Source organism: Cryptocyanus atlanticus LEGE 06306 (genome assembly GCF_056633155.1).
On record NZ_JBSJOZ010000007.1, the window covers coordinates 1 to 56,966 of the forward strand.

A 56,966-nucleotide genomic window follows, 5' to 3' on the forward strand; every position below is an offset into this window, starting at 1 on the left:
CTTTCGCAAAGTGCGCTGCCGCCAGCCTGAAAAAATCCTTCTCCCTCCTGAGCTCTCGCACCTCCTTGCGGAGGCGGTTGAGCTCGGTGCGCTCCTCACTGGTGAGCAGGCCCTGGTCGTGGGGACCGGCCTGGCCCCGATCAATGCGGGCCTGCCGCACCCAGCGGGCCAGGCTGCTGGTGGGAAGGCCGAGCCGCTCGGCCACGGTGTTGCAGGAGAGGTGCTCCTGCAGGCAGAGCTCCACGGCCTCAGCCTTCTGCTGCGCCGTAAACCGGCGCCGGGTTCTGGTGGGATTGGTCATCGATGGACAGTCTGATGGTCATGGCGTGACCCTTATCGACTTGTCCTTGAAACCGGGGGAACCCCAAGGGCCGAGTGCGGCCTGAGTGAGTTGTACTCCCAGCGCCAACGATCGGCCAGGATCTGCGCCTCGGGGGCTGTGGTGAACAGCTCGGTGTTGAGGAACTCATCCCGGAACCGGCCGTTGAACGACTCGGCGAATCCGTTCTCCCACGGGGATCCTGGCTCGATGTAGGCCGTGCTGGTAGTGCTGCTGGCCTCACACCAGTCCCGTAGGGCCTGGGCAATGAACTCCGGCCCGTTGTCCGATCGGATGTACGCCGGTGCTGGGTAGAGACTGGTGAGTTCCTCCAGCACCGCCACCACGTCCTTGGCCTTGCAGCGCCTGCCCACCCGGATGGCCAGACAGAGGCGGCTGTGCTCATCGATCACGTTCAGGAACTTGAGCCTGCGCCCATCAGCGGTGGCGTCGAACTGGAAGTCCATGGCCCACACCTGGTGGGGATGCTCAGCCCGATGACGCCGCACCGAGCCGTCGGCGGGCCGTGCCCGCTTTCGCTTCCTGGGAGTGGGCCGCTGCAGCCCCTCCTCGCGCCAGAGCCGTTGCACCCGTTTGTGGTTCACGGTCCAGCCCTCCCGCCGCAGCAGGCGGTAGGCCATCCGGCGGCCCCAACGGATGTGGTCCGCGGCGATCTCGCGGAGACGCTGCCGGAGCTTGGCCTCCTCGATCGAGACGACCTTGCCGCCATGGCGCTGGGTGCTGCGGTGCTGGCCCACCACCCGGCAGGCCAGGCGTTCAGAGGCCCGGTAACGCTCCTGCAGAACCGCGACGGCCCTGCGGCGACGCTCCGGGCTCAGAAGTTTCCCTCGGCGAGGTCCCACTGCTTCGCAGAAGCCTGCGGCTAGAGCATGGCCTTCTCCAACTCGGCTTCCGCCAAAAGCTTCTTGAGCCGGGCGTTCTCCTTCTCCAGCTGGGTCAGCCGTCTGGCCTCCTCGGCCTGCATGCCCCCGTACTGCTGCCTCCAGCGGTGGTAGGTCGGTTGCGTCACCTCGATGACGCGGCAGACGTCGGCGACGGTTTTTCCCGGGGCGATCAACTGCTCGGCGGTCCACTGCTTCGCAGAAGCCCTTCGGGCTAGAGCTTGCGGATGATCTGCTCGGCTGGGTGCCTGGTGCGTTTCATGGTCGAGTCCCCGGCCCAGTTTGGCCGACTGAAGACTCTCATTCACCCTGGACCGGTTTCCGGGGTCCACGTCACTATCACCTGGTGCTTTTGGTGGTCAGTCGCCTGTGGTGCGAGCGTCTAGCCTTCAGAGACGTACTACGCGCTGACGCGGAGCTGCGCAAGCAGTGCCAAGAACTCAAGATTTCGTTGGCCCTGCTTCACAGTCATGATCGTGAGGTTTACCTAGAAGCGAAGGGCCCTTTCGTCCAGGCGTTAGTTGCATCCTATTTGCGAGGCATCGAGAGGGCGGACTCACACCCCTCTCGAGTGGACAGACACCCACCGATTTCATGCTGGTGCCATTCAATCATTGTCTGCCACAAAGGGGCAGCGTTGGGTTTAATCCCGTCAGGTGAGGATCTCACTTCCCGCACCTTCAGGCCCTACGCCTAGATGGCATTGACTGGCCTCGATCGGATGAAGGGCCGCCGGCTTGACTGGGGACGCCAGCCCCCGTGCCGTGATCCTGCCGCCACACCCATCACACCGGATCCCGCGGATGGCCTCTCCGTGGCTTCAATGATGCGAACAGGAACTTCATCTCGATGGAGGCAACGATCGGCAGAATGTAGGCTAAACTCTGACGCTTCAAAGTAGAGAGTGTCTGATTGTTATGAACATCGTTGAGTGCCCTCAGCAATGGCTGCATCTCTGCGGATTCGATCGGCGTGGACCGGGAATCTCACGGCTGAAGGCAGCGTTGAATGGTTGTCGATCGCGTGTTGGTCACCGCTCAGCTGCGCGACCGTGATGAATAAATCGGCCCGATCGCGGTACGGGCTGGCAGGCCAGCCATCACCCGAGCCGTAGGCGAGCCATCCGGAGCTGGATTGGGATCAGCCCGTCGAACGTCTCCAGCGCCAGCCCCTTCCCGGGGCGCAGTATGAAGGCGTGATCCGAAACCACTCACCTGACCTCGCCGATGCAGAACAGCTTCTTCGCGGACTCCCTGGACCAGGCCACCGTCAGCAGCAGGATCCTGGGCCTCGAGCAGGGCGTGGTGGGCTTCTACAGCATCGGCCTCTACCCGGCTTCCCTCGCCTACAACAGCGCCATGCATGGTGGCGGCGACCGCCTGCTGCTGGCGCCCAGGCCCGGTCGCTCCCTGTTCGGGGCCTTCTCCGCGCAAGACCTCTCGGGTATGGACCCGACCCACGTGGCCACGATGGAGCGCATGGTGCGCCACGAGCGTGATGGCCTCCTGCAGGAGTACACCCTGCGCGACCTGATCGAGCTCTGCGATCTGGTGGTGCTGACCGCCAACAGCAATCACATGGAGCAGGACCTGCTTGACGCCTGCAAGTTCCGCCAGGAGCTGGGCCGGGAGGAGGTGGTGCTGGCCTGCCTGGCGGGGTCCTTCAGCCACGATCCCCTGCGCAACGATTCCTACGTGCTCTGCGAGCGGCAGCCCAACCTGGCGTTCTTCTCCGGTTTCCATCGCCACGGGGCCCTCCGGGATCCCGTGGACAGTTTCACGGCCAACTTCTGCCATCCCAATGCAATCACGGCCCTACTCGGAGCCTGGCTGCTCGATCGGCTCTCGCCGAACATCCAGGTGTCCCCGGGTGTTCACAACGTGGAGGCCCAATACATCAAAGCTGCCAAGAATATCTCCTCCATCTTTGCAGGCTTTGGCTATGGTTACCATGCTGAAAATACAGGCATCCTGCCCACCCTGTTGACCCTGCTGCTGGATCAGTGTCTGGACCAGGCCTCCTCGGTGTCCATGCGCCGGAAGGACCGCCAACGGCTCTACGGTCGCCAGCCGTTTCCACTCACCGAGCTGGGCTATGGGGTGCAACGGATCGAAGCCACCTTGAACCGTGGTGGTGATATGGAGAAGGTCCGCGACCACACCTTCACCCAGCTAACGGCCATGGTGGCTGATGTACGCGGGAGCATGATGCTGCCTGCGTATGGCAAACCCACCCGTAACTTCCAGGCGGGCCAGATTCTGGCGGCGGGGATGCGCCGGCTGGGACGCTGCCCCAATGATGTCGATGAATTCGAGCAGTGGTGTGAAGAGGCCGGCGTGAAGAAAGGCGGCCTCGAAGGGTTGAAGGCGCTGCGCTACTGGCCTCAGATTCTGATCAATTACAGCATTCAGGTGCATGATGCCTCGATGGTGAACCTCCTCTACATGGCGATCTTCGGCAAGAGTGACACCAAGGCTGTTGCCTTCCGGGTGATGACCGAGAGCCGGGAATTGTCCAACTATTGCCAGGAATCGGTTCGCCCGTCCCACAGTCGCCGCTACTCAGAAGCTCTGCAGAATCTGGATCGCCCGGAAGCCCTGCAACTGCTGGCCAACGCCGTGATAGCCGACAATGCCAGGCGGGCCATTCCCGATGACAGCAACCCGGAGGATGGGGATGCTGGCGAAGATACTCCGGCTTATCTGAAAGCGATGAATGTGATTGAGAACGTCTGGTAAGTCTTCGGTGGACTCCAACACGAAGCACCATGGCCAGGCCCAGATACGGTCGCCTGACTCTCGGCAGAATCAAGCTGGTCGAACAAGCCCACTCCGGGAAACTGCGTTCCTAGCTGAAGAGTGCATCAACTGGATATCCAAGCACGTGATCACCCCACTCCAACTCCGTTAGAATTGCAGCATCGGGATCATCGGAACCCGGATTATCGTCGTCCTACAGCCGTCCTGGGCCGAAGCGAGTAGCCCTTCCAGAGGCCAACTGCCGTCTCTGCCAGCGGCTGTTGCCTCCTGCTGCGGCAGTGGGTCGGCGGGCAATGCCTCAGATTGATCGGTGATATCTCACCCGTTGGCCATCCCGTTCCTGTTGTAGCCTTTTGAGCCGTCGGGTCAGGGCCTGCAAGCCGTTTCATTTGCCTGCTGTTCACGGGATCGAAGAGATCGGCGCGAACGGTTTCGGCGAACGTGAGAACGTCATTGGGGGTGCAGGATCCGGTTCTCCAGCTGTGAAATTCTTGATGGAGATCTGGGGTGATCACCAGGATGTTGTCGGGGAGGTCGACCAGATCCGGGCGGCTGCGTCGGTCGAACAGATGATGGCCATCGAGAGCCATCTTCTTCTGTCGTGAGGCCTTCAGACCCGTCACCTCGCAGCGGTGCCCGGCTGCCCCTTTAGCCCGTTTCTCGGCTAGTTCAGACCCCTGGGTGAGGTAGCGGATCTCGGCATTGAAGCAGGTTTCCACCAAATCTCCCACCGTTTCGATCCAGGCTTTCCGTGCCTGGTTGATCCGGCTGTTTCGGCGCATGTCGCGGGCGACCCGTGCAATTCCGCGCTGGCTGAGGAGCACTTGTCTGGAGTCGGCCTCCAGAAAGTCCTTGTCGATCTCGAGTGCTTCTTCCCCATCGTTCTGACCAGCAGAGCGCAGCCGGTTCCAGGCGTTATTCAGACCCTGGTAGTTGGTCTGAAGAATGCCCACCGTCTTTTTTCGGCTCACGAAGGCCAATTCGCCCTGGATCACAAGATCGCCCCCCACCTCCATGAATTCCTGGGTGATACGTCGCGACACCAGCATCTGGCGTCGCTTCTGCTTCACGTTGAAAATCCGCTCCCGTAGCAGCTGCATCAGGCTTGTTTTTTCCTTGGCTTCGATGTATCGGGCCAGAGCCTCGATGCCTTCTTCGGTGAAGCGATGGGCTCGCTTGCCTAGTTCAGCGGCCACGGGTGGGCTGGCGAACTCGAAGTGCTCGCCTTCCACAAGCTCCCATTCATCGTCGGGGTGTGCATCGAAGTCATCGACGATGTTGTAGAGGCCGTTGATTCTCTTGCCGAGAATCCTGGCTGTCTCCCGATCGGTGAGCAGATCGCGCATGATGAGGGGTGAATGGGCGTAGTCAGGGCATCAGGGCGAACACGGAATCTCTCATCTTCTGCAGGCGCTCCGCCAGGCGGGGATCACCGTTGTGGTCGGGGTGGTGCCTCTTGATCAGGGCACGGAAGGCGTCTCGTACGTCATCGGCAGTGGCGGTTTTCGGATCCAACCCGAACACCACCCAGGGCCGGAACTGCTTGTGAACGTCAATCCCGTTGATCACCGTTGTCCCATCCTCGAGATCCAGTTCATGGCTGGGGATGCCGATGAAACGATGGTAGAGAATCAGCCAATCTTCCTTGGTTTTGAGGACGACGACTTCCCCTGTCATCGACATTTGGAAGTTCTTGTTCTTTTCCGGCTGGGTCAGTGTTGTAGAGCCGAAGTGGGCCAGCACAGCCTGCTTCACCTCCGTCAGGGGGGGGCGCCTTGGGCCTGGCGGCCGGTTTGGCTTTGGGGGGTGGCGGACTCTTGAAGTCGCCTCCATTCACGGTTTTCGCAAAGGCCAGAAGATCACTCTCTTGGAGAGGGCCCGTGCTGAGAAGCTTCTGAATTAACTCGGTGACTTCCGGAAGAGTCAGCGTTCTGGCCCGCGTTGCCACCCGCCTGCACCGAAAAATCCAGAGAATCTTGGCCCCCTCTGCAGACGACTGCGAAGGGATTTGCAAATCATGCTCCCACGTGCTGGGTGCCCCGGTTTGCCTCGCCGCAGGACCGTGCCCGGCTGGGGTCTATCGGACTCAGCCCGGCTGTGCTTTCCGTTGCCAGGCGCTCAGTGCAACGGCCAGTGCCGTCACGGTCCAGACCGTGCAGAACCGGCGGAGTACGGCAATGGCCAGGCCCAGATCGGGCGCCACACCAGCCTGTGCGAGCAGGAGGGCGGTGGTGCCCTCGTTGACGCCGACTCCTCCAGGCAGGCTCGAGAGCAAGCCGGCCGTGCCGGACACCAGAAAGATGGTGATCGCCGCCGGCACCGACACCGGAGTGCCCGGGCTGATCACTAGCACCAGCAGCCAGAGGATCAGGGCTTCGCTGCCCCAGATCCCCAGACTCACCACCGCGGCCGGCCAGCAGGCCCTGGCGAGGGGGCCGCTGGGCAGGTGTCGGCGCAACTGAGGCCCCCACCGCCGCCAGCCGAGTGTGGCGAGCACCGGCACCAGCACCACACCGGCTGCCAGGGCCAGGCCAGCCCCCGGCCCGGCGTCTTCGGCGCTCTGGCTCAGGCGGGTGTGCAGAACGGCCGGTGCCAGCAGGGTCAGCCAGAGCACCACGGCGGACAGGTCACAGAGCTGTTCGGCGACGAACACGTGCACCAGGGGTGTCCGGGGATAGCCCAGCTCCTGGTGCAGGGTCTGCACCCGGCTCAGTTCCCCCAGTTTCCCGGGGGTGGCGGTGAGGGCGAAGCCCCGGAACCAGGCCAGTGCATCCGCCCGGTTCCACCCGCCGATCCCCTCGGAGCCCAGCAGCAGACGCCAGCGCAGATACCGCCCGAGGTAGGCCACCGCCAGCACCCCGTACAGGGCCGGAATCCATTGCACCAGCCGGCCCAGGGCGGCCGCGAGGGCGCGTCGTCCCTCCTCGCCCAGACCAGCCAGCGAGCTCACCCCGAAGCTGAGCAGCAGCAGGGCCAGCAGGGGAATCCAGGCCTGGGCCAGACGGGTCCATCCACTCGCCTGGGGGGCGGCCACCGTGGCCTGGCGAAAGCTTCTCCAGTGGGCTCGATCGCTGAAGGCCAGCAAGGGCCGGTCCCCCTCACTGTCCCCGTAGACCTCCAGAGTGATCCGGGGCCGCTTGGCGGCCCCGAGCCAGGCCCGCAACCGCCGGACCTTCTCGTCTCCCTTGCAGTTGGCCGACGTGATCCGCAGCGGCGAGGCCGGGCCATGCGCGAGGGGATTGCTCGTTTCGGTGGCGATCAGGTCCACCTGGAGTTGATCGGCCACCGGGGCGACCAGGGCCCGAGGTGAGGCGGTCACGATCACGACCCTGTGCCCCTGCCGCTGATGCCAGCGCAGCCGCTCGAGCGCTTCCGGCCGCAGCCTGGCGATCAGCGCTTCCGGCAGCGAGCACTCCAGGACCCGGCGTCGTGCCGTCGGCGGTGTCCCCGTGAGGACACATCGCAGCGCCTGTTCCTTCAGGCGGACCGTGCTGAGCGCTCCGCACCTCCAGGCCAGCAGCCCTGGGGCCAGCCGCCCTCCATCGATCACCCGGGCCAGCCGTCCCTTCAGCAGACGGTGCAGGATCAGCAGCGTGTCGCCGGCCAGCAGGGTGCCGTCGAAGTCGAAAACGGCGACGGTGCCCGAGCCGGCCCGGATCCTGGAGCCCCCTTCAGCCGCTTCGGTCACGGTGCCAGGCGTCGATAGAGACGGCCGCAGGGGGTCGTGGCCTCCAGCCGATAGTCCTTCAGGAGTTTGCCGGCATTGGCGGCGTCGAGCTCCGTGAGCAGGGGTGGAGCGAGGGCCTCAATCAGGTCGCGGTAAGCCGCCATTAATTCCTTGTCAGTGAGTTGATCGAGGATGTAGCGGGGGCGGTCCGGTAAACTGGTGAAGAGATCCACGTACGGTCGGAGTTGCTGCTCTCCCAGACCTGCGGAGAGGGTGATATCAAGATTGGGATGGCTCGGGTAGCTTCCGGTGATGCCAAAAAATTCATAGTTCCAGCCGTACAGATGTAATCCCTCCCGTCTCGGACCCGCCCAGATTGGATCGCTCAGGCTGTCAAAACAAGCATTGCCAGTGGGCATCTGCGCCGAGGATCGACCGATCCCCGCGATTGCCAGAAGCAGCAACAGAGGGGTAAGGGCAAGGCTGATCCATGCGGCTGGATGCTTCATGGCCCCACTCTCATGGCGGGGCCAGAGGGCCTTGGATTACAACAGGGTTTGGCGTTTCTCAGGGCCATCACCATCACGAAGGTGGAAACCGGCATCAGCAGAAGATAATAATGGGCAAAGCCTTTTCCGGGCAGAAAGATGGCGATGAGAGTGCCAGCAACCATGAGCCCGCTGGACCGCAGGTCTGCCTGGGCCAGGCGCCCCCCTGCGGCCGGAGTGGATAGGGCATAGGCCCAGAAGAGCCAGGCGATCACAATCTGAGGAATGAACATTACGATAGCATCAAGCTGATCAAAGAACAGAGCGGATAGTTGGTCTCCTGAGGGAATCTCGCCTCCTCCAGTTGCGCCCAGAAGGGTGTACTGCATCAGTCCAGATGTTCTTGAGAGGAGCCCTTCACCGTTCAACCTGTAGACGAGCAGGTCAACAGCGAACATTGCAATGGTCAGATAGATCGTGATGTTGCGCTTCTGAGCCAGCTTGATGTCGCTGAGCCAGAAGAACAGGAAGATGATGGCAATCAATTGGTATTTGAGGTGAAACCCCAGGCAGCCCAGGAGGATCGAAGCAGGCAGCCAGTACTTGATCGTCTCTTTCATGATCAGAAGGTACCAGAGAAAAAGAATGATCACGGTGCCAAGGATCTCAGCATTGGGTGAGTACCGATCAAGATCATCAGCCGGCGCAAGGATCAGCACCAGAAGGGTGATCACTGCACAGGTCGTGGCCACTTCCCTGCGGAGGTAGGCCCTGGCACACAGATAGGCCAAGGCCGCAATCAACCCAACAGAAACTGAATACACGGCACTGATGGCCAGGTCATCCTGCGCATGGGATGGAACACCCAGCACGTTAAGCAGTGAAAGAATCGGAATATATAAAAGTGGGTGTACGAATCCCTGGGTATAGATATCATGCAATGACAGATGAAAATCGGGACTGGCCAGGTAGTGTCGGGCCCAGGCTGTCGCCATGTAGCAATCAGTGTTGAAGCCCGGTGGATCCACTCCCAGGGCCCTGATTCCCCCAAGTGTGGCGAAGGTCCCGAACAGAAAGATGGCAATTCTCCAGTCCCTTGCGACAGGTTCAGTCACCGGTCTGCGCAGCCTTGCGTCCCCTGGTTGATCGGAACTGCCGAAAACGAGTGGTTTGGGGTAATCCAAAATTGTTGTTCAGCGTTTGCTGGGCTCAAGACAAGGCCTTCCCATGACCTGGCTATGGCTGTTTAGGGCCTGAGGTCAGCATACGTGTCGTATCGCCCATTCGAAAGTCGATAACATCAACTACAATGATAAAGCCTTGTTGATTTTCCGTCCACACGGAGTTCCCGGCCTAAATCCGATCATGTGATCACCCCGATCTGGTTGATCACACCAATCTAATGGGCACAATTTCTGCAAAGCCATGATGATCGAAGCGCCCACCCAGGGTCGGCCCCGCTGTCGGCTCTCTTCATTCCAGCGCCGCGTGAACATGAAGGCTTGATCCATGTGGGCGGGCTCGTTGTTCAGCGCGTGGCTACATTGAGCCCGTGGGGCTGCTGGAATCCTTGGGCATGGGTCGAGTCGTGGAAAAGAGCCAAGTGTAGGACTGTTTCAAGTCAGAGAGGAATCCAGGCGCTTTCTCGCGATCATTGATCAAGGATCTTCGCTGGGCATCGATAAATCGTTGGTCGGCAAACCGGGTAGCAAGCGCCGGCTTGGCGTAGATATTCATGCAATAGCTCTTCCCAGCGAGAAAGCCACCTAGATAGTGATAGCCATTGGCCTTGATGTAGGCCACCTCTTTCTCCCAGCTAAAATAAGTGCCTCTCGTGGCCTCATCCGTGCATGTGGAAGCGTGCAGAATAAACACGTCTGGTTTCGCTCTGTTCAAGAATTCTTCAGTGATCCCCTTCTTGGCGATTTCCTTGGTGCCAAGGGCTAACGGGTCAAAGGCCATCCGCTTGGCGTGGTAGGGAATCAGGCCAGCGTCTCCGATGAAAATAGTGGCATCTTCGGGTAAAATCTGATTCAGCACAAAGCCAAGGCTGGCATGTGATCGTATGGCTCGGCCAAAATATGTTGCCAGAAACATGATCTCAGCAGGCTTTGTGATCAGTGTATGGCCAGCAATCCACGCGAAAGCCAGTGTCGACAGGGCGCCAGATCGGATCGAAGCATAGTTGAGCCCTCCTTGAAAGCCCAGCAACGAACGGAAGGAGTCCAGTTTGTTATTGCTGGCAGTGGAGTAGACAACCATTGGCCAGAATAGCTGAAACCAGAACCTGTCTGCATAGTTCATGGCAAGGGTGGAGCGAATATAGACGAGATAAATGATGGCAAAACCGATATATTTTGTGACATATCTTCCCCCAGTTTCGTTTGGATTGAACGTGAATGCGGCTAGAAGCACCCAGGGTAGTGACGAGGCCAGATTGGCGAGAACAGTCTGGCCATTGAATGGGGTGCCGCTTTTGGCGTAAAATGTATTGGGGAGAAAATCGCCAAAATAGGTAATCTTGTAGCCAAAGATAAGAATTGTGATCGTGATGATGGCCAGCATTGGATAGCGCCATTGGCTTCCCTTGGCCTGGCTTGTACCGGAACGAGTGGAGATGTGGTATAGAAATGTAGACCCTGCAGCAGCCAGAAACAAGACTCCCTCTGGCCTGCATAACAGCAAGAGACATCCGATCGAAACAGCCTTTGGGCTGCCGATCTGATCACAGGCAAGAAATTCAAAAAGCAAATAGGCAAATAGAAAGGTCTCAAGACCTGAATAGGCGTGGATGTAGGCGGGGATGCACAGCAGGACCACCGTTGAGAGCAGAATCCTTTTGGCTGATGTTGCTGGGCGAGCAATCTGATTTGCCCTCCAAAACCATACGAAAAAAATCGTGGCGCCCAGCAGCTTGATCGGCAGCTCTGGTTTCATTCCCAGCTGAAGGCCAATAGTACCAAGCACAACGTAGAGCGGATTTGTAAAGGCTTCTTCTCTTGGCCCCTCTAGGTTCCAGGAGAGAATTCCTTCCCTGACCAGGTTCAGGCTGTGCCGAAATGTGATGTAGGCATCATCAACGGTAAACTGGAAAAAGACAATGCTGAGCAGTGCGGCTGCGAAGACGAGGAGAACAATCCAGGCTCGTTTGACTCGCGCAGCGGCGAAGGAACGCAACGTCATGGTGACTGATCAGTCGTTGATGGCATCCGTGAACGATCCGTAGCTGTTGACTCCGCAGGGTTGGCTTTCATCGTGCCCCGGCAAGCCGCTGGCCCACGGATCAGACTCCTCGCCGCCCCCAGAGCTGGCACCCTCGGCACTGGGGACGCTATCAGTGGGGAGGGAGTCACGAGCCCTTGCGCTCACGGGGACCGGTGACAGCCCGTGGGCCAGGGCGGAGGGGTGCGCCCCCGTGGTGCGGGGGCGATCACCGCTGGCGCGCGTGGCCCGGGGCCGGTATGGCCAGCGGCACCGATCCTGGCGTGGGCCCGTTCCTCCGGCCCATCGTCAGGACCATCGCGTGCACTGGGATGAACGTCGATCGGAGTGTCAACCCGTCCAGGATCGCCATCCCGGCCTGGGCGATCACACGGGGCACTCCCAGCGGAGGATTGGGCCAGAGAGGGCCGTGCCCAGACCAGGGTCATCCATCAGGTTGAGAGGTTCTCGATGGAGCGCCTCAACGCGATCGGATCGGGAGTCCGGCGGGGTGGCCATCCCCCCAGGGGGGGCCGGGGGGGCCGGCGTCTGCTGGCGAGGTCTCCGGCCCAGGGAGGCTGATCTCCAGCCGGACGGACCGTCTCGCATCCCGTCAACCCTCGGCCGTCCCGGAACGCCGGGGCGTCCGAAAGGAGATGTGTTTGTGGCCGAAATAACTGGTGATCACCGGAAGGGCCACTCCCATCGCATGGGCGATCAGATCCCTGTAGACCACGATCCCCAGCAGGGGGAGCAACCAGCTGCGCATCCCCAGGCTGACCAGCCAGGTCTGCAGCACAGCGACCAGATTGACCAGGGCAAAGCCGGCCAGGGAACGCCGCACGCTGATCCTCCCACCGGGGAACACAAATCGCCTGGCCAGAAGGTAAGCGGTGAGCATGCCGCAGCCGTAGGCGGCCAGCACCGCCAGCTCGAAGCGGAGCAGCCTGGAGAATCCGATCCGGCTCGCCACATTCACCAAGGCCGCCAGCCCTCCACTGACCAGGAAGAGCGTGACTTCGCGCCGCCCCGAGTGGCCTTCGCTCATGGCCATGCGCGGACCACGCGCCGGGCCAGATTGCGGCCAAAACCGATGCTTTCGGAAATGCCCCGGTCCTCGGGGTAGTAGACGGTCGTATCGGCGATCCAGACTTGGGGAAGGGGACACAGGGGTGGCAGGGTGCCCGGAAACCCGGTGCCGCACACCGGCTGGGCGAAGCGGTAGCGGCTGCAGTGGCCGGCCAGAACATCCTCCGGTTTCAGATCAGGGTTGATCGCCATCAGGCAGGCCAGCGAGTCGTCGATGAAAGCCTGATCCGGGCGGGCATAATCAGGATGGTCAGCAGGTATGTAAAAGGGAATGTAGGTGATGTGCCGTGTCAGTGGCTGCAGATTTGTCATCTCGATGATGCCGGGGATGCCGAATCTGGCGTCGTTGATGTTGGTCCAGAAGTTCTGCGTCACCGCGATCCGGGTCTGAATCACCACGCAGGCGCAGGCCAGTGAGCGCTGGGTCTCGTAGGGCTCGATCAGGGCCGGGTCCACACCACCGGCCCGCAGCATCGGAGCCACAAGCGGCAGGGGAACGGTGCAGATCACCGCATCGAAGTGCTCCGCTCCCGCCGGGGTTTTCAGCTCCACCACCGTCCGACCGGCTTCGTGGACCGTGCCCACCTGCCGCACGGGGCTGCCCAGACGAATGTCCCCGCCCCGCTGACGGATCTGCCGGGCCAGGGCATCAATCCAGCGCTGGGAGCCTCCGTCGAGGTGGCCGAGGGTCTCCTTCAGCCAGTGACGGGACTTGCCGACCCGGCGGATCCGGCTCCAGATCCAGGCGGCGGAGATGTCGTCGCTGTGGTGATGGAACTTGAAGGCGAACAGCCGGGCCCAGAGCAGCTGGTAGCCCTCCTCGCCGAGCCAGTCCCGCAGCCAGCGGGTGGCCGGGATCCGATCGAGATGGTGCCAGTGCCGCAGGCTGAGGCAGCGGGCCGCGTGCAGCAGGTAGCGGATCCGGGTGAGCAGGGGGAGGCGGGGGAAGCCCAGCACACTTCCGGTCGAGCCCCACGGGTACATCCGGCCGTCGCAGAAGAATCCCATCCGGGTCTGGCGCCAGCGCATGGCGCCGGCCAGATCCAGCTCCTCCAGCAGCTGCAGAAACGCCCGGTCGCCGAGGCAGTGGAAGTGGTAATAGCGCTCAAGGGAGACGCCGGCGAAGTCGAAGCTGGCGGCCATGCCGCCCAGGCGGTCGTCGGCCTCCAGCAGCACCGGAGGGCAACCCTGGAGGCAGAGTTCGTAGGCCACTGCCAGGCCCATCGGGCCACCGCCGATCACCGCCAGCCGGGGTCCGCGGGGCATCAGAACGGAATCAGGATCGTGGCGAAGCGGGGATCCCGGTGGGTGATCCGCAGGGCCTCCGCCAGGGGGGTGGGGGTGACGGCGAAGCGCTGCGGCCAGTCGGTCAGCTCGAAGGTGTCGCCGGCCGTGAGGGCCTTGAGCTGGTCGGCGGTGAAGGCCGGCTGACGGCTGATCAGGGCCCAGATCCGCAGCAGGGCCGCGAAAAGGGGAATCGGCAGATGGATGATCCAGGTTCGCGCGCCCACGACCTGTTTCAGCTGGCGCATCAGGCTGAGGTAGCTCACCCGCTCCGTGCCCGTGATGTCGTGGCGGCCCGTCAGGGTGGGATTCTCCAGACAGCGCACGATGACCCGGCAGAAATCGGTGGCGTAGAGCGGCTGACGGATGAAGCGGCCGGATCCGGGAATCGGGAACAGGGGGACACGGGCCATGAAGCGGGCCAGCCAGCCCAGGTGTTTCCGGTCGAACCAGCCGAACATCAAGGTGGGGCGCAGGATCACCACCCCGGGCCACTCCATCGCGACCAGCTCCTCCTGGCGACGCTTCGTCGTGGTGTAGAGGTCCGTGGCCACGGAATTGACCACCGAGCTGCTGATGTGGACCAGGCGGCTGAGGCCCGCCCGATGCAGTTCCGCCAGCACGACCCGGGTGCTGGCGATGGTGTTGCGCTCGAAGGCCCCAGGATCCGTGTTGCCGATCTCGGCCTGCAGCATCACGCAGGCCCCACAGCCCTCCAGCAGGCAGGGCCAGCTTGCTCCGTCGGTGCCGGTGAGGTCCTCACAGAGAAACCGGACCGCGGGAAACAGCCTGGATCCGATGGCCACGGCCTCCCGCTTCTTGTCCACCACGACGAGCTGCCAGTCGGGATGGCGCTCCTGCAGGACCGCGATCAGGTTGAGCCCCACCAGGCCGGCCCCACCGGGAAGAAACACCTTCATCGGGGTGCCCCTCCCACCAGGCCCAGTCGCCTGGCCAGATCCGAGCAGAAGACGCCGCGGGGATCGAGGAGGGCCTGCTGCTCCCGCCACGCATCCAGCCCCGGGTAGCTGCGCTGAAGCATGGCGGCGGACTGGCGGGAGTCCTTGGCGAGGTAGAGGCGGCCCCCGGCGGCGGCGACCTCCTGATCCAGCCCATCGAGGGTCTCGAGCAGATCGGGGACCGCCGCCGGCAGATCGGCGGCCAGGGTCCAGCCTGGCTGGGGGAAGGAGAGCGGGCCGGGGTTGCCGGGGCCGAAGCGCTTGAGCACGGTGAGGAAGCTGGGGGCTCCGATCCGGCGCAGGGCGGCCAGGGTGCCGGGCACCAGCCGGGCTCCGTCGTCGGGAACGGCGAACTGATACTGCAGGAACCCGGCCGGGCCGTAGATCCGGTTCCAGTCCTGCACGCCATCGAGCGGATGGAAGAAGGAACCGATGCTCTGCAGCTCCCCCTGCCGTCGCTGCGGAGCCTTGCGGAACCAGGCTTCGTTGAAGGCCCGCACGGTCCAGCCGTTGAGCAGGCCCCCCGGCAGGAACGGAGGCGCCGTGGCCAGCGCCCGGGGGTCGTAGGCGAGGGGATCGTCGTCCGGTCCGTTCTCACCCAGCTGGGCCAGGGCCGCATGGTCCCCGCGGGTCAGCACACCGCGACCGCCCCCATGGAGGCTGTCCACCCAGGCCACGCTGTAGCGGTAGCGGCCATCTCCTTCCACCATGGCCGCCATCAGGGCATCGAGGTCCCCATGGCGCTCGGTGTCCACGCTGACCAGGGAGCTGCCGATCGCAATCAGCGCCAGGGTCGCCTCAATGATCACTCCGGTGAGCCCCATGCCGCCGGTGGTGCTCCAGAAGGCGGCGGCTCCTCCGGGATCCTCCGGCCCCAGCTCCCGGGCGGTTCCCCTCCCATCGACCAGCCGCAGGCGCCGCACGTGGCTGGCCAGGCTGCCCTCCCGGTGGTGATTCTTCCCGTGGACGTCGGCGGCGATGGCTCCCCCGAGCGTCACCTGGCGGGTGCCTGGGGTGACCGGCAGGAAAAATCCCGCCGGCACGATCACACGCAGAAGCGCATCCAGACTCACTCCGCCACCAGCGGTCACCGTGCCCGCGCCCGGATCCAGCCGGATCGCATCGAAGGCCGCCAGGTCGATCACACCCGCCCTCCCGCCCTGGGCGGCATCGCCGTAACTGCGTCCCAGTCCCCGGGGAATGAGGCTGTCGGGTTCGGCCTGGGCGATCAGTTCCTGCAGGCCCTCCAGCCCGGCCGGGGCGAAGACGCGGGCGGTGGCGCTGGTGGTCCGTCCCCAGCCGGTGAGGATCCGGGTGTGGCAGGCAACCGGTGGGGTCACAGCTTGGCGGCCATGGGGGCGGGGAGCAGGCGCACCAGGAGCATGATCGGGGCCCACCACCAGGGGAGGTAGCGGATGCCGCGTCGCTCGGGCTGGCGCAGCAGGGTCCGGGCGATCGATGCCGGGCTGGCGCAGAGCAGGGCCGGCGCTTTCCCGACCGTCATCGGCGTGGCCATGAAGCCGGCCTTGAGGATCTGGATCGCGAACGGGGTGGAGCGGCAGCGCAGCAGCAGCCCTTCGCAGAAGATGGTGAGAGCGGCTTTGGCGGCTCCGTAGGGATAGTTGCTGGGTCGGCCGCGATCGGCGGCCACGGAGGAGAACACCCAGAGGCGTCCGGGGCGGAGGAGGCGTTCGGGGGTCGCGATCGCCATGAGCCACGGCAACAGCCCGCTGTAATTGGCGGCGGTGATCGCGAGGGCTTCCCGCGCGCTGATCCGGGCGTGCTCAGCATCGCCGAGGGAGCCGGCCGTGATCAGGTAGAGATCGAATTCCTCGGTGAGGATCGGTGCGGCGGCTGCTCCGGTGGCGTGGGCGAACAGCTCGACCGGCTCCAGGCTCACGTCGGCGTAGTGGTTCTGGCGCAGTTCGGCGGCGAAACAGGCGTTGGCCTCCCCATTCCTGGCCACCAGATGGAACCGGGTGCATCCCTGTCCGGCCAGGGCGCGGCAGAGGGCCACGGCCACGGCGCTGGTGCTGCCGAGCACGAAGGCGGAGCGGATCACGGGAACCAGCCGAGGCGATGGCCCACCCCTACCACGACGACCACGCCCAGCCAGCCCAGCAGGGTCAGCCGGATGCCGCTGTCACCGAGCAGGATCTCCTCGGGCCGTTCCGTGCTTCGAGCGGGGAAGCGGGCGGCGCGTCGCTCGGCTTCCTCCGGATCACTCAGCAGCTGATAGCGGAACACCCCCACCAGCACGAATGGCACCGTCAGGAGCATCCAGCTGGTGGGGGCTCCATTCAGGGTCGGGCCCGAACTCCAGAGGGCGTAGGCCATGAAGGCACTGCTCGAGACCAGGCCTTCCAGCCGCTGCAGGAGCGGCAGGGAGTACCGCTCCAGCACATGGCGGGTGATCCGGCCCCGATCGAGCGACACCCGCAGCTCGGCCTTGCGTTTCTCCACCGCCAGAAACAGGGCGAGCAGACCCACGCAGAGCAGGAACCAGGGGGAGCTGCCCAGACCGGTGGCGACCAGTCCGGCCAGGGCCCGCAGCAGGAAGCCCGAGGCGATGCAGAACAGGTCGAGCAGCGGTTGGCGTTTCAGGCCCAGGCAGTAGGCCAGCTGCACCAGGGCATAGAGCAGAACGACACCGGCCAGGGGCGTGCCAAGGCTGGCGGCGACGGCCAGGCTGGCGATGAACAGAATCGCGGCGGCGAGCAGGGCCAGCCCGGGGGCCAGGGCTCCGCTGGCCACCGGGCGATGGCATTTGCTGGGATGCAGTCGGTCGGACTCCCGATCGATCACATCATTCAGGAGATAGATGCAGCTGGAGACCAGGCAGAAACTCACCAACGCGATCGTTGAATTCAGCCAGATGCGGGGATCGCTCTGGAAGCTGAACAGCGCCGACGCATAGACGAGCAGGTTCTTCGGCCACTGTCGCGGCCTGCAGGTCTGGACGAGTGCGCGGATGGGATGGGGGGGACGGATCGCCATCACGGACGATCCAGGCCGCCGGCGGCCGTGGAGGTGGGGGCGGGCGGAGCGGAGCCCTGGGGGGATGGGTCCGGGCAGAGGTGGATCCGCCAGGCCCCCTCGGTGCGGATCGGGACGGGCCGCTCCGATCGGCAGGCGTGCTGGAGCCGAGCCAGGGGGATCGGCTCCCGGCTGACGATGGCTCCGATGGGCCATCCTCCGGTGAAGCGCAGGGGATCGCTGAGGATCTGGGTCTGGCTCACACCGAGGGACTCGGCCAGGTCGGGGTAGGTCAGGGCGCGACGATTGGAGTGGAAGGCCAGGGACGAGTTCCAGTCATCCCCGAAAACAAGAAGAACCTCACCGACATCCGTTCCCGATCGGATCACCGCGCCAGCACGCAGCCGATCACTGCTCGATTTCAGGGCGGCTGGATAATACATTTTTGCGAAGGAATGATACCAGCCCAGGAGTAAAGTGGCGAGGCAGGCCAGGAGCAGCACCTGGGATCTCCTTCCGTTCCAGACCGGGCTGGAGGCTGCTGTGGCCAGTGCCAGGAGCAGGAAGATCTGATTGGCACTTTGATAGTAGGTGTGGATGTAATGCAGTGGAGTGAACAGCAGCAGGGGGGCGATGGAGAGACCCAGAAAGCTGAGGATGAGTAAGCGCAGGGGGGGCGCCGCCGTCCCCGGTCCCGCTTCCGGGCCGCCGCCCGGCCGCAGCACCCCCACCACCAGCAGAACGAGGGCCGGCAGGGTCCCGACCGGTGTGAGCAGGCGTTGCAGCACGATGTCGTTCCAGACCTTGCTGGAGATGGCATGTTCCGGTTGTCCGAAGTTCCAGCTGGAGAGCTGGGAGGAGGTCAGACCTGCCCCGATCGGGTTGGCAGCTTTGAGGGCGTCGGCATGGCTGGTCCACCCCTTCAGGGCCAGGACGGACAGCAGCAGGACGGCAAGGATTTCCGCCGTCAGAGCGGTGTTCATCGTTCCAGCTTTCGGTCCCTGGATGGTTGTTCGAAACAGTCTCACCACCAGATCCAGGCCGATCAGCAGAGCGATGGGCAGGGAGGTGGTGGCTTTGAGCACCAGAGCCAGGATCAGGCCGATCAGCAGGGCCAGGAGGTGCAGCCAGAGGGTCAGGGTTGAGCAGCTCGACGATCTCGCCAGCCTGAGGAGCTTCCAGTAGAGATAGAGGGAGCAGAGGCTGAAGAATAAAGCCGTGCTTTCGATCGTGAATGTTCTGTTCCAATACAGGTAAATTGGAGATGCGAAATAGAGAATCGAGAAGATGAGTAATCCTCTTCGAGGGATGGAGTACAAGCGCAGAATCTGGACTCCCATCAGCAGATTTGCCACACCGAAGCCAACACTGGTCAGCCTCCCTGCCTGGGTCAGATCTAGCCAGGGAAGCTTCTCAACCCAGAAGGTGATCAACTGATAGCCTGGAAATTCGAAGGGAATTGACCAAGGCCAGCCGAGCACAGGTGTCTGGTAATTCAACAGACCGGTGCCATCGGCAAACAGATAGAAAGTGCTTAGGGCTGTCTGGCTCTGCCTGAAGGCATGCTCATCCACCAGGGGTTGGGAAGCCAGGCTCAGCCAGAACCAGCTGGCGAATCCTCCGCTCAGAACCAGCAACAGCCACAAGATCCTGGCAACTTTGCTCCCCATTCCCTTGCCGAGCACTGCTGCAGGATACGGGGAGACGGGCGACTCGAGAGGAGGGTCAGGGCTCGGATCCCACGTTCGGCTGCAGGCACACAATCAACTTGCCATCGGCAACCACCATGGAGCCCGATTTCGGGTAGGCCGTGCAAGGGGGGATTCTGGCGCCATCTTCAGGGGCAATGGTCTCGATCTGGATGTTCATGAGGGTGGCGAACAGACCTTCGATACCCCAGGGTGCGCTGAAGCTCGACTGCCCCACGCTGCCCCAGGTCGTTGTGAACGGAGTGGGTTTGCCGACCCAGTGGGGGAACAGCTCGAGCTGATCCGTGAGCCCATAGATGCCGAAGGATGAGGTGGGCAGACCCTGACTCCCGGCCTTGAGGCGGGCCTCGGAAGCGATCAGTTGCGCGAAGGCCATGTCTCGCCTCTCTAGGACCTGGGTGATCCCCCAGATGCGTGAGGCGAACATGCCCTGGGGAAGGATATAGCCAATGGCCAAACAAAAAATGAGAGAATAAAGAAAGAGTGTGCCGATTCTGTGTCTGGACTGTGGCCATTGGCCCCAGCCTCTGGAGATCGTGGCCAGCACGATGACCAGGAAGCTGGAGATGCCGAAATTAGCCAGTGCCAGGGATCTGGGCGGTACATTTGTACGCAATACGTAGAACAAGAGGAAGGGCAGCAGGGTCAGAAGGCCTGCCGAGAGCCAGAGCAGGCCCAGCCGCCTGGCCAACGGGAAGAGACCAGGCTCTTGTCGCACAATCCAGGCGCTACCGATCAAAACCATCAGAAGAAAAATCACCGCTGGAATGAGCTGAACAGGCGGGATCAGGGGTAGGTTGACGTGATACACCTCTTGATAGATTGAACCTGCCGTGAGCTTGCTGAAGGCCAGTGGCAACGTTGCCAGCCCTTTCCGAGAGGAATCCTCCAGACCGTTCTGGCTGGCGATATAGGTGGCCAGATGGCTGGACAACAGATAGTAGAGAATCCCGCTGATCAGCGACCCCAGCAGCACCCGAAGCCAGGCCAGCCTGGCGAACCGGCGTAAGCCGAGGGCCTCGGCCAGGCCCTGGAGCCCGAGCACAGCCACGCCGTAATACCCCATCGGTTGATACAGGCTCATCGCGCCTGTGAACAGGAGGATGCCGGCGATCCAGGCCGGCAGACGCCAACGGCTGACATGGCCCATCAGCACCGCGGCGGCCACGGAAATCGGAGCGGGAAGCAGGTAGAGGCCGATGGCAAAGCTGAAATTGAACAGATCCAGAACATAGGGATGGGCCGCGATCAGCAGGGCCAGCAGGAACACCCAGGGGGGCGTGAGCCTGGGTGCGAAGAAGACGGTGCTGCAGGCCAGAAGAAAGATGGAACAGCCTCCGATCAGCCAACCGATGAAAGGTGAAAATCCATACTGAAAGAGCAGTGCGTACATAACATCCCAACCGGGTCGGTTCAGATGGACCTGCCAGATCGGCGTATCAAAAACAGCCCAGTCATCCAGGTTGAAGGTGGGTGTGGCAACTTCTTGCCAGTGGAAGGCCAGAAAAATCGCCAGGAACAGCACACCCCATCGGGAGAAGTCAGCAAGTCGGTGGCCAGCGACCATCGTTGTATCCCCGGGATCGATCAGGGTAGTTCTTGTGCTGTTCTTTGTTCAACTGAGATGACGCTCTCTTTACATCTCCTGCCCCGGATGCTGGGGCGACCAGTTCAGCCTGTCGGCCTGCCGGCGCGTTGACGCCTGCCCCGCGCGGACATACGCTCGCACGGTCGTGGATGGTGCGTGGTTGGCATGGGGCTGTTGAGGAGAGGCCGTTCAACAGCCCAGGCCGTGCTGCGGATCGTGAACAGAGAGGCTGAGCGGTACGGGATCGTGCTGATTGCCTTGTTTCTGCTGCAGCTTGTGGCGTATAGCTATCTGTTCACAGAGATGACCCTCACAAACCATACCTTGCCCAACAGCATGCTCAGCGGCTATCCCAGTTTCAGGACATCCGGGGAAGGGCGCTGGCTGGCCGACTTCATCATCTATCTGCAGGGCGGTAGCGGAGTTCAGTCGGTGCAGATGACTGTCGCGGCGGCGCTTCAGGCGATCAATGGTGTGCTGTTCAGCAGATTGGTGGGCCTGTCCAATCGTTTTGAAGTCTTTCTCGTTTCGGCTCTTCTCTGCCTGTTCCCGGCTTTCCTTGATTACTACTCGTTTGCCATTGATCATGTCTCCTTCGTGATTGGTGACAGCTTCGTGATTCTTGGCGCCTGGGCCTGGGTATGGGGGCAGCGTCTTGGCACCAGGGTTGTGCTGGCCTCCGGATTCTATCTGCTGTCCCTGGCCACCTACGCCCCCAAGATCATGCTGATCAGTGTCTTCACTTTGCTCAGCCTGATCCTGGTTCTCACGGTTCACCAAGACCGTCACCTGACCAATCCAGAGCGAAGCGGAAAGCAGCTCCTTCGGGAGAGTCTTCTGTTCCCCCTGCCACTGATGCTCTCGGTTGGCGTCTTCTGGCTCAGCACTCAACTGTTGGTTCTAGAGCCGATCTTTCCCAGAACCCACCTCAACGATGTTGCCCAGGCCCTGCAGGAACTGGGGGCCTCATACCGGGTGTTCCTGACCTACCTGGGTTCGGACATCGGTGGTGTGCCATCCGGGCTGCTGGCTTGGATTCCCCCGCTGCTGCTCGGTGGCGGTGTCGTTGCCCTGCTGAGCTTTCCCAGCCGTGATCGGCGCATCCCGGCTGTTCTGCTCGCCGCGATCCTGCTGCTTCCGGTTGCGGCCCATGCCTCCAAGATCATCAACATTCACACCCCCGCAGACAGTGGCCGCTTCTTCATCGCCTACGGCTATGTGTTGATGTTCTTCCTGGCCCTGGCGCTTCAGCGCGCCCGGATCAGGGTTCTGGCCGTGCCGTTGGCGTGCCTGCTGCTCTGGCTGCTGTTCCTTTTCGCTGCCCAGCAGGCCAATGCCGCCCAACTCAAGACCACCTATGAACTCAGCATGATCAACCGTATCCTGGTCCGGGTGGAGCCTTTGCTGGGCGAGCGAAAGCAGGGTCGCCGTCCGATCGTCGTGATCGGACGCTATCCGCCCTTCAGGGTCCGCGATGTGGTGCGTTGGCCCTCCCGGATGGATGCTCCCCATCTGCTTCGGACGGAAGCCTTCGCCGACTACCGCCAGCCCGAATTGATCAACTTCATGCTGGGCCGCAAACTGGTGCGTTCACCGTCGCCCCAGGAAAAGGAGCACGCGATCGGAGCGGCCGCCGCTGTGGCCCCCTGGCCTTCCGCCGATGCGGTGTTTCTTGATGGGGAGTCCGTGGTCGTGGCCCTGCAGCGTTTCGGCCAGGACGTGCCGGTGACCCTGACTTCCGCAGAGCGCTGAGAGCCGCTTTGTTCACCGGCACCATGGTCGTGCCCCTCAGCCGGTCTGGAGTGGATCCAGGTGGATTGTCAGTCGGTGGTGAAGAAGCGTCGTCCGGTGAGGACCCAGAGCAGGATGTAGTTGGTGACGGCGGGCAGAAGGGGAAGCAGGGGTCTGGCCATGGCCGGAGCCACGGCTCCCAGCAGCATCGCCAGGCCGCTGTTGATGATCAGCAGGGCGGCGGCGGCTTTGGTGTTGAGTTTTCTGGCGCCGAGTCGGTCTTTGAACGTCAGCGCCTGCTGTCCAAAAAACGAGGCCGTAAAGGCAACCAGGAATCCAACCAGATTCGCGATTCCACTATCGACATCAAGATTAATCAGTGTGATCAGAATGGCGGCATGAATCCCGGTTGCGATCAGGCCAACGGCGCTAAATCTGCCCAGCCGAGAGAGACTATTCAAATCTCGAAAACATCACGGACAATGAACCAAGGTCGCCTCTTTGACTCAATGTAGGTGCGTCCAAGGTACTCGCCGATGATCCCGATTCCGATCAACTGCAGCCCGCCAAGCAAGGTGACAGCTGCGAAGAGGGAGGTGTAGCCAGGAGTCTCGATGCCGAACAGAAGGGCCCTCACGACTGATGTCATGCCAACGATAAAGGCGGCAACTGTCACGACTAGACCGACATAGCTCCAGATTCTTAAGGGCGCTGTTGAAAAGCTGAAGATGCCGTCCAATGCGTAGTTCCATAGTTTCCATTGGTTCCACTTGCCTTCTCCAGCAGCTCGTGCCAGCCTTCTGTAGTAGATTTCCTTGCGCAGAAAACCTGCCCAGGCAAAGAAACCTTTCGAAAACCTTACCCGTTCTTCGCAGGCCAGGATTGTTGTCATCACCTTGCGATCCAGTAGTCGGAAGTCACTGGCGTTCAGTTGGATGTCAAGCTTGGAAAGCATAAGGAATATCCGGTAGAATGATTCGGCGGTGAAACGCTTAACCCAGTTATCATTGGAGCGATCACTCCTGACTGCGCTGACGATCTCGTAGCCATCCAGCCAGGACGTCACCATGTCAGGAATCACTTCAGGGGGGTCCTGCAGGTCAGCATCAATGATGATGCAGGCATCGCCAGCGCAGTAGTGCAATCCTGCCATCAGTGCCGATTCTTTTCCGAAGTTTCTTGAGAAACTGACGATCTTTCCAGAGGTCCAATCGTGGCTTTGATGCAGCAACTCTTTGGCGTATCGAATGGTCTGATCCTTGCTTCCATCGTCAATGATGATGGTTTCGAAGTGCAGGTCAGGCCTTGCTTCAAGAATTAATTGGATCTGTTTGTGTATCTCTTCAAACAGGGTTTCCAGGCATCCTTCTTCGTTGTAGCAGGGAATCACCAGCGAGATGGTGGATCCCGCTCGTCTGTTCAAGGGTGAGGAATGCTGAACCCCCGGCTGATTTGTGCTGTCGATGAAAGTGCTTTTGCTCTCCTGGGGCACTTTCGAGCGGCGGAAGATGGCCAGACTAAAGCATGCAGGGGGGTCGTTTCGCCTTGGCACGGTCGGGAGCTGGACGCCTGCTGACCAGCGTCGCCGGCTCGCTAGGGCGTGTTCCAGACGAAGCGTGAGGAGGCCGCATAGTTCCAGACGAACACGACCAGGATGCCGGCCAGCTGGGCCCAGAATGTGTTCGCCGACACGAGGCTGTAGAAGGTGGAGGCGACGCCCACGTTGGCCAGCACCGGCAGGGAAGCCACCAGCAGAAACTTCAGCAGACCCTGGAGCAGTGCCCACCCGCTCTGGCGCTGGAAGCGGAAGGTGAGGGCATTGTTGATCAGATAGTTGGATGACGCGGCCGCCACCACGGCGACCGGCAGGGCCTGTTCGAACGACAGACCGACTGCCACCATCAGGGCCTGCACCACCAGCATCTGGATCGCCACGCCGCTGAAGCCCACCAGGGCGAAGCTGATGGCGCGCCGTGGGATCGAACGCAGCAGCAACGTGTGCAGGATCGACACTCCCAGATCCCAGACAATCGCCAGATCCAGCTTCGAATCGCCGGCGAGGCGAGCCTGGAAGCGCAGGGGAATCTCGCTCACGTCCAGCCGCCCCCGGCTGATCGAGAGCAGCTCGTAGAGGAACTTGAAACCGTTCACATCCACCCGGCGCACATCCCGCAGGGTCCGCTCCGGCCTGAGGGCGAAGAAACCGCTCATGTAGTCCGTGAGGCCGCGATAGGCCGGCAGGCTGAAGCGGGCGATCGCGTTGGCCCAGTTGGAGTTGCGGGTGCGCCCCCGGCTCAGACCCTTGATCGCCGCATCCGGGTGAAAGCGGCTCCCCACCACCAGGTCACTGCCCGAGGTGATCAGGGCGGCCACCGCGGCCTCCACCGCCGCGGGTTCGTGCTGCCCATCACAGTCCATCACCACCACGATGTCCCCGGTGGCATCGAGGATTCCTTCCTTGATGGCACTGGCCAGACCGGAGCGGCCGACCCGCCGGATCAGCCGCACCGACGGCTGCCGATGGGCGATCGACTTGATCAGATCAGCGGTTCCGTCGGCGGAATCGTCGTCGACGAAGAGAATCTCCAGGGCGTGGGTCTCCTCCAGAGGCAGGAGTTCCTCCACGATCCTCCCCACGTTCTCCCGCTCGTTGTAGGTGGGGAGGATGATGGAGAGTCGTTCCAAGGTCCGAGAGCGTTGGGTTGCAGCCATCGATCACGGCCAGGACCCGGCTTGGATCGAGCTGGTTGTCGCGCCAGCCAGGGCCGGAGCTCTGAGGCCCGGGCCCCGGCGGTGCCGTCCCATCGAACCGGCGCGCCGGTTCAGAGCGCCCGGGCCCGGGCCAGCACGTTGTCCACCGTGAAGCCGAAGTGCTCCATGCACACCGGTCCCGGGGCCGAGGCTCCAAAGCGATCCACGGAGATGGTGTCGCCGTCGAGACCCACGTACTTGTGCCAGCCGAAGGATCCGGAGGCCTCCACCACCAGCCGCTTGCGGACCGCCGCCGGCAGCACGGACTCGCGATAGGCGGCGTCCTGTTCTTCGAACAGTTCGACACAGGGCATCGAGACCACCCGCACGTTGCGGCCCTCGGCACGCAGGGCGGCGCCGGCCTTGACGCAGAGATCGAGCTCGGTTCCGGATCCGATCAGGATCAGATCCGGTGTGCCCTCGCTGTCCTCGAGGATGTAGCCGCCTAGGGCCACCTGCTCGATCGAGCTGTTCGCCTGATTGGCCATGGCCTGGCGGCTGAGGGCCAGCACCGTGGGCCGTTGGCGGTTGGTGATCGCCACCTGGTAGGCACCGCTGGTCTCGTTGCCGTCACCGGGGCGGATCACCAGCAGGTTCGGGATGGCCCGCAGGGAGGCCAGGGTCTCCACCGGCTGGTGGGTGGGGCCGTCTTCCCCCAGACCGATGGAATCGTGGGTGAGCACGTAGATCACGCCCAGTTCGGAGAGGGCCGAGAGCCGCATGGCACCCACCATGTAGCCGGCGAAGACCAGGAAGGTGCCGCCGTAGGGGATCAGGCCGCTGCCGTGATAGGCGATGCCGTTGAGGATGGCGGCCATGGCGTGCTCCCGGACGCCGAAATGGAGATAGCGGTTGGCCTCGCTGCCCTTCTGGAAGCTGGCCTCCCCCTTGATGTCGGTGAGATTGGAGTGGGTGAGGTCGGCGGAGCCGCCGATCAGCTCCGGCAGGTCGGGGCCGATCGCGTTGAGCACGTTGTAGGAGTACTGGCGCGTGGCCAGGCCCTTGTCGGCGGGGGTGAAGCGGGGCAGCTTGCTGTTCCAGCCCTGGGGCAGTTCACCCCGCAGCATCCGCTCGAACTCGGCGGCCTCAGCCGGGTACTGCTGCCGGTAGGTGCTGAGGGTGGAATTCCAGTCCGCCTCCAGGGTTGCGCCCCGCTCCCTGGCCTTGCGCCAGTGGGCGTAGGACTCCTCCGGCACCTCAAACAACCCGTGGCTCCAGCCCAGCGACTGTCGGGTCAACTCGGCCTCAGCGGCGCCGAGAGCGGCGCCGTGGACCCCGGCGGTGTCGGCCTTGTTGGGGGAGCCGTAGCCGATGGTGGTGGTGACCTTGATCAGGCTGGGCCGGTCGGTGACGGCCTTGGCGGCCTCGATCGCCCGAGTGATGGCCGCGATGTCGGTGTTGCCGTCGGCCACATGCTGGACATGCCAGCCGTAGGCCTCGTACCGCTTCATCACATCCTCGGTGAAGGACACCTCGGTGTTGCCATCGATCGTGATGTGGTTGTCGTCGTAGAGGGCGATCAGCTTGCCCAGACCCAGGTGTCCGGCCAGGGAGGCGGCCTCACTGGAGATCCCCTCCTGGTTGCAGCCGTCGCCCATGATCACGAAGGTGTGGTGATCCACCACCGTGGCCCCGGGGCGATTGAAACGGGCGGCCAGGTGGGCTTCGGCGATCGCCAGGCCCACCGCGTTGGAGATGCCCTGACCCAGGGGACCGGTGGTCACTTCCACGCCCGGGGTCTCGAAGGTCTCGGGGTGACCCGGGGTCTTGGAACCCCACTGTCGGAATTGCTTGAGGTCCTCCAGCCCGACGCTGTCGTAGCCGGTGAGGTGCAGCAGGGCATAGAGCAACATGCAGCCGTGGCCGGCGGAGAGCACGAAGCGGTCGCGGTTGAACCACTTCGGATTGCCGGGGTTGTGGCGCAGCACCCGGTCCCAGAGGGCATAGGCCATGGGCGCCGCCCCCATCGGCAGCCCCGGGTGGCCGGAATTCGCTTTGTTGACCGCGTCGATGGCCAGGAAGCGGATGCTGTTGACGCAGAGGTTGTCGACGGACGTGATGTCCACTGAGGGGGCGGCGACCATGGCTGGGGGGGATGGGGTGTGAGGTGGGCGTTCCGGCGGGCGGAGGGCTGGCGGGGCGAGGTCGTCAGCGCATCCGGCGGAAGGCGAGGCAGACGTTGTGACCGCCAAACCCGAACGAGTTCGAAAGCACGACGTTCAGTGTCTGTTCCCGCGCCTGGTTGGGCACGACATCCAGATCACAGGCGGGATCCGGATTTTGGTAATTGATCGTAGGGGGTACCAGGTTGTGCCCGATCGCCAGCACGGCCGCGACGGCTTCGATGCCGCCGCTGCCCCCCAGCAGGTGTCCCGTCATCGACTTGGTGGAACTGACCGGAATCTCCAGGGCATGGGCTCCGAGGGCGGATTTGATGGCGGCGGTTTCATTGCTGTCGTTGGCCTGGGTGCTGGTGCCGTGGGCGTTGACGTAGTCGACCTCCTCGGCATTGAGCCCGGCGTCGACCAGGGCGAGCCGCATCGCCTCGGCGCCGCCGACCCCACCTGGCGAGGGTGCGGTGATGTGGTGGGCATCGCAGGTCATGCCGTAGCCCACCACCTCGGCCAGGATCTCCACACCGCGGGCCCGGGCCCGCTCCAGACTCTCGAGGACCAGCACGCCGGCGCCCTCGCCGATCACGAAGCCGTTGCGCTCCGCGTCGAACGGGCGGCTGGCCGTGGCGGGGTCGTCATTGCGGAAGGAGAGGGCCTTGGCGCTGGCGAATCCGGCCACACCCAGCGGCGTGATGGCGGATTCGGCTCCGCCGCAGACCATGGCGTCGGCGAGACCGAGCTGAATCAGGCGGAAGGCGTCCCCGATGGCATTGGAGCCGGCGGCACAGGCGGTGGCCACCGCGGTGCTGGGTCCCTTGGCCCCCAGGGCGATCGCCGTGAGCCCGGCCGCCATGTTCGGAATCATCATCGGCACGCAGAACGGGCTCACCCGGTCCGGGCCCCGGTCGGCCAGCACGTGGGCCTGGGTTTCCATCATCAGCAATCCCCCCACACCGGAGCCGATGGCCACACCGATCCGGTGCTCCGTGCCGGGCTCGATCGGCAGCCGGGCCTGGGCTACGGCCTGTTTCGCCGCCACCACGGCGAACTGACAGAAGCGATCCCAGCGCTTGGCCTCCTTCCGGTCGATCTGGCCGCTGGGGTCGAAATCCTTGACCTCCGCCGCGAAGCGGCAGGCGTGGCGGGAGGCGTCGAACAGCCGGATCGGAGCCACCCCATTGCGGCCGATGCGCAGCCCTTCCCAGTACTGGGTGACGTCGTTGCCGATCGGTGTGACCGCGCCGAGGCCCGTGACCACGACACGGTGGAGACCCTCCACCATCGACACCCTCAGGCCTGCTTGTCCAGGATGTACGTGACGGCGTCACCGACGGTGGTGATGCCTTCGGCGGCCTCGTCGGGAATCTCGATGTCGAAGGCCTCTTCCAGGGCCATCACCAGTTCCACCGTGTCGAGCGAGTCGGCCCCGAGGTCGTTCTGAAAGTTCGACTCGGGCTTCACTTCAGCGGCATCGACGCTGAGCTGCTCGGCAACGATCGAGCGCACTTTCTCGAAGATCGCTTCCTGTGACATGACCGGTGTGAGAGAGGCCGCATCCTACGGGTCGCCCTGAACGGCCTCCCGGCCCGTATGAAAAAGGATGACGGCCTGGGGCCGGCTGCGGTTGGCTCCCGGTCGCTTTGGGTACTTTGACCGCACGCCGTTCGCTTTCCGGCCGGGCATGTCCCATTCCGTCAAGATCTACGACACCTGCATCGGCTGCACCCAGTGTGTGCGGGCCTGCCCTCTCGATGTCCTCGAGATGGTCCCCTGGGATGGCTGCAAGGCCGCCCAGATCGCCTCCTCCCCCCGCACCGAAGACTGCATCGGCTGCAAGCGGTGCGAAACCGCCTGCCCCACCGATTTCCTCAGCATCCGCGTCTATCTCGGAGACGAGACCTCCCGCAGCATGGGTCTCGCCTACTGAGGCCCCCTTCCCGTTCCCACTCCCCGCCCGGCCCTGTCCGGGCTTTTTCATGGGCCAGGCGTGGGGCGCCTCCGGCGGGCGCCGGGGCGTCGATCCTTTAGAAACGGCCCAGTCCCGGCCCATCGGCCATGTGCGGCATCGTTGCGGTCATCGGCTCGCGTGAGGCGGCCCCCCTCCTGATGGAAGGGTTGAGGCAACTGGAGTATCGCGGCTACGACTCGGCGGGGATCGCCACGGTGGCGGGGAGCGGCGGCGGACTCACCTGCCTCCGGGCCGAGGGCAAGCTGGTCAACCTCGCGGCCCGGTTCGAGCAGCACGGCGCCCCCGGCCATTGCGGCATCGGCCACACCCGCTGGGCCACCCACGGCAAGCCGGAGGAACGCAACGCCCATCCCCACCTCGATGGCCGCGGCACGCTGGCGGTGGTGCAGAACGGCATCATCGAGAACCATCGGCAGCTGCGGGAGGAGCTCCGGGCCCGCGGGGTCGTCTTCCGCTCCGACACCGACACCGAGGTGATTCCCCATCTGCTGGCCGAGCGCCTGGACGCGTTGCGCGACCAGGGTGCGGTTCCCGGTCCCGCTTTGCTGCTGCAGGCCCTGCAGCAGGTGCTGCCCCTGCTGCAGGGCGCCTATGCCCTGGCCGTGGTGTGGGCCGAGACCCCCGGGGCCCTGGTGGTGGCGCGGCGCCAGGCCCCCCTGCTGATCGGCCTGGGGGAGGGAGAGTTCCTCTGCGCCAGCGACACCCCGGCCCTGGCCGGTTTCACCCGCACGATCCTGCCGATGGAGGACGGCGAGACCGCCCTGCTGACGCCGCTCGGCATCGAGCTCTACGACGGGGCACTGCAGCGTGTTCAGCGCAATCCCAGCCTGCTCAGCGGCACTGAGCACGTGGCGGACAAGCGCAGCTTCCGCCACTTCATGCTCAAGGAAATCCATGAGCAGGCCGAAACCGCCGCCCTCTGGGTGGCCCGCCATCTGCCTGACTCGGCTGGTGGGCCGGGCGCGCCCCCGCTGGTGGCCCTCCCGCTGGAGGACCACCTGTTTGAGTCGGTGGAGCGGATCCAGATTCTGGCCTGCGGTACCAGCCGACACGCGTCCCAGGTGGGGGCCTATCTGCTGGAGCAGCTGGCCGGCATCCCCACGGCGGTGGACTACGCCAGTGAATTCCGCTACGCCCCGCCCCCCCTCTCCCCCCATACGCTCACCATCGGCGTCACCCAGTCGGGGGAGACGGCCGACACCCTGGCGGCACTGCAGATGGAGCGCACCAGGCGGGAGCGCATCGCCGATCCGGCCTATGCCCCGCGGCTGCTGGGGATCACCAACCGCCCCGAGAGCTCCCTGGGGCGCCTGGTGCCCCACCTGCTCGACATCGGCGCGGGCATCGAGGTGGGTGTCGCGGCCACCAAGACCTTTCTCGGCCAGTTGCTGGCCTTCTACGGACTGGCGCTCGCCTTGGCCGAGCGCCGCTCCTCCCGCAGTCCCGACCAGCTCCAGGCCCTGGTGAGCGGGCTGCGGGTGCTGCCCAGCCAGTTGCAGCGGCTGGTGGAGGAGCACGACCACCTCTGCGCGGAGCTGGCCCACCGGTTCGCCGACACCCAGGACGTGATTTTTCTGGGCCGGGGGATCAACTTCCCGATCGCCCTCGAGGGGGCCCTCAAGCTCAAGGAGATCAGCTACATCCACGCCGAGGGCTATCCGGCCGGAGAGATGAAGCACGGTCCGATCGCCCTGCTTGATGCCCGGGTGCCGGTGGTCTCGATCGCCATGCCCGGCACGGTCTTCGAGAAGGTGCTCTCCAACGCCCAGGAGGCCAAGGCCCGCGACGCCCCCCTGATCGGTGTGGCGCCCCGGTGTGCCGACACCGCCCTGTTCGACGTGCTCCTGCCGGTGCCGGAGGTGGATGAGCTGCTCAGCCCCCTGCTCACCATGATCCCGATGCAGCTGTTGAGCTACCACATCGCAGCCCATCGTGGCCTCGATGTGGATCAGCCGCGCAACCTGGCCAAGAGCGTCACGGTCGAATGACGTCCGCCTCCGCCGTGCTGCTGTCTCCGATGCGCCTGCTTGTTCTGCTGGCCGCTCTGCTGACCCTGCTGGCCTTCTTCGCGGCTGCGGAGTTCGCCCTCCTCCATCTGCGCCCCAGCCGGGCTCAGGTGCTGGCCGCTGACGGGCGTCCCGGAGCCCGGGCGATCGAGCGGCTGCAGCAGCGGCTGCGCCGTACCCTGGTGGCCACCCAGCTGGGGGTGACCCTGGCCCTGGTGGCCCTGGGCTGGGCGGGCCGGGGGCTGGCGGAGCGACTCGATCCACTGGCCCAGCGGATCTGGGTCGCCCTGCTTGTGTTTCTGGCCCTCGTGGCCGTGGCCACGGTGTTGGGGGGCGTGCTTCCCAAGGCCTGGGTGCTGCATCGGCCTGAGGCATCGGCCCTGCGGCTGGCCCCGCTCCTGGAATGGGGCAGCCGCACCCTCTCGCCGCTGCTGATCGTGCTGGAGCGCCTGTCGGACGCCCTGCTGCGCCTGCTCGGCCTGCCCCGCAACTGGGATGCCCTCGTTCCCGCCCTCTCGGCCGGGGAGCTCGAGACCCTGATCGAATCCAACAGCGTCACCGGTCTGCTGCCGGATGAGCGCAACATCCTCGAAGGGGTGTTCTCCCTGAGGGACACCCAGGTGCGGGAGGTGATGGTGCCGCGCTCCGGCATGGTCACCCTGCCGCTCGATGTGTCCTTCGCCGGAATGATGGAGGCCGTGCACGCCACCGCCCACGCACGCTTCCCGGTGATCGGCCAGTCCCTGGACGATGTGCGGGGCCTGCTCGACCTGCGCCGCCTGGCCGAGCCGATCGCCCTTGGCCTGCTGCAGGGGGACACCCCCCTGGCCCCGTTCCTCACCCCGGTGGCCCGGGTCCAGGAGACGATGTCCCTGGCGGAGCTGCTGCCGATGATCCGCGGCGGCCAGCCCCTGCTGGTGGTGGTCGACGAGCACGGTGGCACCGAGGGACTCGTCACCGTGGCCGATCTCACCGGCGAGATCGTCGGGGAGGACGATGACCAGCGCAGCGGCGAGGAGAGCCTGCAGCGGCTGCAGGACGACAGCTGGATGGCGGCGGCCGACCTGGAGATCTTCGAACTCAACCGCCAACTGGCCCTGGGGTTGCCGGAGGCGGATGGGCACCACACCCTGGCCGGCTTCCTGCTGGAGCGGTTGCAGCACATCCCGGCCCCGGGGGAGATTCTCAGCTGGAAGGGCCACCAGTTCGTCATCGTCGCCATGGACGGGCCCCGTATCGAGCGGGTGCGGATCAGCCGTCGCGCGGTCGATCATTGATAATGCCCCCATTGGGACAGCGGATGTTCACGTTGACGCGTGTGCTGGTGACGCGATGACCACCGATCCCATCACCCCGGTCAAGGTGGGGGTCATCGGCATCGGCAACATGGGCTGGCATCACGCCAGGGTCCTGAGCCTTCTTCGGGACGCCGAACTGGTGGGCGTGGCCGATCCCGACCAGCGCCGGGGTCGGATGGCGGTGGAACAGTTCGGCTGCCGCTGGTTTGACGACTTTCAGGACCTGCTGCCCCGCGTCGAGGCGGTCTGCATCGCCGTGCCAACCCTGCTCCACCACCGGGTCGGTATGGCCTGCCTGCAGGCTGGCGTGGACGTGCTGATCGAAAAACCGATCGCCGCCAGCCAGGAGGAGGCCAGCGAACTGATCCAGGCGGCCGAAGCGGCTGGACGGCAGCTGCAGGTGGGCCACATCGAACGGTTCAATCCCGCCTTCCGGGAGCTGCTCAAGGTGGTGGCCAACGAGGAGGTGGTGGTGCTGGAGGCCCGCCGCCACAGCCCCCACGCCGATCGGGCCAATGACGTGTCGGTGGTGCTTGACCTGATGATCCACGACATCGACCTGGTGCTGGAGCTCGCCGGTGCTCCCGTGGTGCGCCTGGCGGCCGCCGGCGGCCGCAGCGGCGAGGGGCCGATTGATTACGTCAATGCCACGCTCGGATTCGGCAACGGTGTGGTGGCCAGCCTCACGGCCAGCAAGATGGCCCACCGCAAGATCCGCAGCCTCAGTGCCCACTGCAGGGCCAGCCTGGTGGAAACGGATTTCCTCAACCGGCGGATCCACATCCATCGCCGGGCCCATGAATGGGTCTCGGCCGACCACGGCGAACTCCTGTACCGCAACGATGGCTTCATCGAGGAGGTGAGCACCACCTCGATTGAACCGCTCTACGCCGAGCTTGAGCACTTCCTGCTCTGCCTGCGCGGTCGGGAAACCCCCGCCGTCGACGGTCAGCAGGCCTCAAGGGCCCTGGTGCTGGCCAACCTGATCGAGCTGGCGGTGGATCAGCCCTCGCTCTGCATGGCGCTCGACGCCCCCATCTGAGCGCCCACCCCGCCCCGATCGGGGGCCGGGTCCCCTTCGGTGAGGTCCCGCAGGGCCAGCATCTGCCAGCGGCGGCACCGGGCCGGGGAGGAGGCGTAGAACAGCTCCCAGGCGATGGCCTTGTGCTGGGGGTAGGTTTCCGGCGGCTGCTCCGGGTGCGACTGCTGCCAGCCCAGCCGCACCGCATGCCCGATGACCACATCGAGGGCCAGGTAATCGTCGAGGCGGACCTGGGGGTTGGCGCCCACGAAGGCCACCAGCGACAGCAGGCTCTCAGTGCAGAGCTGTCGGTACTCGGGCGCCTCGATCTTGCTGAGCAGATGGTCCACCAGGGCGGCGAAGTTGCGCTCCCCGCCGGTCTTCTCCGAGAGCAGGGGGGCGCTTTCAAGCCGGTTGCGGCGCTCCAGCTTGTCGCCGATCACCAGGCCGCGGCAGTGGTGCAGCAGATCCCAGATGCCGGCATAGAAATCGCGGGGCACACGCTGGAGGGCCCCCAGGCGCTGTCGCTGCTGCAGCCAGCCGCAGCCGCTGCCGCGGGGCAGATCGTCGAGCGGGTCGGGTACTTCCCAGCGCACCCGGCCGCTGATGTGGAGCTGTTCCTTGCGGCGCAGGGCCTGACGCGCGTGTTCCCCATCCACCAGCACGGCCCGCAGGCGGCGCCTGATGGCGTGGGGCGGCAGATCGCAGAGGGCCTCGAAGGCGTCGTCGGGGGCGAGATCCCGCTCGGTCGCCAGCTCGCCGGTGAGCAGCAGCAGCAACTGTCCGAGCTGAATGGTGAGACTGCCGCTGAGCAGGGAGGGTTCCAGCCGGGCCAGGCCATCGAGGGCCAGCAGCAGTTCCTGCTGGAGCATCCCCTCCCGGCCATCCTCGCCGCTGAAGCGGCGGATCATCACGCCGATCATGGCGCTGCCCTGGGGCTGGCTGATCACCGACTCGCGGGTGTAGTTGCGGCCCACCACCACCTGCTTCTGGCGCACCAGCAGATCGGTGAGGGCATCCTCCAGCTGGGGATGGACCAGCTGCATCACCCCCGCGCAGCGGCGCACCACGTTCCAGTCGGCCTCGGCGAGGCCCCGGCGGTAGATCTCCTCCACCAGGGCCCGCAGCTTCACCGGCCCGGTGCTGGAGGGTCCCTGCAGAATCGCGCTGGGCCCCAGCCGCCGGTCCAGCTGCTCGAGCACTTCCGCCTGCTCCGGCAGGGAGGTGCTGCGCCAGAGCCGCTGGGCCAGATCGGGGATCGGGATGTCCTCCAGTTCCTGCTCCTGCTGGATGGTGAGCGGCTGCTGCCTGGTGCTGTTCAGCAGGACCCGGGGCGCCGCGACGGTGCCCGGTGCGGACACGCCGACCTTCAGGGCGGGCAGCTCCACCTGGCAGGCCTGCTCGCAGAGGACGTCGAGACTGTCGAGCCACACCGGTACCCCGGCGAGTTCGGAGCTCCGCAGGGCCTCGCCGAGCCTGATCAGGGCGGCCGGATCCCGCTGGAAGGGCCCGTCGGCCAGGGGGATCACCAGCAGGGGCAGCCCCTGGCCGCGCCACTGGCGCTGCAGCACCCGCAGCTCGCTGACCACCGTGTCGGCCAGCTGGTCCGGGTCATCGGCCAGGTAGAAGGTGCCCTCCTCCAGCACCGTCGGCAGGTAGGCGACCAGCTCGGTTCCCTCCGGAGTGGGGCAGCGGTAGAGGCGGGCGGTGGCCATCGTCTCCATCCGTACCGGCGGCAGGCCGCTGAGGCCGAGCCGCCCGTTGGCCCCCACCTGGCCCATCCGCTGGGCCAGCTCCATCGAGCTGGCGATCCGCACCCGCCCGCTCCCCCGGCTCACGGGCAGCCCGGCCGCCTCCAGGGCCGTCGCCATGGCGGCGGTGGCGGGCGCCAGGGCCACCAGCACCCGTTCGGCGCCGAGGGGCGCCGGCTGGCGCCGCCCGCTCGGGTCGATGTCCTCCGGTGTCAGCAGGCCATGGAGCAGCAGGTCGCCCAGCCAGGTGAGGCTCTGGGTCCAGAGCAGGGGCACATTCGCGTTGGGAACCCGGGCCTGGCTGCCGCCCTGGCGCCGCTCCGCCCCGATCGCCTCCTCGGGAACCAGGTAGAGCTCCGGCAACAGCGGCACCCCCTCCACCTCCACGCTCACCGCCTCCAGCCGCCGTCTCCAGCCCCAGGCTTCGCTCCAGCGGCCTTCGCAGCAGGCGGTGACCAGTTCGTAGGCGAAGAACAGGGGCCACTCGCATTCGATCGCCTCGAACTGGGCCAGTTCCTCCCGCTCGTAGTGGAGCCGGGTGTGGTCTTCCACCAGGGTCTGGTGGCCGTCGCGGCGGAAGCGCTTGTAGCCGTAGGCGCCGCCCAGGTCGCGGCGGATCTTGGCCCGCGTGCGCTCCACCAGCTGGTGGTCCTCCACCGCCCAGGCGGGATAGCCGATCACCGCCAGGCAGGCGCTGTCCACCTCCTTGCTGGCCGACTCCCGGGGCAGGAGGGCCTGCAGCGCCCGCCGCAGGCGGACGATGGCGTCCTGGGGGATCTGCAGGCGGCAGCTCCCGTCCCCGTGGGGACCGTAGAGATCCAGCCCGTCGAGGGCCTCGAGGGCCGCCTTGACCAGGCCGATCGAGCTGGCGTTGCGCTCCGGTTCGCCGTGGTTTCCCTTGTCGCCCCGCTCCCAGATGCCGTAGTCGGCCACCCGGTAGGCGCGGGCCACGTAATAGACGAGGTTCTGGAGAAAGTCGGCCTCGGCGCGACTCTGCACCACCACCAGGCCGGCCCGGGTCAGCTGGGCCAGCTGGAGCAGGTAGAGGGCGGTGGCGTCCAGCTGCAGGTGGCCCCAGCCATCGTCGGCCACCACCGGATCCCCGCTGGCGGTGTCGAACTTGGCGTGGATGGCGTCATGCCGGTCGAGGCTGTGTTTGAACCGCTCCACCTTCCGGGCCTGGCGAAGCATGGCGGTGAGCAGGCCACGCATCAGCTGCCGCACCCGCTGCTCCAGCTCGTACACCCGCGTCGAGGGCCCGTCCAGCCGGCGGTGGGCCAGGGCCAGTCCCCAGACGCACTGGATGGAATACACCCCGTCGCGCACCCAGGCGTCGCCGTAGTTGCCGTGGACGGTGTGGGCGGTGCTGGCCGGCAGCAGCCCGCTGATCGGATGCTGCCGGGCCAGCACCACCCGCTCGATCGACCGATCCAGCCGCAGCAGCAGCTCCCGGGCCTCCTCCGGGGCCAGTTGCCGGGGGGCCATGGCTTCGGGCGGGGGTGTCTCGCCGAGCCGAGCGGTGCTCAAGACGTCGGTCATCCCGCGCAGATCCCCATTCGCTGTGGTTGCAGGTGCGTCGCTGGGCGCCTTCCGGCGGCAGGAACGTCGGTACTCTCGCTTGATTCTCCCCCGCGGCCGACCTGGCCCAAGGCAGTGATGGTGACGGAATCAGCTCCAGGCCTCCCATCGGGCTCCCCGGCAGCGCGCACCACCATTCTCGGAGTGCCCATCGATGTCTGCGCCGACGTGTTCGGGGCGGCGCTGGAGTTGCACGGTCGCGGCGGCGGCCAGATCGTGACCCTCAACGCCGAGATGACGATGGCGGCCCGGGCCGACCCCCAGCTCGGCGCCGCCATCGCCGCCGCTGAGCTGGTGATCCCCGACGGGGCGGGGGCGGTCTGGGCGCTGGGCCTCCAGGGCTGTCACGTGCAGCGCAGCCCGGGCATCGAACTGGCCGATCGTCTCCTGGTCCATGCCGCGACCCGGGCCTGGCGCGTGGCCCTGGTGGGGGCGAGCCCGGAGGTGATGGACACCCTCGTGGCCCGGCTGGCCCGGCGGCTGCCGGACCTGACCCTGGTGATCGCCAGCCACGGCTATCTCAGTGGAGACGGTTGGAGCCGCCTCGAGGGGGAGCTGCTGGCGGCCAGGCCCGATCTGGTGCTGGCCGCCCTGGGGGTGCCCCGCCAGGAACTGTGGATCGGGCGCCTGCACCGCGGCCAACCCGGCCTCTGGATGGGGGTGGGAGGCAGCTTCGACGTGTGGGCCGGCATGAAGCGACGGGCCCCCGCCTGGATGGGCCTGCTGCAGATTGAATGGTTGTACCGGCTGATTCAGGAGCCGGCTCGCTGGCGGCGCATGCTGGTGCTGCCGGCCTTTGCCTGGGAGGTGCTGCGGCGGGGCGAGCGCCGCCGGTAGGGGCTCAGCGGAAGCCCACGGAGGCCTGCCAGACGAAGGCCAGGAGCAGGAAGAAGAGCGGGATGATCGGCAGGATGTCGACCAGGGGACCGAAGGCCTGGTAAGCCTCGGGCAGCTGGGCCAGGGACGTGGCGGCGATCAGCGTGGAGAGAACCATCCCTGGGCGGTGACAGCTGGTTAGGGCTGGACGTTACCACGTGTGGAAGGCCGGGGAAGCGGCCTTCCAGGGAGTGAAATCCTCTGAAAAACAGCCCGTTCGGATGGCCGTGGTCATCGCCGTGGTGAAGCGGATCAGGTGGGTGAGGTTGTGCAGGCTGAGCAGGATGCGGCCCAGCAGTTCCTCGCTGCAGACGAGATGGTGGAGGTAGGCGCGGCTGTGGTGCAGGCAGGCCGGACAGGGACAGCGGGGATCGAGGGGGCTGTGATCGTGCCGGAACCGGGCGTTGCGCAGATTCCAGCGTTCACCCCCCACCAACGCCGTGCCATGGCGGCCCAGCCGGGTGGGCAGCACGCAGTCGAACAGATCGATGCCCTGGGCCACCGCCAGGGCCATCTCCCGCAGGCTGCCCACCCCCATCAGATAGCGGGGCCGATCCTCCGGCAGAAGGGGTGTCACCTGCCGCACGATGCGATGCATGGCCTCCATCGGTTCCCCGACGCTGACGCCGCCGATGGCGATGCCGGGCAGGTCCATCGCCGCCACCGCCCGGGCCGACTCCTCCCGCAGCCGGGGATGGACTCCCCCCTGCACGATGCCGAACAGGGCCTGATCCGGGCGGTTGTGCACACGGCGGCAGCGCTCCAGCCAGGCCTGGGTGCGCCGACTCGCCTCCGCCACATCGTTCTCGCTGGCCGGAAAGGGGGGACACTGGTCGAAGGCCATGACCACATCGGCCCCGAGCGCCATCTGGATCTCCATCGAACGCTCCGGCGTCAGGCTGATCCGACTGCCGTCCCGGGGGGAGCGGAACACCACTCCGTCGTCATTGATCGTGTTGAGGTCCGCGAGGCTGAACACCTGGAACCCGCCAGAATCCGTCAGCAGGGGTCCGCTCCAGCCCATGAAGCGATGCAGGCCTCCCGCCTCGGCCACCACCTCCTCCCCCGGCTGCAGATGCAGGTGGTAGGTGTTGGCCAGCACCATCCGGGCCCCGGTGGCCACCAGCTGGGCGGGAGTGATCCCCTTCACCGTGCCCAGGGTTCCCACCGGCATGAACCGGGGCGTCTCCACCGGTCCATGGGGGGTGTGAAAGCAGCCGCAGCGGGCCCGGGTGTCCGGGCAGTGGGCCGTGCGCTCGAAGCGGAACGGGACCGCCTCGGCGGCGCTGCCGGTCACGGTGGCGCGGGTCACGGTGGCGTGGGCGGATCCGGCTTGAACCTAGGGGGTGAACTCCGGCCCCGATCCCGACCATGACCACACCCTCGCCCCGACCGGCCTGGCTGCGGGATCTCGCCGGGGCCTGGGTGTTCTATTCGGTGCTTCCCGCCTGGCCCTGGCCGCCCCCCCGCTTCGAGCGCATCGCCCGCTTCGCCCCCTGGATCGGCCTGGTGCTGGGCGCTCTGCAGGGGTTGCTCTGGCTGGCCACCACCTGGATCCTGCCGGCGGGTGCCCAGGTGGCCCTGGTGCTGGCCGCCGGCCTCTGGCTCAGCGGCGGCCTCCATGCCGACGGGGTGATGGACACCGCCGACGGACTCGCGGCCGGGGAGCGGGCCCTGGAGGCGATGGCAGACAGCCGCGTCGGTGCCGCCGGGGTGCAGGCGCTGGTGCTGGTGCTGCTGCTGCGGGCCGCGGCGCTGCTCACCCTGGCGGATCTGGCCCAGGGGCCCCAGCTGGTCGCGGCCCTGCTGTGGGTGGCGGTGTGGGGTCGCATCGCGCCGCTCCTGGCCCTGCAGTGGTTTCCCTATCTGCGCCCGGGGGGCTCCGCTGGATTCCACCGTCAGCACTGGCTGGGGCTGGCCCGGGAGCTGCGCCCCACGCTGCTGCTGCTGCCGCTCCTGACTCTGGCGGCCGGGGCCCTGGACTGGTCGTGGCAGGGCTGGCTGGGGCTCGTGCCCGCCCTGCTGGTTCCCCTCGGGCTCGGCCGTCGTTTCGGCGGCCACAGCGGCGACAGCTACGGCGCCTGTGTGGAGTGGACCGACAGCCTGAGCCTTGGTCTGATGGCCCTGGCTGCCCTGGCCTCCTAGGGCCCGGACCGGGGCCCCAGCTCCAGGCTGGGGGGCAGCCGCAGGCGGAAGGCATTGCCCCGATCCGGCAGGGCTCCGTCGACGGCCCGGGGCGGGCTCAGCAGGTCCAGTTCGCCCCCCATGGCGCGGGCCAGGTCCCGGGCCAGGGCCAGCCCCAGCCCCGTCCCCGCCTTGCCGTGGGCGGCGCCGCCCCGCACGCCGCTCCGGAAGATCGCGCCCCGTTCGGCCAGTGCGATCGGGGCCCCCCCATCCCAGACCGTCAGGCTGGGACCGCGGGGCGCCTCCTGGCAGTGGAGCCCCACCGGGGCTCCTTCCGGGCTGTAACGAAAAGCATTCTCCAGCAGGTTGGCCAGGATTTCAGCCACGGCCGCACTGTCGCCGCGCCAGTCGGGCGGTGCGGCGGGCCCCTGCCAGGGGCGTCCCTGCAGGGCGGCGGTGGCCGCCGCCCGCTGCAGAAGGGGCTGGAGCCGCTCGGCCAGGGGCTGACCCTGACCCTGATCCAGCGACGGGGGCAACAGCAGCAGAGCGCCATCCGCCGGCCCCGGGCCGATCAGGGGGCGATCGCTGAGCCCGTCGATGGCCTCCACATAGCGGTTGAGCTGCCGTTCCTCCTCCAGCAGGCTCTCCACCAGGGCCTGGTTGGCGGGGTCGCTCTCCAGCCGCCGCCGCAGCAGCTGGCCGAAGGTTCTCAGGGCGGCGAGCGGGTTGCGAAGCTGATGCACCAGGATCCGCAGCTGCTGTTGCTGGCGCTCCAGACGTCGCTCCAACCGCTGCTGTTCCAGGTCCAGGCAGAGGGCCTCGGTGAGGCAGAGGGCCACCGCCTGCAGCCGTTGCCGCAGGGTCGGGGACCAGGGCTGCTCCCGCGTCTCCACCCGCAGAGCGCCGAGCAACAGGCGCTCGTGGCGCAGCGGCAGCCACCGCCGTTGCTCGCTCGGCAGCTGCAGGCTGCTGTCCTCGTCCACCGCCGGCAGGGAACGGCCCTGCTGGGGCCAGTGCCCCACCGGGATCAGCCCGGGCTTGCCGTCCGGGCGGGGCATGGCCAGGTAGACCACCAGGGAGCTGAGGTCGGGCCGGTCGGCAAACTGGTCGAGCTGGTGCCGCAGCAGGGCCTCGAAGCGGCGGGACACCTGCGTTGAGGGCTGGCCGGAGGGGCCGTCGAAAGGAATTCCGGAGGCCGTGTTCGAAATCTGGGAAAAAGCCTTAAAATTTACGTATCGACCAATACTCCGCAGTCCGGGTCCGGACGTCCATGCGGGTTGGTGGGTGCCTTGTCTGCACTTCCCTGCAGCTGAGGCTACAGCAGAGGCAGATGTGCCCCTCTTCTGTTCTGGGGCCCGTTCCGCGGGTCACGGACCCACTGGCTGCGTGGCTGTCGGAGGGCGCCTGGCACCAGGCTTCCTCCGCTGAACCGTCCTCCCCCGGTTGACCGACGTTTGGACGTGACCGGTGCTCCCCAACGAGTGCCGTGCCGGTCTGGCCTGCCCTGCGGGCCAGTTCATCCCAATTCCCCCATCCTCCTCAATCTCCCCCTCGGGAGTGGTTCCATGTCCAAGAAGCGCAAGCGGATCAGTCGCCGTCGTCTTTCCGGTCAGCGCGTGCTCGCCCACGTGCCCACCCACAACCTTGAAACCGGCCAGCACAAGCCGGTCACCGCCGCTCGCCGCTACATCGCGGAGACCGGCCTTGAGGCACCTGCCCTGCTGAACGTCCGCCGCAACGAGCACACCACCGACCGCTTCTTCTGGGGCGAGAAGGGCCTGTTCAGTGCCCAGTACGCTGAAGAGAATCATTTCCTCTTCCCCTCCCTGCGGTTGATCGTCGATTCCATCGGGGAAGACATTCTCTTCGCCGGGCTCGAATCCACCGGATCCGACGACTGGGAGGAAATGGAGGAATACGAGTACGCCTTCGTCTGAGTCGGCCTCCGGGCTCGGCTTCCTGGTTCGGGCTCGGGCCCGCCCATCACACCCCCTTCGGAGCCTCAGGGTCCGGAGGGGGTTGTCCATTGGCGCTGCAGAAACGCCCCCATCGCCGGGAAGAGGGCCGGATCGATCGCATGGCCGCCTGGGAAGGCCAGCAGTTCGGCGTCCCCTCCCGCTTCTCGCCAGCGCCGCTCCAGATCCTCACTGGCGGCGAAGCGGACGATCGGATCCTGGCGGCCGTGGGTGAGCAGCAGCGCCGGCAGGGGTGCCGTGGGCTCCCAGTCGGGATGGGGATAGCCGCTGCAGGAGATCAGTCCCGCCAGCGGCAGTCCCGCGGCCCCGTCGATGGCCATGGCCCCGCCCTGGGAGAAGCCCAGCAGCACGGTGCGCTCCAGCGGCAGGCTCCCGGCCAGGGCCTGGAGCCGCCGGCGCAGCTGGAGGCGCGCGTCCGGCAGCTCGCTGGACCAGTCCTGCCGCTGCAGGTCATACCACTGCCGGCCGGGGGCCTGGGGATGGGGGTGGGGCGCGCGCAGCGCCACCAGTTCGGTGCCTGGCTCGATCAGCTCCCGGCCCAGGTCCAGCAGGTCGTCGGCGTCGGCGCCCCAGCCGTGAAGCAGCACCAGCCGCTGGCTGGCGTCGTCGGGTCCGAGGCGGAGCAGATCGTCGGGCATGGCGGAGGGCTGGGCGAGGGGTGAGGTGCTGCGTAGGTTGTGGCGATCAAGCCCTGGCGATCCTGATGGCCCCCACCGCGCTCCTGAGTGTGTCGGACAAGCGGGGGGTGGTGGCCCTGGCCGAAGCGCTCCAGGGCCGCCACGGCTTCCAGATCCTCTCCAGCGGCGGCACGGCGACTGTCCTGGCCGAGGCCGGCGTGACCGTGACGCGGGTGTCGGAGCACACCGGAGCGCCCGAAATGCTCGGCGGCCGGGTCAAGACCCTCCATCCCCGCATCCACGGCGGCATCCTGGCCCGCCGCGAGGAGGCCTCCGATCAGGCTGATCTGGCCGCCCAGGGCATCACACCGATCGACCTGGTGGTCGTCAACCTCTACCCCTTCCGCGAAACCGTGGCCGACCCGGCCGTCTCCTGGGACAGGGCGGTGGAAACCATCGACATCGGCGGTCCGGCCATGGTCCGCTCCGCGGCCAAGAACCACGCCCATGTGGCGGTGCTCACCAGTCCCTCCCAGTACGAGGGCTTCCTGGCGGCCCTGGCCACCGATGCTGTGGATGGCACCCTGCGGCGGCACCTGGCGCTGGAGGCCTTTCGCCACTGTGCGGCCTATGACACTGCGATCAGCGACTGGCTCGCCGCTCGCCTGGAGGTCGCCGAAGAGCCGCCCCTGCGCCTGGACCTGCCCCTGCGTCAGCGTCTCCGCTACGGCGAGAACCCCCACCAGAGCGCCCGTTGGTTCGCTGCTCCCGCCGGGGGCTGGGGCGAGGCGCGGCAACTGCAGGGCAAGGAGCTGAGCACCAACAATCTGCTGGACCTCGAGGCTGCCCTGGCCACCGTGCGGGAGTTCGGCTACGGCGATGGCGGCCAGCCGGCGGCCGTGGTGGTGAAGCACACCAACCCCTGCGGGGTGGCGATCGGGGCCGATGGCGCTGCGGCCCTGGGGCGGGCGCTGGACGCCGATCGGGTGTCGGCCTTCGGAGGCATCGTGGCGCTCAACATGCCGGTGGACGCATCGGCGGCTGCCCTGCTCAGCGGGCTGTTCCTCGAGTGCGTCGTGGCGCCGGGCTACTCCGATTCGGCCCGTGCGGCGCTGGGGGCCAAACCCAACCTGCGGCTGCTCGAGCTGGATCCGGCCGCGATCGAGCGCGCGCCCCGCCTGCAGCTGCGCAGCCTGCTGGGCGGCGTGCTGCTTCAGGACCTCGACGACCAGCCTGTCGCCGAGGACGATTGGAGGGTCGTGAGCCGGCGGGAGCCATCGGCCCCGGAGCTCGAGGATCTGCGTTTCGCCTGGCGCCTGGTGCGCCATGTGCGCTCCAATGCGATTGCCGTGGCCGCGGCCGGCGCCAGCCTGGGCATCGGTGCCGGCCAGATGAACCGGGTGGGCTCGGCCCGTCTGGCCCTGGAGGCCGCCGGTGAACGGGCACGGGGGGCGGTGCTGGCCAGCGATGGGTTCTTTCCCTTCGACGACACCGTGCGCCTGGCGGCCGCCCACGGCATCACCGCCGTGATCCAGCCGGGGGGGAGTGTGCGCGATGGCGAGTCGATCCAGGCCTGCGACGAGCTGGGGCTGGCGATGGTCAGCACCGGCCGGCGCCACTTCCTGCACTGAGCGGCGCAGGGGCAACGGGCAGATGTAGCTTCGCTGCCATCGCCTGCCCCCCCGCTCCGATGCCGGACGCCCTCGCCTTCAACCTCAACTTTCTCCATCCCCTGTTCATGTGGGCGTTGCTGGCCCTCTCCGGCTATGCCCTGTTTCTGGGCATCAAGGCCAAGAAGACCCGCACGGCCGAGCCGGAGACCCGCAAGGAGCTGATCAAGGGGAAATACGGCCAGCGGCACTACCGGATCGGCAGCCTGGTGCTGGCGCTCATGGTGGTCGGCAGCTTCGGTGGCATGGCGGTCACCTATCTCAACAACGGCAAGCTGTTCGTCAGCCCCCACCTGCTGGTGGGTCTGACAATGGTGACCCTGATCGCGGTGGCCGCCTCCCTCTCGCCGTTGATGCAACAGGGCAACCTGATCGCCCGCAAGGTTCACGTCGGGCTGAACATGGGCCTGATGAGCCTGTTCCTCTGGCAGGCGGTCACGGGGATGCAGATCGTCAACAAGATCTGGACCGAGCGCTGAGGTCTGGCGAGGGAGGGGGCTTCAGTCCGGAGGCATGCCTCAGAAGGGGGCGTGACGCCTGGGCGGGCAGGGCAGGCCGTGACTGGCGTGGAAATCCTCCTGGACCTTCCAGGTGAGCTTGCGGGAGATCTGCCGCACGATCTGCCGCAGCAGATGGTCGCCACTCGACTGCACCAGCCGCTCGGGCAGCAGGCCGATCATGGCGGGAAGCCGGATCCACACCCAGAGATCCAGCTCCCAGCGCACCTGGGTCAGGGCGGTGGACGTGCCCGCCTCGACGCCATCCTCGAGCTGGAGAGAGGCCTGGAAGTCCACGTCGTAGAGCTCCTGCCGGCTGGAGGGGTCGCCGGGTTGCGGCACGGTGACGATCCGGTAGATCCCTTCGCTCTGGGGGAGCAGTTCCAGGCCGATGGTGGGTTCCACCTCGAAGCCGAAGTTGCCGAAACGGCCCAGGGTGAGGGCGTAACCGTTGTGCCCCAGGGGCAGCACCGTCATCGGCGCGGCGCAGCGGCGGAACCAACCATCGTGATGGTCGAGATACTGGGCCACCGCGTCCCGCTGGGCGCGCATCTCCATGACATCCGCGAAGCGGCTGCTATAACACCGCACCCGGGGGTCGTCGGAGTGACGCAGGCCGCTGGCCGGAGCGGAGTGGGTGGTTGGCACGGCAGCTGACCCGGAATGCTGGGTGGGGGGCACAGCGGTCGTGGACATGGGGGACTGGGGGCTGCTGAACGACTGGGTGCTGCTCAACCGGCTCCGTTCTGCGGGAGGCCCAAGCCAGCCGGTGGTGACGGGGCCAGAAACCCATGGTACGGGCGCAGCCCAGGCCGATCGCAGCGGTTGTGACAGCGGCAATCCCGCCGGTTCAGCCGTCGCAGTTCAGCCGTCGCAGAGGTCCATCAGGTGGCGGATCACATCCTCCACCACCCGGTCCGGGGTGGAGGCGCCGGAGGTGATGCCCACCCGCAGGGGCCCGGCGGGCAGGAAGGGGGCCACCTCCTCCAGATCACCCCCCAGCGGCATGTGCTCGATCCGATTGCCCGGACCGATCCTCCCCGGGGTGTCGATGTGGAAGGAGCGAATGCCCCGGCTGATGGCGATCTCCTGCAGATGGGTGGTGTTCGAGGAGTTGTAGCCACCGATGACCACCATCAGATCCAGGGGCTCGTCCACCAGGGAGAACATGGCGTCCTGACGCTCCTGGGTGGCGTCGCAGATCGTGTTGAAGGCCAGAAAATGCTCGTTCAGCTCGACCGGGCCGTAGCGGGCCAGCATCGTGCGCTCGAACATCCGGCCGATCTCTTCGGTTTCGCTCTTGAGCATGGTGGTCTGGTTGGCCACACCCACCCGGGCCAGGTCCAGGTCGGGATCGAATCCCGGCGAACAGGCCAGGGCGAAGTGCTCGATGAAGGCCTCCCGGTCACCCTGCCCGAGGATGTAGTCGCAGACCATCTGGGCTTCGGCCAGATCCAGCACCACCAGATAGGTGCCGGCGAAGGAGCTGGTGGCCAGCGTCTCCTCGTGCTTCACCTTGCCATGGATCACTGAGGTGAAGGCGTGCTTCTTGTGCTTCTCCACGGTGTTCCATACTTTAGAGACCCAGGGGCAGGTGGTGTCCACGATGTGGCAGCCCCGCTCGTTCAGCAGCTGCATCTCCTGCACCGTGGCGCCGAAGGCGGGCAGGATCACCACATCCCCGGTGCCCACCTCGGAGAAGTCCTTCACCCCTTCCTCCACCTGGATGAACTGAACGTTCATGTCGCGCAGGTGGGCGTTTACCGACGGGTTGTGGATGATCTCGTTGGTGATCCAGATCCGCTCCGAGGGATAGTGGCGCCGGGTTTCATAGGCCATCGCCACGGCCCGCTCCACCCCCCAGCAGAAGCCGAAGGCTTCGGCCAGCCGCACCGTGAGCCGGCCATGGCGCAGCTCGTAGCCGTTTTCACGGATCGTGGCGATCAGTTCGCTCTGATAGGCCTGCTCAAGGCTGCCAGCCACTTCCTCGGCCCGGCCGAACCCCCGGCGGCTGTAGCGCTCGGAATGGTGCAGCGACCGTTTGAAGGCGCGGGTATCCATGGCGTCGCCGCAGTGCTGCCGCCGACTCTATGGGGGGCGGCCGCTCCACCGACGGATTCGGCCCTGCGAACAGGACCGAAGAAAAGGCCCCCGGCGGGAACCGGGGGCCTGAACGGGCCAGAGAACGGTGGGGCTGGGCAGCACCCACCGGGACCCACCGGGGTGGGTCAGGGACCTCAGCCGGAGGTGGAAGCGAAATCCGGATAGGCCTCCATGCCGTGCTCGGAGATATCGAGACCTTCGATCTCCTCGGCTTCGGTGACCCTGATGCCTCCGAACAGACCTCCGATCACGGACCAGACGATCCAGGTGGTGATGACGGCGAAGAGGCCGTAGGACACGATCCCGAGAATCTGGAGACCCAGCTGGCCGAAGCCATTGCCGGTGAACAGGCCGGCGTCCATGTTGAACAGACCGACGGCCAGGGTGCCCCACATGCCGCAGGTGCCGTGGACGGAGAAGGCCCCCACGGGATCATCGATGCCGAGGCTGTCGATGAAGCCGACCGAGAAGACCACCAGGGCTCCGGCGATGAAACCGACGACCCAGGCCGCCGGCATCGAGAAGCCGTCGCAACCGGCGGTCACGCCCACCAGACCGGCCAGGATGCCGTTGATGGTCATGGTGAGGTCGGGCTTGCCCGAGGTGATCTGCGACACCAGGGTGCCGGCGATGCCGCCGCCGGCTGCCCCCAGGGTGGTGGTCACGGCGATGTAGGGGACGGCTGCGTCCATGGCCAGCTGGGAACCGGGGTTGAATCCGTACCAGCCGATCCAGAGAATCAGGCAGCCGAGGGTGGCGATCGCCAGGTTGTGACCCGGGATGGCCTGGGTCCTGCCGTCGGAGAATTTCCCGATCCTGGGGCCAAGCAGCATGGCTCCCACCAGACCGGCCCAGGCTCCCACCGAGTGAACGATCGTGGAGCCGGCGAAATCGATGAAGCCGAGCTGGTTGAGCCAGCCGCCGTTCCACTGCCAGCTACCGGCGATCGGATAGATCACGGCCACGAGAACCAGGGAGAAGATCACGAACTCGCCGAACTTGATCCGCTCGGCCACCAGTCCGGAGACGATCGTGGCGGCGGTGCCGGCGAAGGCGACCTGGAAGAGGAAATCAACCGAGGGGACCAGGGACCCATCGGTGACCATCTCGGGGGTCACGGTCGGATCGAAGAAGAGGCCGAGGGGACCTCCCTTGCCGTAGAACAGCACCCCGGGGATCACCGGATCGCCGTACATGAAGGAATAGCCGATCAGCCAGTAGGCGCTGGCGGCGAGGGCGAAGACGATCAGGTTCTTCGTGAGGATGTTGGTGGCGTTCTTCTGACGGCAGAGGCCCGCTTCCACCATGGCGAAGCCGGCGTTCATGAAGATCACCAGGATCGAGGCGACCAGCAACCAGAGGTTGTTGATCAGGAAGACCGGCGTAAGTTCCGGCAGTTCGGCGGCGTGGGCGGAGAGGTTGAAGACTCCGAGACCGAACAGAGCCAGGGGGATGCAGGCCAGCCAGGTGAGGGTGCGTGAGCTGGAGAGCCCGCGAATCCTGCTGAGGAGCAGTTCGGGGGCCTCGAGCAGACTTGCCTCCTGAAGACGCCTGGGCCGGCGGCGTCGAGGCGATTGAGAAGCAACTGTCATGGAGCGGAACGTCGCAGGGGGCTGCAGAACAGAAATGGATCACGCCCGGAAGCGTTCTTCACCGGCAAAACTGCACTGTGGCGAACCTTTTGCCGGTTGCATCGGCTACCAATTTGCCGATCCGTGATCTCAGGGCCCGATCTCGGCTTCCCGCTCCAGCACCGCTGCCACCCCAAGCCAGGCCACCTTGTCGCGCTCGAAGCGATAGCGGCAGGGCAGCACCTCCACCCCCGCCGCCAGCGCCTGGCGGAACAGCTCTCCATAGCGGGGATCGGCCGAATCGCCGGGAGCGAAGCGGTGCACGTCGTCCCGACTGAGGCAGGGCACGAGAACGGAGCGGGCCGTTGGGAGCACGCCGATCAGTTCATTCAGGTGCTTCTGACCCCGTTCGGTGACGGTGTCGGGGAAGAGGGCCAGGTCGCCGCGGCTCCAGGTGGTGTTCTTCACCTCCAGATAGATCGGGCGAGGATCGAGGGCACCCCCCGCGGGGGTCAGCAGCAGATCGATGCGGCTGCGCCGGCTGGCGCCGTAGGGCACCTCCGCGCGGATCGATCCGATCGGCCCGAGCCAGGGTTCGAGCCAGCCACCCTCGATCGTGGCCCGCACCAGCCGGTTCGGCAGGGCGGTGTTCACCCCCACCCAGCAGGGCTCGCCCCCCGCCCCCTCCACCAGCGCCTGCTCCCAGGTCCACTCCAGCTTCCGGGTGGGCCTGGGATCGTGTCGTAACCGGACCCGGCCGCCCGGATGGAGCACCCCGGTCATCGGGCCGGTGTTGGGGCAATGGGCGGTCACCAGCGGACCGTCATCGAGCTCCACCTCGGCGAGGAAGCGTTGGTAACGGCGGCGCAGCACCCCCTCCCACAGGGGACCGAGTCGGAGGATGGCCGGGGCCGCCGCAGGCGGATCGGGGCAGGGGGGGCTGGATCCGGTCATCGAGGCGGGCGGGGAGCCGGTTCGGCGGCTCGAACGACCATGGTGCCGGCTGGCCCCCGATGGGGAGCCGCCGGGGGGGATCCACCGGGCCAGCGTCACCTGAGGAGGAGAATCCCCGCGGTGGATGCGGCTCCCGGCCGGACGGAATGGCTCAATCCCTGCGGCGCATCGCTCTGATCGTGGCTGTGGCCACGGCGCTCAGCAAGGTGGCCGGCCTGTTGCGGCAGCAGGCGATCGCCGCGGCCTTCGGCGTCGGCGCCGCCTATGACGCCTACAACTACGCCTACGTCCTGCCGGGGTTCCTGCTGATCCTGCTGGGGGGCATCAACGGGCCGTTCCACAGCGCCATGGTGAGTGTGCTGGCCCGGCGGGAGCGCCGGGAGGGGGCCCACGTGCTGGCGGCGATCAACACCCTGGTGGGAGTGGGTTTGCTGGGGGTGACCCTGGTGCTGGTGCTGGCGGCGGATCCGCTGATCACCCTGGTGGGACCGGGGCTCGGACCGGAGCGCCATGCGATCGCCGTGCTCCAGCTGCGCTGGATGGCCCCGATGGCGCTGTTCGCCGGCCTGATCGGTCTCGGGTTCGGTGCCCTCAATGCCGCCGACGAGTTCTGGCTGCCCTCGGTGAGCCCGCTGCTCTCCAGCCTGGCGGTGATCGGTGGCATCGCCTTGCTCTGGTGGCAGGTGGGCCCGGCGATCGGGACCCCCCAGCTGGCCCTGCTGGGGGGGGTCGTGCTGGCCGGGACCACCACCCTGGGGGCCCTGCTGCAGTGGCTGATCCAGCTGCCGGCTCTGGCCAGACAGGGTCTGGGCCAGCTGCGGCCGGTCTGGGACTGGAGTGATCCCGGGGTGCGGGAGGTGCTCCAGGTGATGGCTCCGGCCACCCTCTCCTCGGGCATGCTGCAGATCAACGTGTTCGTGGATCTGTTCTTCGCCTCGGGCATCGTCGGAGCGGCGGCGGGGCTCGGCTACGCCAACCTGCTGGTCCAGACCCCCCTGGGCCTGCTCTCGAACGTGCTGCTGGTGCCCCTGCTGCCGGTGTTCGCCCGCCTCACCGCCCCGGCCGATCGCTCGGCCCTGGTGGGACGCATCCGCCAGGGCCTCATGCTCTCCAGCGCCAGCATGCTGCCCCTCGGAGCCCTGATGGTGGCGCTGGCCGCCCCGATCGTCGCGCTGGTCTACGAGCGGGGCGCGTTCAACGCCGCCGCGGCCCAGCTGGTCGCCGGGCTCCTGGTCGCCTATGGAATCGGCATGCCCGCCTACCTGGGCCGGGATGTGCTGGTGCGGGTCTTCTACGCCCTCGGCGATGGCACCACGCCGTTCCGGTTCTCGATGGCGGGTATCGGGATCAACGCCCTCTTCGACTGGGTGCTGGTGGGTGGCCCCAGCCCCTGGGGGCGGCAGCTGCCGTCGCTGGATTTCGGGGCCCCGGGGCTGGTGCTGGCCACCGTGGCGGTGAACGTGCTCACCTGTGCGGGCCTCCTGCTGGCCCTGCGGGGGCGTCTGGGGGGCCTGCCGCTGAGGATCTGGGGGCTGGACACCCTGCGCCTCGGCCTGGCCGCGGCCGTGGCAGGCCTGGCGGCCTGGTTGCTCTCGGTGGGGGTGGCCTGGCCCTCCGGACTGCCGGGTCTGCTGCTCCAGGGAGGCTTCAGCGCCAGCCTGGGGCTGCTGATCTACGGGCTGATGGCGAGCTGGGCCGGTGTTCCCGAGGCCGTCGAACTCGGCCGCCAGCTCCGCGGACGCCTCAACCGGCGTCGCTGAGTCGCACGTGCCGTTCCTCACGCACCTGGACGGGGATCTCGAGCCGGTTGCGGCCCAGCATGTGCGGACCGTCGATCGAGACGATCCGCGCCTCGATGCCGAAATCGCGGAAGGCCGTTTCCAGTTCCTGGATCAGGGCTTTCTCCACTTGGGCCTCGGCATCCACCACCTTGCCGATCAACCTGGAGCCTAGCGGTCCGATCCGCTGGCGGACCACCTCGCGGGCGTTGGTGACCTCGATGACCAGCATCCAGCGCCTGCGGCGAGTCTGAAACCTTATCGGCAGGCCCGGGGGCGACCTGGCTCTGTCGCGCTTCTTCAGCGAGTGAAGGGGGCCAGCACATCCTCGAGATCGCGCAGCTGGCCGGGGGGGATCAGGCGGGCCAGGGGAAGCCGGCCGGAGCCGCCGCCGATCGAGACCTGCACCGCCTCCAGGGCCTGACGGGCGCAGACGCCGGCTGGCTGATCGAGCCGGGCGGCGCATTCGATCGCCAGGGCTTCAGCCAGGCCGGCGTCCCCCAGGTAGAGGTGCCAGCCCTGCACCTGGATGTAGAGCCGGTCAGCCAGGGCCAGCTTCAGATCCTCGAGGTCGCGCGCCGACAGGCTCACGGGGTGGCAGGCGTGGAGCTGTTCACGATGCAGCACCGGCGGGGGGCTTCGGCCGCAGCCGCAACACGATGATGAGATGGGTCAGCAGGGCGGCCCCCCAGGCGAGGCTGAGCCATTCGAGATGGGTCCACGGATGGCGCAGACCCTGCACGAACCAGAGCCCGCTATTCACCGCGGCGAACACCCCCCCGTGCAGGCAGAGGTTCACGATCCGATCGAAATGGCGATAGGTGGGGTCGGTGGGGTCGGCGGGGCCGTACCAGCGGATCGGCATGGGGCAAACGGGCGGAACCCCGCCGCGGCGGCTGAACCGATTGTGGACCGGCGCCGGCGGGTCCCTCCCAGCCGGTTGACGGAAGGCCCCCCCGTGCGGTGAGAATGAGGGTTCAGGCGCTTGTAGCTCAGCGGATTAGAGCATCTGACTACGGATCAGAGGGTCGGGAGTTCGAATCTCTCCAGGCGCGCTCGAAAACCGCCCCTCCCGGGCGGTTTTTTCATGGTGGCCACCCCCCGGGCACGGTTTCTTACGATGCATCGATCCCGGCAACGATGACGCCATGGTGGATTCCTCCGGTTCGCCTCTGAACCAGTCCCTGGCGGCCGGTGATCCCGCCATCGCCGGGCTGATCGAGCTGGAGCTCCGGCGTCAGCAGAGCCATCTCGAGCTGATCGCCAGCGAGAACTTCGCCTCCCGCGCCGTGATGGAGGCCCAGGGCTCGGTTCTCACCAACAAGTACGCCGAGGGTCTGCCCCACAGGCGCTATTACGGCGGCTGCGAGCATGTGGACGCCGTGGAGGAGCTCGCCCTCGAGCGGGCCCGGCGGCTGTTCGGGGCCGCCTGGGCCAACGTGCAGCCCCACAGCGGCGCCCAGGCCAACTTCGCCGTTTTCCTCGCGCTGCTTCAGCCTGGCGACACGATCCTGGGGATGGATCTCTCCCATGGGGGCCATCTCACCCATGGCTCACCGGTCAATGTCTCAGGCAAGTGGTTCAAGGCCGTGCATTACGGCGTCGATCCCCGCACCCAGCAGCTCGATTTCGCCGGGATCCGGCAGCTGGCCCTGGAGCACCGGCCGAAGCTGATCATCTGCGGCTATTCCGCCTATCCCCGCCGCATCGACTTCGCCGCCTTCCGCGCCATCGCCGATGAGGTGGGGGCCTACCTGCTGGCCGACATGGCCCACATCGCCGGCCTGGTGGCGGCGGGCGTCCATGACAGTCCTGTCCCCCACTGCCACGTCGTCACCACCACCACCCACAAGACCCTCCGGGGTCCGCGCGGTGGCCTGATCCTCTGCGGTGACGCCGAGTTCGGCAAGCGGTTCGACAAGGCCGTCTTCCCCGGCAGCCAGGGGGGGCCCCTGGAGCACGTGGTGGCCGCCAAGGCGGTGGCCTTCGGCGAAGCCCTGCAGCCCTCTTTTGCGGCCTACAGCCGCCAGGTGGTGGCCAATGCCCAGGCCCTGGCGAAACGCCTCCAGGAGCGGGGCATCGACGTGGTGAGCGGCGGCACCGACAACCATCTGGTGCTGCTCGATCTGCGCTCGATCGGCCTCACCGGCAAGGCGGCCGATCTGTTAGTGAGCGGTGTTCGCATCACCGCCAACAAGAACACGGTGCCGTTCGATCCCGAATCCCCCTTCGTGACCAGTGGCCTCCGTCTGGGCACCGCCGCCATGACCACCCGCGGCTTCGAGGAAGGCGCCTTCCTCGAGGTGGCGGACGTGATCGCTGATCGGCTGCTGGCTCCCGAGGACGACGGGACCCAGCGCCGCTGTCTGGAACGGGTGGCGGCCCTCTGTGAGCGCCACCCCCTCTACGGATCGGTGCGTCTTCCCCAGCCGGTCTGACCCCGGCTCCCTAAGCTGCTGCCCACGACCCGACTGTCCATGGCTCGCCCCGCGATGGTTCCCCCAGCGTTGGCCAGCCTTGTCCTTCCGTGGCTGCGGCCGCTCGCGTGACGATCGCCTCCACCCCGCTGACGGCCGCCGTCGTCACGTTCGGTATCGCCGCCCTGCTCACGGCTCTGATCGTGCCGCTGGTGAGGCGGCTGGGTCTGCGCCTCGGTCTGATCGACGCTCCCGATCCCCGCAAGCAGCACAGCATCCCGATGGTGCGCCTGGGCGGGGTGGGCATGGTGGCCGGCTTCTCGCTGGCACTGGCGATCACCTGGTCCCTCGGGGGGTTCGGCACGCTCGATCCGGCCAAGGATCAGCTGATCTGGACCACCCTGGCGGGGGCGCTGTGCTTCTTCGTGATCGGCCTGGCCGACGACCTCTTCGCCCTGCCGCCGTTACCGCGCCTGGCGGGCCAGGTGGCCGTGGCGATGGCGGTCTGGAGCCAGGGGGTGCGCATCGGTGCGATCGATCTTCCCCTGGGGCCGCTGGCGCCGACCAGCTCCCCCCTGGTGCTGCCCGACGCCCTCAGCCTGCTGGCCACCCTGATCTGGCTGGTGGGGATCACGAACGCCATCAACTGGATCGACGGGCTCGACGGCCTCGCCGCGGGCGTGGGCGGCATCGCGGCGATCGGGCTGCTCTCGGTGAGCTTCAGCCTGCAGCAGAGCGCGGCGGGGCTGCTGGCCGCCGCCCTGGCCGGGGCCTGCCTCGGCTTCCTGCGCCACAACTTCAACCCGGCCCGCATCTTCATGGGCGATGGCGGATCCTATTTCCTGGGCTTTGCCCTGGCGGCGATCAGCATCGTCGGTCCGGCCAAGGGTCTCACCACCGTCAGCCTGCTCTTCCCACTGCTGATCCTGTCGCTGCCGCTGGCCGACATGTCAGCCGTGATCATGGGTCGCCTCAGCGAAGGCCATTCCCCCTTCTATCCGGATCGGCGCCACCTGCATCACCGCCTGCTGCGGGCCGGGTTCAGCCATCGCCGCACGGTGCTGCTGATCTACGCCTTCACCCAGTGGCTGGCGGCGCTGGCCCTGGTGGCGGCCAACGTGGAGATGCGCTTCCTCTGGCTCGCCCTGGCCACCGCTGTGCTGATCGGCGCCCTGATGGGGTCGCGCCGCCGGCTCGAGGCCCCGGACCGTCCATCCCCCTGCGACACTGCCCGCGATGCCACGGCCCGCGATGCCAAACCCTGAGCCGGCCGCGCCAGGGGCCGAGATCCTCTGCATCGGCACCGAGCTGCTGCTGGGAAGCATCCTCAACGGCAACGCACGCTGGTTGGCCGAGGAACTGGCCGGCCTCGGCCTTCCCCATTACCGCCAGACGGTGGTGGGTGACAACCGCGAGCGGCTGATCCAGGTGGTGCTCGAGGCCTCACAACGCTGCAGCCTGCTGATCTGCACGGGCGGGCTCGGCCCCACCCCCGATGACCTCACCACAGAGGCCCTGGCGGCGGCGTTCCAGACGCCGCTGGTGGAGCGCCCGGAGATCTGGAGTGACATCCAGACCAAGCTCAGGGGCCGGGGGAGGCCCATCGCCGCCAGCAACCGCAAGCAGGCCCTCCTGCCGGAGGGTGCGGAGCCCCTGCCCAATGCCACCGGCACGGCGCCGGGCATGATCTGGAGTCCGTTGCCCGGCTTCACCCTGCTCACCTTCCCCGGTGTGCCGGCCGAGCTGCAGGCGATGTGGAGCGCCACCGCGGTGCCCTGGCTGCGGCGCCGGGGAGGGGCTGCCGCGGCGGTGTTCGAGAGCCGCCTGCTGCGGTTCTGGGGCGTCGGCGAATCGGATCTGGCCGAGCGGGTCGCCGATCTGCTGGCGCTGGAGAACCCCACGGTGGCGCCCTACGCCGGACCCGGGGAGGTGAAGCTGCGGATCACGGCCCGGGCCGCCGGCCGCGCCGAGGCCCGGGCGCTGCTGGAGCCGGTCGAAGCCGAGCTGCGCCGCCGCGCCGGCCAGCGCTGCTTTGGCGCCGACGACGACAGCCTGGCGTCAGTGGTGCTGGAGCGGCTGCGGCAGCGGGGCCAGACCCTGGCCCTGGCCGAGTCCTGCACTGGAGGGGGGATCGGCGCGGCCCTGGCGGCCGTTCCGGGGGCGTCGGAGGTGCTGCTCGGCGGGGTGATCGCCTACGCCAACCGGATCAAGCGCGAGCAGCTCGGTGTGCCGGACGACCTGCTGGAGACCCATGGGGCGGTGAGTGATCCGGTGGCCATCGCCATGGCCACCGGCGCGCGCCGGCGCCTTGGCAGTGACTGGGCCATCGCGGTCACGGGCATCGCCGGACCCGGCGGCGGCAGTGAGGCCAAGCCGGTGGGGCTGGTCCACATCGCGGTGGCGGGGCCTGATGGGTGCCGCAGCGAGGGGGTGCGGTTCGGCGGCCGCCGGGGCCGCGGCTGGATCCAGCTGCTCACCGTGGGGGAGGCTCTGGACCGTCTGCGGCTGCGGCTGGGGGATTGAGCGCCCCATCGGTCACCCTCGGTTTTAGGGTTCTTCCGGACAGGTCAGAGGAGAGCGGTGAGCGCCGGCACGCTGTACGACAAGGTCTGGGATCTGCATCGGGTGGCCGATCTGCCTGGGGGGTCCACCCAGCTGTTCATCGGTCTGCACCTGATCCATGAGGTGACCAGCCCCCAGGCGTTCGCGGCCCTGCGGGATCTCGGCCTCACGGTGCGCCACCCCGAGCGCACCGTCGCCACGGTCGATCACATCGTTCCCACCACCTCCCAGGCCAGGCCCTTCGCCGACCCCCTGGCTGAGGCCATGCTCACCACGCTGGAGCGCAACTGCGCCGAGCACGCGCTCACCCTGCACGGCCTCGGAAGTGGCAGCCAGGGGATCGTGCACGTGATCGCCCCCGAGCTCGGCCTCACCCAGCCGGGTATGACCGTGGCCTGTGGGGACTCCCACACCTCCACCCACGGCGCCTTCGGCGCCATCGCCTTCGGCATCGGCACCAGCCAGGTGCGCGATGTTCTGGCCAGCCAGAGCCTGTCGATGAACAAGCTGCGGGTGCGGCGCATCTGGGTCGAGGGCCGCCTGCAGCCGGGGGTCTATGCCAAGGATCTGATCCTCCACGTGATCCGCCGGCTCGGGGTCAAGGGCGGGGTGGGGTTCGCCTACGAATTCGCCGGCCCCTGCATCGAGGCCCTCTCGATGG

Annotated in this window: 51 protein-coding genes and 1 tRNA gene (1 of these 52 running past the window's edge); 18 read left to right on the plus strand and 34 right to left on the minus strand. The window is 66.4% G+C overall.

The annotated features are described in order from the left end of the window. Both ACWJI7_RS08910 and ACWJI7_RS08915 read right to left on the minus strand, forming a co-directional pair. Positions 1-301 (minus strand): transposase (locus ACWJI7_RS08910; protein WP_479937239.1); only part of this gene is annotated, 301 nt, incomplete at its 3' end. A gap of 32 nt (positions 302-333) precedes the next feature. Beyond that, a protein-coding gene (locus ACWJI7_RS08915) for an IS3 family transposase (protein ID WP_479937241.1) occupies positions 334-1,397 on the minus strand; the annotation gives its coding sequence in 2 pieces (ribosomal slippage) (positions 334-1,212 and positions 1,215-1,397; 1,062 coding nt in all). A gap of 68 nt (positions 1,398-1,465) precedes the next feature. Here ACWJI7_RS08915 and ACWJI7_RS08920 point away from each other — a divergent pair. After that, positions 1,466-1,918 carry a GrpB family protein gene (locus ACWJI7_RS08920; RefSeq protein ID WP_479937243.1) on the plus strand — a complete coding sequence of 151 codons (453 nt, stop codon included), beginning with the start codon at positions 1,466-1,468 and terminating at the stop codon, positions 1,916-1,918. A 529-nt stretch (positions 1,919-2,447) separates the two neighbouring features. Beyond that, complete coding sequence (locus ACWJI7_RS08925) at positions 2,448-3,959, plus strand: hypothetical protein (RefSeq protein WP_479937245.1); 1,512 nt, start codon at positions 2,448-2,450, stop codon at positions 3,957-3,959. Between the two features lie 203 nt (positions 3,960-4,162). On the opposite strand, the gene ACWJI7_RS08930 is transcribed toward ACWJI7_RS08925, so the two are convergent. The 14 genes from ACWJI7_RS08930 to ACWJI7_RS08995 form a co-directional block, all read right to left on the minus strand. Then, positions 4,163-5,326, minus strand: coding sequence for a hypothetical protein (locus ACWJI7_RS08930; RefSeq protein WP_479937247.1), 1,164 nt, complete (start codon positions 5,324-5,326; stop codon positions 4,163-4,165). Positions 5,327-5,348: 22 nt separating this feature from the next. Next, positions 5,349-5,735 carry a hypothetical protein gene (locus ACWJI7_RS08935; protein WP_479937249.1) on the minus strand — a complete coding sequence of 129 codons (387 nt, stop codon included), beginning with the start codon at positions 5,733-5,735 and terminating at the stop codon, positions 5,349-5,351. Positions 5,736-6,066: 331 nt separating this feature from the next. Next, positions 6,067-7,668 carry an HAD-IB family phosphatase gene (locus ACWJI7_RS08940; RefSeq protein ID WP_479937251.1) on the minus strand — a complete coding sequence of 534 codons (1,602 nt, stop codon included), beginning with the start codon at positions 7,666-7,668 and terminating at the stop codon, positions 6,067-6,069. Continuing rightward, a complete protein-coding gene (locus tag ACWJI7_RS08945; RefSeq protein ID WP_479937253.1) occupies positions 7,665-8,066 on the minus strand; it encodes a hypothetical protein in 402 nt (133 codons plus the stop codon). The genes ACWJI7_RS08940 and ACWJI7_RS08945 overlap by 4 nt, the downstream gene beginning before the upstream one ends. A gap of 86 nt (positions 8,067-8,152) precedes the next feature. After that, the gene (locus ACWJI7_RS08950) at positions 8,153-9,250 is read right to left on the minus strand and encodes a hypothetical protein (RefSeq protein WP_479937255.1); all 1,098 of its coding nucleotides are present in this window, start codon (positions 9,248-9,250) and stop codon (positions 8,153-8,155) included. Between the two features lie 424 nt (positions 9,251-9,674). Continuing rightward, entirely contained in the window at positions 9,675-11,318 is a 1,644-nt protein-coding gene (locus ACWJI7_RS08955) for a hypothetical protein (protein ID WP_479937257.1), read from the minus strand. Positions 11,319-11,949: 631 nt separating this feature from the next. Further along, positions 11,950-12,384, minus strand: a complete 435-nt coding sequence (locus ACWJI7_RS08960; RefSeq protein ID WP_479937259.1) for a GtrA family protein — start codon at positions 12,382-12,384, stop codon at positions 11,950-11,952. Continuing rightward, positions 12,381-13,691, minus strand: a complete 1,311-nt coding sequence (locus tag ACWJI7_RS08965; protein WP_479937261.1) for an NAD(P)/FAD-dependent oxidoreductase — start codon at positions 13,689-13,691, stop codon at positions 12,381-12,383. The genes ACWJI7_RS08960 and ACWJI7_RS08965 overlap by 4 nt, the downstream gene beginning before the upstream one ends. Further along, positions 13,691-14,629, minus strand: coding sequence for an NAD-dependent epimerase/dehydratase family protein (locus tag ACWJI7_RS08970; RefSeq protein ID WP_479937263.1), 939 nt, complete (start codon positions 14,627-14,629; stop codon positions 13,691-13,693). The genes ACWJI7_RS08965 and ACWJI7_RS08970 overlap by 1 nt, the downstream gene beginning before the upstream one ends. Further along, entirely contained in the window at positions 14,626-16,008 is a 1,383-nt protein-coding gene (dprE1, locus tag ACWJI7_RS08975; RefSeq protein WP_479937265.1) for a decaprenylphosphoryl-beta-D-ribose oxidase, read from the minus strand. The genes ACWJI7_RS08970 and dprE1 overlap by 4 nt, the downstream gene beginning before the upstream one ends. Continuing rightward, positions 16,005-16,730 carry an SDR family NAD(P)-dependent oxidoreductase gene (locus tag ACWJI7_RS08980; protein ID WP_479937267.1) on the minus strand — a complete coding sequence of 242 codons (726 nt, stop codon included), beginning with the start codon at positions 16,728-16,730 and terminating at the stop codon, positions 16,005-16,007. The genes dprE1 and ACWJI7_RS08980 overlap by 4 nt, the downstream gene beginning before the upstream one ends. Continuing rightward, positions 16,727-17,665, minus strand: coding sequence for a decaprenyl-phosphate phosphoribosyltransferase (locus tag ACWJI7_RS08985; RefSeq protein WP_479937269.1), 939 nt, complete (start codon positions 17,663-17,665; stop codon positions 16,727-16,729). The genes ACWJI7_RS08980 and ACWJI7_RS08985 overlap by 4 nt, the downstream gene beginning before the upstream one ends. Next, positions 17,665-18,963: a hypothetical protein gene (locus ACWJI7_RS08990; RefSeq protein WP_479937271.1), complete on the minus strand. Its 1,299-nt coding sequence runs from the start codon at positions 18,961-18,963 to the stop codon at positions 17,665-17,667. Before ACWJI7_RS08990 ends, ACWJI7_RS08985 begins: the two co-directional genes overlap by 1 nt. Before the next feature lie 406 nt (positions 18,964-19,369). After that, complete coding sequence (locus ACWJI7_RS08995; protein WP_479937273.1) at positions 19,370-20,920, minus strand: hypothetical protein; 1,551 nt, start codon at positions 20,918-20,920, stop codon at positions 19,370-19,372. Positions 20,921-21,145: 225 nt separating this feature from the next. Here ACWJI7_RS08995 and ACWJI7_RS09000 point away from each other — a divergent pair, with 225 nt between their 5' ends. Continuing rightward, entirely contained in the window at positions 21,146-22,693 is a 1,548-nt protein-coding gene (locus ACWJI7_RS09000; protein ID WP_479937275.1) for a glucosyltransferase domain-containing protein, read from the plus strand. A gap of 68 nt (positions 22,694-22,761) precedes the next feature. Here ACWJI7_RS09000 and ACWJI7_RS09005 read toward each other — a convergent pair whose 3' ends face one another. The 6 genes from ACWJI7_RS09005 to acpP all read right to left on the minus strand — a co-directional run bounded on the left by ACWJI7_RS09005 (position 22,762) and on the right by acpP (position 29,070). After that, on the minus strand, positions 22,762-23,133 hold the full coding sequence (locus ACWJI7_RS09005) for a GtrA family protein (RefSeq protein ID WP_479937277.1): 372 nt from the start codon (positions 23,131-23,133) through the stop codon (positions 22,762-22,764). Continuing rightward, positions 23,130-24,164 carry a glycosyltransferase family 2 protein gene (locus ACWJI7_RS09010; protein WP_479937279.1) on the minus strand — a complete coding sequence of 345 codons (1,035 nt, stop codon included), beginning with the start codon at positions 24,162-24,164 and terminating at the stop codon, positions 23,130-23,132. Before ACWJI7_RS09010 ends, ACWJI7_RS09005 begins: the two co-directional genes overlap by 4 nt. A gap of 101 nt (positions 24,165-24,265) precedes the next feature. Beyond that, on the minus strand, positions 24,266-25,384 hold the full coding sequence (locus ACWJI7_RS09015; protein ID WP_479937281.1) for a glycosyltransferase: 1,119 nt from the start codon (positions 25,382-25,384) through the stop codon (positions 24,266-24,268). A gap of 110 nt (positions 25,385-25,494) precedes the next feature. Then, entirely contained in the window at positions 25,495-27,507 is a 2,013-nt protein-coding gene (gene tkt, locus ACWJI7_RS09020) for a transketolase (RefSeq protein WP_479937283.1), read from the minus strand. Between the two features lie 64 nt (positions 27,508-27,571). Further along, positions 27,572-28,819, minus strand: a complete 1,248-nt coding sequence (fabF, locus tag ACWJI7_RS09025) for a beta-ketoacyl-ACP synthase II (RefSeq protein ID WP_479937285.1) — start codon at positions 28,817-28,819, stop codon at positions 27,572-27,574. 8 nt (positions 28,820-28,827) lie between these two features. After that, on the minus strand, positions 28,828-29,070 hold the full coding sequence (acpP, locus tag ACWJI7_RS09030) for an acyl carrier protein (RefSeq protein WP_094513653.1): 243 nt from the start codon (positions 29,068-29,070) through the stop codon (positions 28,828-28,830). Positions 29,071-29,218: 148 nt separating this feature from the next. Between acpP and psaC the strand changes: the two genes are divergently transcribed. The 4 genes from psaC to ACWJI7_RS09050 all read left to right on the plus strand — a co-directional run bounded on the left by psaC (position 29,219) and on the right by ACWJI7_RS09050 (position 33,852). Continuing rightward, positions 29,219-29,464 carry a photosystem I iron-sulfur center protein PsaC gene (gene psaC, locus ACWJI7_RS09035; RefSeq protein ID WP_479937287.1) on the plus strand — a complete coding sequence of 82 codons (246 nt, stop codon included), beginning with the start codon at positions 29,219-29,221 and terminating at the stop codon, positions 29,462-29,464. A gap of 128 nt (positions 29,465-29,592) precedes the next feature. After that, on the plus strand, positions 29,593-31,494 hold the full coding sequence (glmS, locus tag ACWJI7_RS09040; protein ID WP_479937289.1) for a glutamine--fructose-6-phosphate transaminase (isomerizing): 1,902 nt from the start codon (positions 29,593-29,595) through the stop codon (positions 31,492-31,494). Positions 31,495-31,523: 29 nt separating this feature from the next. Next, a complete protein-coding gene (locus ACWJI7_RS09045) occupies positions 31,524-32,789 on the plus strand; it encodes a hemolysin family protein (protein WP_479937444.1) in 1,266 nt (421 codons plus the stop codon). Between the two features lie 55 nt (positions 32,790-32,844). Further along, the gene (locus ACWJI7_RS09050; RefSeq protein WP_479937291.1) at positions 32,845-33,852 is read left to right on the plus strand and encodes a Gfo/Idh/MocA family oxidoreductase; all 1,008 of its coding nucleotides are present in this window, start codon (positions 32,845-32,847) and stop codon (positions 33,850-33,852) included. Here the strand turns inward: ACWJI7_RS09050 and ACWJI7_RS09055 are convergent. After that, complete coding sequence (locus tag ACWJI7_RS09055; protein WP_479937446.1) at positions 33,813-37,067, minus strand: glycoside hydrolase family 15 protein; 3,255 nt, start codon at positions 37,065-37,067, stop codon at positions 33,813-33,815. The genes ACWJI7_RS09050 and ACWJI7_RS09055 overlap by 40 nt on opposite strands. A 171-nt stretch (positions 37,068-37,238) precedes the next feature. Between ACWJI7_RS09055 and ACWJI7_RS09060 the strand changes: the two genes are divergently transcribed. Continuing rightward, positions 37,239-37,997: a WecB/TagA/CpsF family glycosyltransferase gene (locus ACWJI7_RS09060; protein WP_479937293.1), complete on the plus strand. Its 759-nt coding sequence runs from the start codon at positions 37,239-37,241 to the stop codon at positions 37,995-37,997. A 4-nt stretch (positions 37,998-38,001) separates the two neighbouring features. Here ACWJI7_RS09060 and ACWJI7_RS09065 read toward each other — a convergent pair whose 3' ends face one another. After that, entirely contained in the window at positions 38,002-38,136 is a 135-nt protein-coding gene (locus ACWJI7_RS09065; protein WP_479937448.1) for a photosystem II reaction center protein K, read from the minus strand. Between the two features lie 51 nt (positions 38,137-38,187). Further along, on the minus strand, positions 38,188-39,333 hold the full coding sequence (gene tgt, locus ACWJI7_RS09070; RefSeq protein ID WP_479937450.1) for a tRNA guanosine(34) transglycosylase Tgt: 1,146 nt from the start codon (positions 39,331-39,333) through the stop codon (positions 38,188-38,190). Positions 39,334-39,407: 74 nt separating this feature from the next. On the opposite strand from tgt, the gene ACWJI7_RS09075 reads away from it, so the two are divergent. Continuing rightward, positions 39,408-40,181: an adenosylcobinamide-GDP ribazoletransferase gene (locus ACWJI7_RS09075; protein WP_479937295.1), complete on the plus strand. Its 774-nt coding sequence runs from the start codon at positions 39,408-39,410 to the stop codon at positions 40,179-40,181. Here the strand turns inward: ACWJI7_RS09075 and ACWJI7_RS09080 are convergent. Next, positions 40,178-41,308, minus strand: coding sequence for a sensor histidine kinase (locus ACWJI7_RS09080; protein WP_479937297.1), 1,131 nt, complete (start codon positions 41,306-41,308; stop codon positions 40,178-40,180). The two genes, ACWJI7_RS09075 and ACWJI7_RS09080, sit on opposite strands and share 4 nt — an antisense overlap. A gap of 417 nt (positions 41,309-41,725) precedes the next feature. On the opposite strand from ACWJI7_RS09080, the gene ACWJI7_RS09085 reads away from it, so the two are divergent. Then, the gene (locus ACWJI7_RS09085) at positions 41,726-42,097 is read left to right on the plus strand and encodes a DUF3155 domain-containing protein (RefSeq protein ID WP_479937299.1); all 372 of its coding nucleotides are present in this window, start codon (positions 41,726-41,728) and stop codon (positions 42,095-42,097) included. 65 nt (positions 42,098-42,162) lie between these two features. Here the strand turns inward: ACWJI7_RS09085 and ACWJI7_RS09090 are convergent, their stop codons facing one another. Then, the gene (locus tag ACWJI7_RS09090) at positions 42,163-42,774 is read right to left on the minus strand and encodes an alpha/beta hydrolase (protein WP_479937301.1); all 612 of its coding nucleotides are present in this window, start codon (positions 42,772-42,774) and stop codon (positions 42,163-42,165) included. Between the two features lie 65 nt (positions 42,775-42,839). On the opposite strand from ACWJI7_RS09090, the gene purH reads away from it, so the two are divergent. Both purH and ACWJI7_RS09100 read left to right on the plus strand, forming a co-directional pair. Beyond that, entirely contained in the window at positions 42,840-44,384 is a 1,545-nt protein-coding gene (purH, locus tag ACWJI7_RS09095; protein ID WP_479937303.1) for a bifunctional phosphoribosylaminoimidazolecarboxamide formyltransferase/IMP cyclohydrolase, read from the plus strand. 59 nt (positions 44,385-44,443) lie between these two features. Then, positions 44,444-44,902, plus strand: coding sequence for a DUF4079 domain-containing protein (locus tag ACWJI7_RS09100; protein WP_479937305.1), 459 nt, complete (start codon positions 44,444-44,446; stop codon positions 44,900-44,902). 39 nt (positions 44,903-44,941) lie between these two features. Here ACWJI7_RS09100 and ACWJI7_RS09105 read toward each other — a convergent pair whose 3' ends face one another. From ACWJI7_RS09105 to sfsA, 4 genes are all read right to left on the minus strand, one after another. Beyond that, the gene (locus ACWJI7_RS09105; RefSeq protein ID WP_479937307.1) at positions 44,942-45,568 is read right to left on the minus strand and encodes a DUF1997 domain-containing protein; all 627 of its coding nucleotides are present in this window, start codon (positions 45,566-45,568) and stop codon (positions 44,942-44,944) included. Between the two features lie 216 nt (positions 45,569-45,784). Beyond that, positions 45,785-46,981, minus strand: a complete 1,197-nt coding sequence (locus ACWJI7_RS09110; protein ID WP_479937309.1) for a 4-hydroxy-3-methylbut-2-enyl diphosphate reductase — start codon at positions 46,979-46,981, stop codon at positions 45,785-45,787. A 176-nt stretch (positions 46,982-47,157) separates the two neighbouring features. After that, the gene (locus ACWJI7_RS09115; RefSeq protein ID WP_479937311.1) at positions 47,158-48,615 is read right to left on the minus strand and encodes an ammonium transporter; all 1,458 of its coding nucleotides are present in this window, start codon (positions 48,613-48,615) and stop codon (positions 47,158-47,160) included. Between the two features lie 129 nt (positions 48,616-48,744). Continuing rightward, positions 48,745-49,548 carry a DNA/RNA nuclease SfsA gene (gene sfsA, locus ACWJI7_RS09120; protein WP_479937313.1) on the minus strand — a complete coding sequence of 268 codons (804 nt, stop codon included), beginning with the start codon at positions 49,546-49,548 and terminating at the stop codon, positions 48,745-48,747. A gap of 146 nt (positions 49,549-49,694) precedes the next feature. Between sfsA and murJ the strand changes: the two genes are divergently transcribed. Further along, a complete protein-coding gene (gene murJ, locus ACWJI7_RS09125) occupies positions 49,695-51,308 on the plus strand; it encodes a murein biosynthesis integral membrane protein MurJ (protein WP_479937315.1) in 1,614 nt (537 codons plus the stop codon). Here murJ and ACWJI7_RS09130 read toward each other — a convergent pair. The 3 genes from ACWJI7_RS09130 to ACWJI7_RS09140 form a co-directional block, all read right to left on the minus strand. Further along, positions 51,292-51,558 carry a cytochrome-c oxidase gene (locus tag ACWJI7_RS09130; protein WP_479937317.1) on the minus strand — a complete coding sequence of 89 codons (267 nt, stop codon included), beginning with the start codon at positions 51,556-51,558 and terminating at the stop codon, positions 51,292-51,294. The genes murJ and ACWJI7_RS09130 overlap by 17 nt on opposite strands. Positions 51,559-51,626: 68 nt before the next feature. Next, positions 51,627-51,917 (minus strand): DUF3181 family protein, encoded by a 291-nt coding sequence (locus ACWJI7_RS09135; RefSeq protein ID WP_479937319.1) that lies wholly within the window; start codon positions 51,915-51,917, stop codon positions 51,627-51,629. A 22-nt stretch (positions 51,918-51,939) separates the two neighbouring features. Next, on the minus strand, positions 51,940-52,191 hold the full coding sequence (locus tag ACWJI7_RS09140; protein ID WP_479937320.1) for a hypothetical protein: 252 nt from the start codon (positions 52,189-52,191) through the stop codon (positions 51,940-51,942). Between the two features lie 116 nt (positions 52,192-52,307). Here ACWJI7_RS09140 and ACWJI7_RS09145 point away from each other — a divergent pair. From ACWJI7_RS09145 to leuC, 5 genes are all read left to right on the plus strand, one after another. Then, a tRNA-Arg gene (locus tag ACWJI7_RS09145) sits at positions 52,308-52,381 on the plus strand. Between the two features lie 93 nt (positions 52,382-52,474). After that, complete coding sequence (gene glyA / locus ACWJI7_RS09150; RefSeq protein WP_479937321.1) at positions 52,475-53,764, plus strand: serine hydroxymethyltransferase; 1,290 nt, start codon at positions 52,475-52,477, stop codon at positions 53,762-53,764. 107 nt (positions 53,765-53,871) lie between these two features. Then, positions 53,872-55,008, plus strand: coding sequence for a glycosyltransferase family 4 protein (locus ACWJI7_RS09155; RefSeq protein ID WP_479937451.1), 1,137 nt, complete (start codon positions 53,872-53,874; stop codon positions 55,006-55,008). Beyond that, entirely contained in the window at positions 54,995-56,266 is a 1,272-nt protein-coding gene (locus ACWJI7_RS09160) for a competence/damage-inducible protein A (RefSeq protein ID WP_479937322.1), read from the plus strand. Before ACWJI7_RS09155 ends, ACWJI7_RS09160 begins: the two co-directional genes overlap by 14 nt. A 57-nt stretch (positions 56,267-56,323) precedes the next feature. Further along, positions 56,324-56,966, plus strand: partial view of a 3-isopropylmalate dehydratase large subunit gene (leuC, locus tag ACWJI7_RS09165; protein WP_479937324.1) — the beginning only. Its footprint extends 803 nt past the window's final position; the window shows 643 of its 1,446 coding nt (coding positions 1-643); the start codon lies at positions 56,324-56,326; its stop codon lies off the right edge, out of view.

Bases quoted from the DNA above. Each gene is read 5' to 3' on its own strand.
- ACWJI7_RS08985 (WP_479937269.1), bottom strand. From the start codon at position 17,665: ATGGCGATCCGTCCCCCCCATCCCATCCGCGCACTCGTCCAGACCTGC.
- sfsA (WP_479937313.1), bottom strand. From the start codon at position 49,548: ATGACCGGATCCAGCCCCCCCTGCCCCGATCCGCCTGCGGCGGCCCCG.
- ACWJI7_RS08925 (WP_479937245.1), top strand. From the start codon at position 2,448: ATGCAGAACAGCTTCTTCGCGGACTCCCTGGACCAGGCCACCGTCAGC.
- ACWJI7_RS09055 (WP_479937446.1), bottom strand. From the start codon at position 37,067: ATGGCCCCCCGGCAACTGGCCCCGGAGGAGGCCCGGGAGCTGCTGCTG.
- fabF (WP_479937285.1), bottom strand. From the start codon at position 28,819: ATGGTGGAGGGTCTCCACCGTGTCGTGGTCACGGGCCTCGGCGCGGTC.
- ACWJI7_RS08930 (WP_479937247.1), bottom strand. From the start codon at position 5,326: ATGCGCGATCTGCTCACCGATCGGGAGACAGCCAGGATTCTCGGCAAG.
- ACWJI7_RS09160 (WP_479937322.1), top strand. From the start codon at position 54,995: ATGCCAAACCCTGAGCCGGCCGCGCCAGGGGCCGAGATCCTCTGCATC.
- ACWJI7_RS08995 (WP_479937273.1), bottom strand. From the start codon at position 20,920: ATGGTCGCTGGCCACCGACTTGCTGACTTCTCCCGATGGGGTGTGCTG.
- ACWJI7_RS08965 (WP_479937261.1), bottom strand. From the start codon at position 13,691: ATGCCCCGCGGACCCCGGCTGGCGGTGATCGGCGGTGGCCCGATGGGC.
- ACWJI7_RS08955 (WP_479937257.1), bottom strand. From the start codon at position 11,318: ATGACGTTGCGTTCCTTCGCCGCTGCGCGAGTCAAACGAGCCTGGATT.
- ACWJI7_RS09075 (WP_479937295.1), top strand. From the start codon at position 39,408: ATGACCACACCCTCGCCCCGACCGGCCTGGCTGCGGGATCTCGCCGGG.
- ACWJI7_RS09130 (WP_479937317.1), bottom strand. From the start codon at position 51,558: ATGCTGGTCATCGAGGTCACCAACGCCCGCGAGGTGGTCCGCCAGCGG.
- ACWJI7_RS08970 (WP_479937263.1), bottom strand. From the start codon at position 14,629: ATGAAGGTGTTTCTTCCCGGTGGGGCCGGCCTGGTGGGGCTCAACCTG.
- ACWJI7_RS09085 (WP_479937299.1), top strand. From the start codon at position 41,726: ATGTCCAAGAAGCGCAAGCGGATCAGTCGCCGTCGTCTTTCCGGTCAG.
- purH (WP_479937303.1), top strand. From the start codon at position 42,840: ATGGCCCCCACCGCGCTCCTGAGTGTGTCGGACAAGCGGGGGGTGGTG.
- ACWJI7_RS09140 (WP_479937320.1), bottom strand. From the start codon at position 52,191: ATGCCGATCCGCTGGTACGGCCCCGCCGACCCCACCGACCCCACCTAT.
- ACWJI7_RS09015 (WP_479937281.1), bottom strand. From the start codon at position 25,384: ATGGCTGCAACCCAACGCTCTCGGACCTTGGAACGACTCTCCATCATC.
- ACWJI7_RS08960 (WP_479937259.1), bottom strand. From the start codon at position 12,384: ATGAGCGAAGGCCACTCGGGGCGGCGCGAAGTCACGCTCTTCCTGGTC.
- psaC (WP_479937287.1), top strand. From the start codon at position 29,219: ATGTCCCATTCCGTCAAGATCTACGACACCTGCATCGGCTGCACCCAG.
- murJ (WP_479937315.1), top strand. From the start codon at position 49,695: ATGGCTCAATCCCTGCGGCGCATCGCTCTGATCGTGGCTGTGGCCACG.
- ACWJI7_RS09050 (WP_479937291.1), top strand. From the start codon at position 32,845: ATGACCACCGATCCCATCACCCCGGTCAAGGTGGGGGTCATCGGCATC.
- ACWJI7_RS09090 (WP_479937301.1), bottom strand. From the start codon at position 42,774: ATGCCCGACGATCTGCTCCGCCTCGGACCCGACGACGCCAGCCAGCGG.
- ACWJI7_RS09060 (WP_479937293.1), top strand. From the start codon at position 37,239: ATGGTGACGGAATCAGCTCCAGGCCTCCCATCGGGCTCCCCGGCAGCG.
- acpP (WP_094513653.1), bottom strand. From the start codon at position 29,070: ATGTCACAGGAAGCGATCTTCGAGAAAGTGCGCTCGATCGTTGCCGAG.
- ACWJI7_RS08945 (WP_479937253.1), bottom strand. From the start codon at position 8,066: ATGCCCACTGGCAATGCTTGTTTTGACAGCCTGAGCGATCCAATCTGG.
- glyA (WP_479937321.1), top strand. From the start codon at position 52,475: ATGGTGGATTCCTCCGGTTCGCCTCTGAACCAGTCCCTGGCGGCCGGT.
- ACWJI7_RS09110 (WP_479937309.1), bottom strand. From the start codon at position 46,981: ATGGATACCCGCGCCTTCAAACGGTCGCTGCACCATTCCGAGCGCTAC.
- tkt (WP_479937283.1), bottom strand. From the start codon at position 27,507: ATGGTCGCCGCCCCCTCAGTGGACATCACGTCCGTCGACAACCTCTGC.
- ACWJI7_RS09115 (WP_479937311.1), bottom strand. From the start codon at position 48,615: ATGACAGTTGCTTCTCAATCGCCTCGACGCCGCCGGCCCAGGCGTCTT.
- glmS (WP_479937289.1), top strand. From the start codon at position 29,593: ATGTGCGGCATCGTTGCGGTCATCGGCTCGCGTGAGGCGGCCCCCCTC.
- ACWJI7_RS09100 (WP_479937305.1), top strand. From the start codon at position 44,444: ATGCCGGACGCCCTCGCCTTCAACCTCAACTTTCTCCATCCCCTGTTC.
- ACWJI7_RS09045 (WP_479937444.1), top strand. From the start codon at position 31,524: ATGCGCCTGCTTGTTCTGCTGGCCGCTCTGCTGACCCTGCTGGCCTTC.